Below are 56378 nucleotides of genomic sequence, written 5' to 3'. Positions count from 1 at the left end.
CAATGGTGCCAGGGCTTCCTCCACGGTTTCGGCGTGAACGCCGGCGGCCTGGAACTGAGCACCGACGCCAAGGAAGTGCTGCAGGACCTGGCGGCCATCTCCCAGGTGCAAGATGCCCTGGAAGAGTCCGAAGACGGCGAAGGCGACTACATGGAAGTCATGGAATACCTGCGCGTCGCGCCATTGCTGCTGTTCACCGAGATCAGGAAGTCCGCTGAGCCTGCTGCACCCAAGCCTTCGCTGCACTAAGAAAAGGAAGCCCATCTGCCCATGATCCATATCCCCAAAGCGGAATACACCCGGCGTCGCAAGGCGCTCATGGCGCAGATGGAACCCAACAGCATCGCGATCCTGCCGGCTGCCGCCGTGGCGATCCGCAATCGCGATGTGGAGCACGTCTATCGCCAGGACAGCGACTTCCAGTACCTGAGCGGCTTCCCCGAGCCGGAAGCGGTGATCGTGCTGATGCCCGGTCGCCAGCATGGCGAGTACGTGCTGTTCTGCCGCGAACGCAATGCCGAGCGCGAATTGTGGGACGGCCTGCGTGCCGGTACCGAAGGCGCCATCCGTGACTTTGGCGCCGACGATGCCTTCCCCATCACCGATATCGACGACATCCTGCCCGGCCTGATCGAAGGCCGCGACCGGGTGTATTCGGCCATGGGCAGCAACGCCGAATTCGATCGGCACCTGATGGAGTGGATCAACGTCATCCGCTCCAAAGCGCACCTTGGCGCCCAGCCACCGAACGAGTTTGTTGCCCTGGATCATCTGCTCCACGACATGCGCCTGTATAAATCGGCGGCAGAAGTGAAGGTGATGCGCGAGGCCGCGCGAATTTCCTGCGCGGCCCATGTGAAGGCCATGCAGGCCAGCCGCGCCGGCTTGCATGAGTTCAGCCTGGAAGCCGAACTGGATTACGAATTCCGCAAGGGCGGCGCGAAGATGCCGGCCTATGGCTCCATCGTCGCCACCGGGCGCAACAGCTGCATCCTGCATTACCAGCAGAATGACGCCGTGCTCAAGGACGGTGACCTGGTGCTGATCGATGCCGGTTGCGAAATCGATTGCTACGCCAGCGACATCACGCGCACCTGGCCGGTCAATGGCAAATTTTCGCCGGAACAGAAGGCGATCTATGAAATCGTGCTGGCTTCCCAGGAAGCCGCCTTTGCCGAGATCGCGCCGAACAAACATTGGAACCAGGCCCACGAGGCGACGGTGCAGGTCATCACTGCCGGACTGGTGAAGCTGGGGTTGCTGAAGGGCGACGTCGACGAGCTGATCGCCAGTGAAGCCTACAAACCCTTCTATATGCACCGCGCCGGCCATTGGCTGGGGATGGATGTGCATGATGTGGGCGAGTACAAGGTGGGCGGCGAATGGCGTGTGCTGGAAGTTGGCATGGCGCTGACGGTGGAACCGGGCATTTATATCTCGCCGGATAACCAGACCGTCGCGAAAAAATGGCGTGGCATTGGTGTACGTATCGAGGACGACGTGGTGGTGACCAAGCAAGGCTGTGAAATCCTGACCGGCGGCGCCCCCAAGAGCGTCGTTGAAATCGAAGCCCTAATGGCGGCCGCCCGATGAGCCGGGTCAACCTGGCGATTATCGGTGGCGGCCTGGTGGGTGCGAGCCTGGCGCTGGCGTTGCAGGCCGGTGCCAAGGCGCGTGGCTGGAAGATCGTGCTGATCGAACCCTTCGCGCCCGGCGACAGCTACCAGCCGAGCTACGACGCGCGGTCTTCGGCGCTGTCCTACGGCGCCCGGCAGATTTATCAGCGCCTGGGCCTGTGGCAGCAGATCTCGCGCCGCGCCGAGCCGATCAAGCAGATCCATGTGTCGGACCGCGGACGCTTCTCCACCGCGCGACTGTCCGCCATGGAGGAGGGCGTGCCGGCCCTCGGTTACGTGGTGGAAAACGCCTGGCTCGGCCAATGCCTGTGGCAAGGCCTGGACAAGGACGTGGTGAGTTGGCGCTGCCCGGCGGAAGTCACACGCCTGGAGCCGCTGCCCGATGGCTACCGCCTGACCCTCAACGATGAAACCGTGCTGGAATGCGACCTCGCGGTGCTCGCCGACGGCGGCCGCTCCGGCCTGCGCGAGCAATTGGGCATTGGCGTGAGAACCCGCCCGTACAACCAGAGCGCACTGATCGCCAACATCACCCCGAGCGAAGCCCACAACGGCGAAGCGTTCGAGCGTTTCACCGATGAAGGCCCGATGGCCCTGCTGCCGCTGCCGGACAACCGTTGCGCACTGGTATGGACCCGTATCGGCATGGACGCACAGCGCCTGGCAAATCTCGATGAACGCAGCTTCCTGAGCGAGTTGCAGGGCGTGTTCGGCTACCGCCTGGGCACCCTCAAGCAAGTCGGCGCCCGTCATCTGTATCCGTTGACCCTGGTGGAAGCCGAAGAGCAAGTGCGCTCGCACCTGGCGATCCTCGGCAATGCCGCCCACAGCCTGCACCCGATTGCCGGGCAGGGGTTCAACCTGTCCCTGCGTGATGCGCACGCCTTGGCCGAGGCCCTGTTGGCCGGGCCGGCGGTGCCGGGCGACCTGGCGACGTTGCAGGCTTATCGCGAGCGTCAGCGCATGGATCAGAAGTTGACCGTGGGTTTCTCCGACCAGGTCACGCGGCTGTTTGGCAGCGCGCAACCGCTGGTCGCCCTGGGCCGCAATATGGGCCTGCTGGGCCTGGACCTGCTGCCACCGGCCAAGCGTTGGTTCGCCCGTCAGGCCATGGGCCTGGGGACGCGTCCCGATGCGTGAGACTCATCAATCCTTTTACGTGCGGTGCAAGCCGCCAGCGAGACAGGCTTAAAGCATGGACATGCGCGCAGATGTGCTGATTGTCGGGGCCGGAATGGTCGGAAGCGCCCTGGCGATGGCATTGCAAGGCAGCGGCCTGCAAGTGCTGCTGCTCGACGGCAGCCCGCTGAGCGTCAAGCCGTTCGACCGCGCGGCGGCCTTCGAACCCCGTGTGAGTGCCTTGTCGGCGGCCAGCCAGCGCATCCTCGAGCGCCTCGGTGTGTGGGATGGCATCGTTGAACGACGCGCCAGCCCGTACGGCGAGATGCAGGTGTGGGACGGCAGCGGCACCGGGCAGATCCACTTTTCGGCGGCCAGTGTGCATGCCGAAGTGCTTGGGCATATCGTCGAGAACCGCGTGGTCCAGGATGCCTTGCTCGAACGTCTGCACGACTGCGACCTGGGCCTGCTGGCGAATGCGCGCCTGGAGCAGATGCGCCGTTCCGGCGATGACTGGTTGCTGACCCTGGCCGATGGCCGGAAATTGCGCGCGCCGTTGGTGGTGGCCGCCGATGGCGCCAACTCCGCCGTGCGCCGCCTGACCGGCACCGCGACCCGTGAATGGGACTACCTGCATAACGCCATCGTTACCAGCGTGCGCAGCAGCCAGCCGCACCAGCGCACGGCCTGGCAACGCTTTACCGACACCGGCCCGCTGGCGTTTTTGCCGCTGGAACGGGACGGGCAGGAAGATTGGTGCTCGATCGTCTGGTCGACTACGCCGGCCGAATCCGAACGCCTGATGGCGCTGGATGATGAAAGCTTCTGCCGTGAACTGGAGCGCGCCTTTGAAGGGTGCCTCGGTAGCGTGGTCAGCGCCGATCCGCGTGTGTGCGTACCCTTGCGTCAGCGCCACGCCAAACGCTATGTGGCCGAGGGCCTGGCATTGATCGGCGACGCCGCCCATGTCATCCACCCATTGGCCGGGCAGGGCGTCAACCTGGGTTTCCTCGATGCGGCGGTGCTGGCCGAAGTGTTGTTGTCGGCCACCGAACGCGGTGAACGTTTGGCCGATGTGAAGGTGCTCAGCCGTTACGAGCGCCGACGAATGCCCCATAACCTGGCCCTGATGGCGGCGATGGAAGGCTTTGAGCGCCTGTTCCAGGCCGATCAACTGCCGCTGCGCTGGTTGCGTAATGCCGGGTTGAAGATGGTCGACCAGATGCCCGAGGCCAAGGCCGTGTTTGTGCGCCAGGCCCTCGGGTTGAGCGGGGATCTGCCGGACCTGGCCAAGCCCTGACAGGTTTGTGCAACATTTGGTAACGGCTCCGCCGAGCGGTACCAAATGTGAGTCCCTATCATTTGCGCTTATTTTGCAAATGAGAGACCGCACCCATGTTGGCACCCAAGCGCCTCCTGACTGCCCTGGCATTCACCCTGATCGGCAGCACCTCCGTGCAGGCAGCCGACGAAGTGGTGGTCTACTCCTCGCGTATCGACGAGCTGATCAAACCGGTGTTCGACGCCTACACCCAAAAGACCGGTGTCCAGGTGAAGTTCATCACCGACAAGGAAGCGCCGCTGATGCAGCGCATCAAGGCCGAGGGCGAAAACGCCACCGCCGACCTGCTGCTCACCGTGGATGCCGGCAACCTCTGGCAGGCCGAGCAAATGGGCATTCTGCAACCGTTCACCTCCCCGGTAATCGACAAGAACATTCCCCTGCAATACCGCTCTTCGGCGCATGCCTGGACCGGTTTGAGCCTGCGCGCGCGGACCATCGCGTACTCCACCGACCGGGTCAAACCGGGTGACCTGACCACCTACGAAGCCCTGGCCGACAAACAGTGGGAAGGCCGCCTGTGCCTGCGCACGGCGAAAAAGGTCTACAACCAGTCGCTGACGGCCACCCTGATCGAAACCCACGGCGCGGCCAAGACCGAAGAAATCGTCAAGGGCTGGGTGAATAACCTGTCTACCGACGTATTCTCGGATGACATTGCGGTGCTGGAGGCGATCAACGCCGGGCAATGCGACGTGGGTATCGTCAATACCTACTACTACGGCCGTCTGCACAAGCAGAAGCCGGACCTGGCGGTGAAGCTGTTCTGGCCGAACCAGGGCGACCGTGGCGTGCATGTGAACCTGTCGGGCATCGGCTTGACCAAACACGCGCCACACCCGGAAGCCGCCAAGGCATTGGTGGAGTGGATGACCACGCCTGAGGCGCAGAAGATCTTTGCCGACGTGAACCAGGAATTCCCGGCCAACCCGGCGGTACCGCCGTCGGCTGAAGTGGCGACCTGGGGCAAGTTCGTGGCGGATACATTGCCGGTGGAAGTGGCGGGCAAGCGCCAGGCTGAAGCCATTCGCCTGATGGATCGGGCGGGCTGGAACTAAGTACAATTTGTAGGACGCCGCAGATCCAAATGTGGAGGGGGGCTTGCCCTCGATGTCGGAGTGTCAGTCTACTCATCGTTGACTGATCCACCGCCATCGGGGGCAAGCCCCTCCCACATTGGATTGTGGTGATTTGAAGATTTCATTATTGAGAACCCACCCTTGGCCCACCCCGCCCAACGCCGCTGGTACCTGCCGGTCTTCAGCGTCGCCGCCCTGGTGCTGCTGCCGCTGAGCGTGCTGTTGCTGTCCTGGCAAAGCATCGACGCGCAAATCTGGTCCCACCTGTGGGAAACCCAGATGCCCCGCCTGCTGGGTAACACCCTGACCCTGGTGCTGGGCGTCGGCGTCGGTGTAACCCTGTTGGGCGTCAGCCTCGCCTGGATCACCAGCCTCTGCGAATTCCCCGGCCGGCGTTGGCTCGACTGGGCGTTGATGCTGCCCTTTGCCATTCCCGCCTATGTGCTGGCCTTCGTGTTTGTGGGCCTGCTGGATTTTTCAGGCCCCGTGCAGACCCTGCTGCGCGAGTGGTTCGGCACCGGCTTGCGCCTGCCGCGGGTGCGCTCCACCAGCGGTGTGATCATCGTGCTGGTGCTGGTGTTCTATCCCTACGTGTACCTGTTGGCGCGCAGCGCATTCCTCGCCCAGGGCAAGGGCCTGATGGAGGCGGCGCGGGTGCTGGGACAGTCGCCCTTGCGGGCATTCTGGCATGTGGCCCTGCCCATGGCGCGGCCGGCGATAGGAGCCGGGGTGGCGTTGGCACTGATGGAGACACTGGCGGATTTCGGTGCGGTGTCTGTGTTCAACTTCGATACGTTCACGACCGCGATCTACAAGACCTGGTACGGCTTTTTCAGCCTGTCCAGCGCGGCCCAACTGGCCAGCCTGTTGCTGTTGGTGGTGATGCTGGTGCTGTATGGCGAACGGCGTGCCCGGGGCGCCAGTCGATCCAGCAATGAACGGCCACGGGGCAAGGCGCTGTACCACTTGCGCGGGTTCAAGGCGGCGGCTGCCAGTGCCTGGTGTGGATTGGTGTTTGCCTGTGCCTTTGTCATCCCGATGCTGCAATTGGTCGCCTGGTTCTGGCAGCGCGGCCGGTTCGACCTGGATGAGCGCTATTCGGGCCTGATCGTCCATACCCTCTACCTGGGTGGTATCGCGGCGCTGATCACGGTCAGCGTGGCGCTGGTACTGGCCTTCGCCAACCGCCTGGCGCCGACCCGGGCGATTCGCTCCGGTATCAGCCTGGCCAATGTCGGCTATGCCTTGCCGGGCTCGGTGCTGGCGGTGTCGATCATGCTGGCGTTCAGTTACCTGGACCGTGAGCTGGTGGTGCCGCTGTCCGGCTGGCTCGGCGGGGCGGGCAAGCCATTGTTGCTGGGCAGTCTGTCGGCGCTGGTGCTGGCGTATCTGGTGCGCTTTCTGGCCGTGGCCTACGGGCCGCTGGAAAACAGCCTGGCGCGCATCCGGCCTTCGTTGCCGGAAGCTGCCCGCAGTTTGGGCGTGAGTGGGCCGCGACTGTTTTGCAAAGTGTATCTGCCGCTGTTGCTGCCCGGCACCCTGAGTGCAGCACTGCTGGTGTTCGTCGACGTGCTCAAGGAAATGCCCGCAACCCTGCTGATGCGCCCGTTCGGCTGGGACACCCTGGCGGTGCGGATCTTTGAAATGACCAGCGAAGGCGAGTGGGCGCGGGCTTCTCTGCCGGCCTTGACGCTGGTGCTGGTGGGGCTGCTGCCGGTCATCGGGCTGATCCGACGCTCCGCCCGACCAATCGGTTAGGTGCCAGTCCTACGGCTTGCGGCTACAATGCGCGGCATTCGGTGCGGTCCGTCCTTCGGATCGAGTCGCTGTACGTGGCTGCAGGCCTTGTCATTCAAGGTGTCCGGCACGGGCAACGGCGCTGCGCACCTTCGCCAAGCCCGGAAGGAGAAACCCATGGGACAGCGTACGCCTCTGTATGACCTGCATCTCGCCCTCGGCGCGAAAATGGTCGATTTTGGCGGTTGGGATATGCCTTTGCACTACGGCTCGCAAGTTGAGGAGCACCATCAGGTGCGGCGCGACTGCGGGGTGTTCGATGTATCTCATATGACCGTGATCGATATCACCGGCCCCCAGGCCAAGGAATGGCTCCAGCACCTGCTGGCCAATGATGTCGAGCGTTTGCATGGCTGTGGCCGTGCGTTGTACAGCGCCATGCTCAATGAGCAGGGTGGCGTGGTGGACGACATGATTGTCTATCGCACCGAGACCGGATACCGGCTGGTGGTCAACGCCGCCACCCGAGACCAGGACATGGCCTGGATCCAGGCGCAACTTGGCAGCTATCAGGTGCACCTGCATGAGCGGCCCGAGTTGGCCATGCTCGCCATTCAAGGTCCCCATGCCCGGCAGAAGATTGCCGAGCTGGTCACCCAGTCTCGCGGTACCCTGATCCACCAGCTCAAGCCCTTTGAAGGGCATGCCGACGGCGATTGGTTTATCGCCCGCACGGGTTACACCGGCGAAGACGGCCTGGAAATTGTCCTGCCTGCCGATCAGGCGCCGGGGTTTTTCAACGATCTGGTCGGTGCGGGGATTTCCCCCATAGGCCTCGGCGCGCGGGACACCCTGCGGCTGGAAGCCGGCATGAACCTGTACGGCCAGGACATCCATCAGAACGTTTCGCCCCTGGCGGCCAACATGGCCTGGAGCATCGCCTGGGAACCTGCCGAGCGCAACTTCATCGGGCGTGCGGCGCTGGAAGCCGAGTTGGCGGCCGGTGTGCAGTTCAAACTGGTCGGGCTGGTACTGGAAGAACGTGGGGTTTTACGCGCTCACCAGGTGGTTCGCATCGCCAATGTTGGCGAAGGGGAGATCACCAGTGGTAGTTTCTCTCCTACGCTGAGCAAATCCATTGCCCTGGCGCGTGTACCGACGGCGACTGCCGATCGGGCCGAAGTGGAAATCCGCGGCAAGTGGTACCCGGTTCGAGTGGTCAAACCGACCTTCGTGCGCCATGGCAAAACCTTGATCTAACTATTTCCGGCAGGCCAATGGCTGCTGACATTTCTTCTTGAGGACACAGACTATGAGCGATATCCCTGCCGACCTGCGTTTTGCCGAAAGTCACGAATGGGCCCGTCTGGAAGCTGACGGTACGGTGACCGTCGGGATCTCCGATCATGCTCAGGAAGCTTTGGGTGATGTGGTGTTTGTTGAGTTGGCCGAAGTCGGCGCTACGTTTGAAGCCGAAGGCCAGGCAGGTGTGGTTGAGTCGGTGAAGGCTGCTTCGGATATCTACGCCCCGGTTGCCGGTGAAGTGATTGCCGTCAACGAAGAGCTGGGTGGCAGCCCTGAGCTGCTGAACTCCGACCCTTACGGCGCGTGGATCTTCAAGCTCAAGCCAAGCAACCCGGCTGATCTGGAAAAGCTGCTGGATGCGGCTGGCTACAAGGCGGTCATCGGCGAGTAAACGCTAGACCCCTGTGGGAGGGGCCTTGCTCCCTCCCACATTCAACCGTGCAGGGCCACGAGTGTTCAGTCCGCCTTCAGGACCGCCTTTACCGCCGCCACCGACCGCTCCACATCTGCCTCTGTCATCGCCGTGAACATCGGCAACGACACGATCAAACGTCCAACCTTTTCCGCTACCGGGAACATACCTTCCTTGAACCCCTGTGCCCGATACAGGCTCAGCAGGTGAATCGGCGGGTAGTGATAGCCAATGCCAACACCCTGTGCCTGCATTTTCTCCATGAAGGTGGCGCGGGCGGGCAGCCCGTCTTGGCGCTCCGGCAGCACCAACTGGAACAGGTGCCAGTTGCTGTTTTCGAAGTCGGCCGGCGGCAGTTGCGCGCCGTACTTTTCTTCGAAATCACTGCCGAAACATTTGAAGTAGTGCCGGGCCAGATGCTGGCGATGGGCGGTGATCTTCTCGATGTGGGCAAACTGCCCCAGGCCGATGGCTGCAGCGATGTCGGTCATGTTGAACTTGCCGCCCAGTACATCCACGTCCAGGCCGTCGAAGCCGGTGCGGGTGACGCCCTGCAGGCGGTATTTTTCCGCCAGGCGGGCTTCTTCGGCATTGTTCAACACCAGGCAACCGCCCTCGGAAGAGGTGATGTTCTTGTTGGCCTGGAAGCTGAACGATACAAAGTCCCCGGTGGAACCGATGCGTTCGCCATCCCAACTGGAGCCCAGGGCCTGGGCGGCGTCTTCGACGATGCGCAGGTTGTACTTGTTGGCCAGTGCGTACAGCATCGGCATGTCCAGGGGCAGGCCGGCCAGGTACACCGGGATGATCGCCTTGGTGCGCGGGGTGATTGCGGCTTCCACCTGGGCCAGGTCGATATTGCGGGTGACCGGGTCGATGTCGGCGAACACCGGCGTGGCGCCTACTTCCAGGATCACGTTGGCTGTTGCGACCCAGGAGATCGGTGTGGTGATGACTTCATCGCCGGGCCCGATACCGGCGATACGCAAGGCGATCTCCATGGTGCAAGTGCCCGAGTTGAAGGTGCGCACCGGCCGGCCGCCAAAGTATTCCGATAGCTGCGCCTCGAAAGCCTGCACTTTCGGTCCGCTGGTGACCCAGCCCGAGCGCAGTACATCGCCGACCGCCGAGATGGTGGCTTCATCGATGGTAGGTTTGGAGAACGGCAGAAAGGGCTGTTGGCTCATGACGACGAAGGCATCCGTTTCAGATTGGCGATGAGTAAGCGAGGGTTCAGTCCCGGCATGGTGGCACGGTTAGACTGAATATAGCCTGTCGCCTGTGAATGAATCGTCATGCCACGGACACGGAAGTGCCGCTTGAACGGCGGCATGTCCTGTTGCCGGTCAGAAGTACACACGGGTTTCAAAGAACACACTCTGCTCCTTGAGCTTGCCCTTGAGCTGTTCATCACGAGCGTTTATCCGGTTGGTGAAGGTGTTGTAGCCGGTCTCGATACGGCCCATGTCCACGTAGCGCCAACCTGTGCCAAAGGCAATGCGGTCGTTGACCTTGGCATCCAGGCCCAAGCCTACGCTGTAGGCAAAATTATATTGGCGGTGGCTGGCAAAGCGACGGGTGTCATTGCTCTGAAAACCCTCGGCATCAATTTGCGCGACGCCCATCCCCGCCATGCCGTAGAACGAGAGCCAATGGGTGAGCGGTATGTTTTTATAGCCGTTGACCATCAAGCGCTGGCTGTCCGCTTCAAGACGGTTGACGTTGGCATTGAAGGGCGACCAGAAGGAGTCGAAGGTCGAGCTGCCGGAGAGGGTGTATTCCCCTTCCGCGCGCCAGCCATTGGCGAAGGCATAACCTACCGCGTAGGATCCGGTGAATGTTTTAGTGCTATCAGGCGCTTCCACTCGTTCGTTGACGCGCGGGCTGGTCAACAGTGCGCTGGATAGGTTCTGGCGTGCACTGTTGAATTTTGCCGAGCCGTACCAGGCCTCTGCCTGTGCATAAGGCGTTGCAATAGCAGTGAGGAACAGAAAGGAAGATAGTTTTCGCATGGTTATCGATTCACTGAGGGGAAGGGTGGAATCGATAGCTTGTCGTCGGGCGAGTGCAGTGATCGAGAGGACTTCTCCTGTTCAATCGTCAACTCATCAGTCTTTGCTGTAGGAAGAAAAGCGGCACAAAAAAGCCGCTCCCAGGGAGCGGCTGTTTTAACCGGCGGTTTTACTCGGCGGCGATAGCGTTTTTCGCCAGGATGGCGTTGGCCAGTTCCATATCCGTGGCCTGCAGGCCAGGGTTATCGGCGCGGACTTTCTGCATGGCGGCTTCCAGGTACGGGCCGCGGATACCGCCGTCGCTGGCAACGAAGCTGCCTGCGTCGTCTTGTGCGGCAACCACCAGCTTGTGGTCCTTGAAGGTCAGGTAGGTCGAGCCGGTCGTGGCGCCCGACGAGATGACATTGCGCCAGAAACTGTCGGCCATGGCTGAACCGACAGGAAGGGAAAGCACAGCGAGGGTAGCGACAGCATATTTAAGACGCATGATGGGTGACTCCGGGTGGGTGATCTGTACCGTTTGATTGCAGTTAGCCCAGCCGAGTTCCATCACTGACTAAACAGTTTCTACCTTCAAGATCACGCCATCCAGGCCCACCACACGCACTTGAGCGCCTACAGGGCTGTCAGGGCCGGTTACCATCCAGACACCGTCACCGACTTTTACCTTGCCCCGACCCTCCACAATCGCCTGATGCACCACGAACACACGGCCGATCAGCTCCGAGCCACGCTCGTTGAGCCCCGGCTGGTCACTGGCTTTGGCACTGCTGCGCTGGCGTTTCCACCAGTACACCGCTGTCAATATCGACAGCACAGCGAACAGCAACAGTTGCCACTCCAGCCCGAGCGGCGGCACCAGAAACTTGATCACGCCCACGGCTGCCGCAGCTATGCCCATCCACAGCAGGTAGCCACCGGCGCCGAATACTTCAAGAATCAATAGCACTGTACCCAGTGCGAGCCAATCCCAGAACGAAAGATGCTGCAGGAAATCCCACATGGCGATCGCCTCAGGCTTTCTTGTTGTCGAAGGTTGCCTTGACGATTTCGCCGATGCCGCCGACAGCGCCGATCACCTGGCTGGCTTCCAGCGGCATCAGGATCACTTTGCTGTTATTGGCCGACGCCAATTTGCCAAGGGCATCGATGTATTTCTGCGCGACGAAGTAGTTGATGGCCTGTACGTTGCCGGTGGCAATCGCTTCGGAAACCACCTGGGTCGCGCGGGCCTCTGCCTCTGCCTGACGCTCACGGGCTTCAGACTCCAGGAATGCGGCCTGGCGTCCACCTTCGGCTTCAAGAATCTGTGCCTGCTTCTTGCCTTCGGCCGTCAGGATCGCCGATGCCCGCAGGCCTTCGGCTTCCAGGATCTGTGCACGCTTGATCCGCTCGGCTTTCATCTGGCCGGACATGGCGGCCATCAGGTCGGCGGGCGGGCTGATGTCCTTGATTTCGATCCGGGTGATCTTGATGCCCCACGGCGCCGTGGCTTCATCGACGGTGCGCAGCAGTTTTTCGTTGATGCCGTCACGCTGGCTGAGCATGGCATCCAGCTCCATGGAGCCGAGCACCGTGCGGATATTGGTTTGCAGCAGGTTGCGGATAGCGTGTTCGAGGTTGTTGACCTCGTAGGCGGCCTGGGCGGTATTGACCACCTGGAAGAAGCACACGGCGTCGATCTGCACGGTGGCGTTGTCGGCGGTGATGACTTCCTGGGGCGGGATATCCAGCACGCTTTCCATCACGTTGATCTTGCGGCCGATGCGGTCCATGACCGGGATGATGATGTTCAGGCCCGGCTTGAGGGTGTTGGTGTACCGGCCGAAGCGCTCGACGGTCCACTGATAGCCCTGGGGTACCACCTTGAAGCCCATGAACAGGATGGCGATGGCCAGGCCCACGAAAAGAAGCAGTACGGTTCCGATCTGCATAGCGATTCCCTATCTGATGGTGTCAGTTAAACGACGTTCGGCGGATTGTAACGGTCTTGTCACCGATAAGAACGGTTTCAGCACGGCGTAATCAACGCATTTGTTACCGAATCCCCAGGCGTCACTCGCAATACCTCGGCCATTGTGGTCAGCCCCGCCTTGACTTTACCCACGCCGGCCATGCGCAGGCCGCACATGCCTTGCGCCACCGCCTCCCTGCGCAGGGACTGCGCGTCGGCGCCTGGCGTGATCAGCGCCTTGAGCGAGTCATTCAGCAACATGATCTCGTAGACCCCGGCGCGCCCGCGAAAGCCGCTGTTTCGACATTCTGCACACCCTACCGCTTCGTGAGCATCGCCCGCCACCCGCTTGCAATGAGGGCACAGCAAGCGCACCAAGCGCTGCGCCATTACGCCCAATAAGGTGGCCTTGATCAAATAATGAGCAATGCCCAGTTCCTGCAAGCGGCTGATGGCGCTGGGCGCATCGTTGGTGTGCAGCGTCGAGAGCACCAAATGCCCGGTCAATGCGGCCTGGATCGCCATCTCGGCGGTTTCCCGATCGCGGATCTCGCCGATCATGATGATGTCCGGGTCCTGGCGAAGCAGGGCTCGGATGCCGCTGGCGAAGGTCAGGTCGATATTGGGCTGTACCTGCATTTGGTTAAACGCCGGCTCGACCATCTCGATCGGGTCTTCCACGGTGCAAAGATTGACCTCCCGGGTCGCCAAGTGTTTGAGCGTGGTGTAGAGGGTGCTGGTCTTGCCTGAACCGGTAGGCCCCGTGACCAGGATGATGCCGTTGGTGTGGCGCGTCATGTCGTGCCATCGCTGCTGGTCCTCGGCCGACAAGCCCAGCTCGTCAAAGTCCTTGAGCAGCACCTGCGGGTCGAAAATCCGCATCACCAGTTTTTCGCCAAAGGCGGTGGGCAGGGTCGACAGCCGCAACTCGACTTCTGTGCCGGCAGGGCTTTTGGTCTTGACCCGACCGTCCTGGGGTTTGCGTTTTTCCGCCACGTTCATCCGCCCGAGGCTTTTCAGGCGGCTGACCACTGCCATCGTCACCTGGTGGGGAAATTGATAGACGTCGTGCAGCAGCCCATCAATGCGAAAGCGCACGCGGCCTTGTTCACGGCACGGCTCGATATGAATATCACTGGCCCGCTGGGCGAACGCGTATTGCAACAGCCAGTCGACTATATTGACGATATGCGCGTCGTTGGCGTCCGGCTCCTGGTCGCTGGCGCCGAGGTTGAGCAACTCGACGTTGCCAGGCCCCGCGACCTTTTGATCCGCACCGCTGACGGACTTCGCCAGCCGGTAGAATTCGCTGATACAACGCTGAATGTCCTGGGGGTTGGCAACCACGCGCCTGATCGAGCGCTGGAGCACTTGTGCCAGTCCCGATTCCCAACTGGTGACATGGGGCTGGGCGCTGGCAACGGTGACGGTCTGCGCGTCCACGGCTACCGCAAGGATAGCGTGGCGTTGGGCAAACGCGTGGGACATCAGCGGCACGACCGTTGCGACATCGATCTTCAGCGGGTCGATACGCCAATAAGGTTGCCCCACATGTTGGGCAAGCCACTGGGTCAGGGTTTCCAGGGAAGGCCCAAGGGCGGCGATGCACTCCAACGGGTGCTGGGCGTTGCCGATGGGCAGCGCTGATAAGCGCTGCGCGATGTCGGGAGCAATCACCCCTCCCTCGACCAGTGCCGGGAGCAACTGATGCAGTTCCAATCGGTGATCAGCAGGCATGAAGGTGTTCCTGGGTAGCCTCGGAAGAAATTTCAGGCTAGCCAGCCGCCGAATATCTTCCTCCCAACGTATGTTGCAGGCCTTTACCTAGCTGCTGCCGCCACGGCCGCAGGCCCCACGGAATCAGCGCGCCACACGTGCAGCGTGCACACGCTGATCAGGTTTCGAATCTTTTCGGCGATCACTTGGGCGCGATGCCAGCTCAGGCTATCCATCACGATATCGATGTTCAGCAGGTCTTCCTGGCGGCTCACGTTGACCTGGCTCGGTGTCAGGAACTGCAACGCAAAATAGTTGAGTACCCGACACAACACATCGGGCTCCGCCTCGGCGACGATCCGGTAATGCGCCTGGCAATGGGTGCTGCTGGCAGCCCACGCATCGACGCGGGTCAGAGGGTGGGTGGTTTCGACGGCATGCATGCTGACTCTCCAGATTCGACTGGAGAAATTTTTACATTCGCTTCGGGAGATTTCTTATCTAAGATGGGCATGATTTGCGATTAATCGAATCGTTCAATTCAGAAAAGACAGCCTTCAAGGTATTTTTATGCATAGCGAATTGGACGCCTACGACCGCCGCATCCTGGCCCTGCTGCAAGAGGACGCCTCGCTGTCCAGCGCGCAGATCGCCGAACAGGTCGGCCTGTCCCAGTCGCCGTGCTGGCGACGCATCCAGCGGCTCAAGGAGGAAGGAGTGATTCGCGGCCAGGTCACTCTGCTGGATCGCAAGAAGATCGGCCTGAATACGCAGATCTTTGCCGAGGTCAAACTCAACGCCCACGGCCGATCCAACTTCACCGAGTTCACCGACGCGATTCGTGGGTTTCCGGAAGTGCTGGAGTGCTATGTGCTGATGGGGGCGGTGGATTTTCTGCTGCGCATCGTGACGTCGGACATTGAGGCGTACGAGCGGTTTTTCTTCGAGAAGTTATCGATGGTGCCGGGGATTCAGGAGGTCAACTCGATCGTGGCGCTGTCCGAGATCAAGTCGACCACCAGCCTGCCAGTATTGCGCTGACAGGATCGGCCTCATCGGGGGCTAGGCCCCCGATGGCGATATTACAGGCGCAGCAGGGTCTTCCAGGCACGGTTCTGATACACCGCAATCGCCTGATGCATGCGCGCATCCAGCGACTCGTCGGTGATCGGCTGGTTGGCCAGTTGCGCCAGCTTGTTCAGCTCGCCGTACAAACGATCCAGTTCCGCAATGTCCACCACGTTACGCGCATGGTGCAGCCAGGCCTGGATGCGTTCGATGCGCGGCAGTTGCTCGGCCAGGTCTTCCGGTTGCTGCTGGTAGCGCGGCAGTTGCAGGGCGACGGCATCGTCGGCCAGCAGGCGCGGCAGCCAGTTGGTGATTTGCGCGGCGCCCTGGCGGTTGCCGCGCACGTTGCGGTCGGCAGTCCAGGTGCGGGCCATCAGCCAGCGTGACATGTTCAGCGAGAACAAGCCCCAGCGCACGTCGTCCAATTCTTCGGCAAACTGCTCGGGTGCGGCTTTGCGGATGTCTTCGTCGTCGTCACCGGCCTGGACCAGCGGGCGCCAGTCTTCCAGCAGTGCATCGAGTGCGCTGCGCAGTTCGCTGGTGGATTGACGCGGCGCGGCCTGGCCGAGGCTGCCGATCAGGGCGCGCAGTTCGCCGAGGTTGTCGACCCAGTCCTGCAGCAGACGCCAGTGGCCATTGAAGCGGTATTGCTCGGCGAGGCGCTGGCTGCTGCCGAGCAGGTGCCACATGATTGCGGCGAAGGCGTCGTCCAGCGGCATTTCGGCGTGGATCTGCGGCGCCGGCAGGCTCAGGGAGTAGCTGCTGGCGTCGTACAGGCGGTAGCCGCGCTCGGCCTTGCTGATGTCACACGGCATCAGCGCGAGGGTGGCGGCCAGCTCGGCGGCCAACTCCAGCAGCGCAGCCGGCTCGCCTTCGCGCAGTTCCAGTTCCAGCTCGCAGATTTCTTCTTTCTGCTTACCCACGACCACATGGCCCAGGTCCAGGGCGGCTTCGATCACCACCTTGGCCTTGCCACGGCCCCAGGCGATTTCGGCGCGCTCGCGCACGAAGTCGGTGGTGAAGATCGGCTTGAGGGTCTTTTTGTCCAGCTCGGCCAGTTGCTCGGGCCAGCAATCGCCGTCGAGTTTCTTTACGTCGAGCTTGGCCTTGGGCAGGTCCCAGTTGTACTCATTGCGTTCCGACAGGCCGGCGACGCTTTGGCCACGGGTCTTGAGGGTCTGGATAATCTCGTCACCGTCCTTGCGCAGGCGCAGGGCGACTTTGGCCTGGGCCAGGTCACGCTCGGGGGTGTCGAAGTACTGGTTCATCAACTCACGGCGTTCCCAGCCACTTTTGTTGCGTTTTTTCAGTAGCGGGTGCTCACGCAGCGCGGCGAGTGTTTCGCGGCTGACGCGGAGCTTGATTTCGGTTTCTTTCTGCATGGCCGGAAAATCCAGGATCGGGAGCGCAGCCGGGGAAAAGAGTGGCTGCCAAGGTCGTGCAGTGTACAGGACTGAGCCCGGCAACGCGCCGCAACGGTTTATTGTCTCGTGCAGATGCCTCTATAGTGGGGCTCATCCGGGAAGTAGGGAGACCGCGTATGCCGTTACCGTCCATGAAAGAGCAGTTCGCCGCGCTGATTGCCGCGCCTTCGGTGAGTTGCACCCAGGCGTCTCTCGACCAGACCAACCGACCGGTGATCGATTTGCTCGCCGGTTGGTTGGGCGACCTGGGGTTCTCCATTGACATCCAACCGGTCAGCCCCGGCAAATTCAACCTGCTGGCCAGCTTTGGCACAGGCCCCGGCGGCCTGGTATTGGCCGGCCATAGCGACACCGTTCCTTATGACGCTGCGTTGTGGAAGACCGATCCGCTCAAGCTGACGGAAGTCGACGGCCGCTGGGTAGGATTGGGCAGTTGCGACATGAAGGGTTTTTTCGCGCTGGCGATTGAAGCGGTGTTGCCGCTGCTGGACCAACCGTTCAAGCAACCGTTGCTGATCCTCGCCACCTGCGATGAAGAAAGCTCCATGTCCGGTGCCCGAGCATTGGCCGAAGCCGGGCGCCCGCTGGGCCGGGCGGCGGTAATCGGTGAACCGACCGGCCTCAAGCCGATCCGCCTGCACAAAGGCGTGATGATGGAGCGCATCGACATTCTCGGCCAAAGCGGCCATTCGTCGGACCCAAGCCTGGGCCACAGCGCCCTGGAAGCCATGCATGACGCCATCGGCGAGCTGCGCGGCCTGCGCCTGGCCTGGCAGCGCGAGTACCGCAACCCGCAATTCAGCGTGCCGCAACCGACCATGAACTTCGGCTGTATCCATGGTGGCGACAACCCCAACCGCATCTGTGGCCAATGCTCCCTGGAATTCGACCTGCGGCCCTTGCCGGGCATGGACCCCGCAGTGCTGCGTGCGGCGATCCGGCAAAAGCTCGAACCCCTGGCCGAGCGCCATAAGGTCAAGATCGACTACGCGCCGTTATTCCCCGCAGTGCCGCCGTTCGAGCAGGTCGAAGACGCCGAGTTGGTGCGGGTCGCGGAACGATTGACCGGGCATCGTGCCGAAGCAGTAGCGTTCGGCACCGAAGCGCCTTATCTTCAGCGCCTTGGTTGTGAAACCCTGGTGCTCGGCCCTGGCGACATCGCCTGTGCCCACCAACCGGGCGAATACCTCGAAATGTCACGCTTGACGCCTACAGTGCGTCTATTGCGGGAACTGATCGAACATTACTGCCTGAAACCTGCGTAAATTAACCCCTGTCCATTCGTACATAAGGAGAGCGAGCGTGTCGCCAAGCCTGTTCCGACGATAACCATCAGCCCGCTGTGCGTTTTCACGACTCATCCTTTTTCGGCTGCTTTTTATTACAGGCCCAGGTTCCATGCCCGACTACGTTAATTGGCTTCGTCACGCTTCGCCCTACATCAACGCCCACCGCGACTGCACCTTTGTGGTCATGTTGCCCGGCGACGGTGTGGATCATCCGAACTTCGGCAATATCGTCCACGACCTGGTGCTGCTCCACAGCCTGGGCGTGCGTCTGGTGCTGGTGCACGGTTCGCGCCCACAGATCGAAGCGCGCCTTGAAGCGCGTGGCCTGGTCCCGACTTACCATGAAGGCATGCGCATCACCGATGCCGCGACGCTGGAGTGTGTGATCGACGCGGTCGGCCACCTGCGTATCGCCATCGAAGCGCGCCTGTCGATGGACATGGCCTCGTCGCCGATGCAGGGCTCGCGCCTGCGGGTGGCCAGCGGCAACCTGGTGACGGCGCGGCCTATCGGCGTGCTTGAAGGCGTGGATTACCACCACACCGGCGAAGTGCGCCGGGTCGACCGCAAGGGCATCAATCGCCTGCTGGATGAGCGCTCCATTGTGCTGCTGTCGCCCCTGGGCTATTCGCCGACGGGGGAGATCTTCAACCTGGCCTGCGAAGACGTCGCCACCCGCGCCGCCATCGACCTGGGGGCGGACAAACTGCTGCTGTTCGGCGCTGATCTCGGCCTGATCGATGAAAATGGCCGCCTGGTCCGCGAATTGCGCCCGCAACAAGTACCGGCACACCTGCAGCGCCTGGGCAGCAGCAACTACCAGTCCGAATTGCTTGATGCAGCGGCCGAGGCTTGCCGGGGCGGGGTAGGGCGCAGCCACATTGTCAGCTACGCCGAAGACGGTGCCTTGCTCACCGAACTGTTCACCCGCGATGGCGGCGGCACGCTGGTGGCCCAGGAGCAATTCGAACGGGTGCGCGAGGCGGCGATTGAAGACGTCGGCGGCTTGCTCGACCTGATCAGCCCGCTGGAAGAACAGGGCATCCTGGTGCGCCGTTCGCGGGAAGTGCTCGAGCGTGAGATCGAGCAGTTCAGCGTGGTGGAGCGCGAAGGCATGATCATCGCCTGTGCGGCGTTGTATCAGATCGCCGATTCGGACGCGGGTGAACTGGCTTGCCTGGCGGTGAACCCGGAGTACCGCCATGGCGGGCGGGGTGATGAGCTGCTGGAGCGTATCGAAACCCGTGCCCGGGCGCAGGGGTTGAAGACGCTGTTCGTACTTACCACGCGGACTGCCCACTGGTTCCGTGAGCGCGGCTTTGTGCCGAGCAGCGTGGATCGCCTGCCCTCGGCACGGGCCTCGCTGTACAACTACCAGCGTAACTCGAAGATTTTCGAGAAGGCCTTGTAGAACCCTACCCCCAAGTCACCGGGCAGGCTCGTGTGGGAGCCTGCCGTCACGCACGACTAAAGTTTAAGCATTCTTGATCTGACGCCGATAACAGGTGGGCGGCTATGGATAGAGTGTGGACGCTTGCTAATACCTGAATCGTCGAATGGGCGGCTTGGACAGCAAAAGAAACGATTAGTGACACAAAAACTGTAACAAATTGACGGGAGGATGTGCCTTTGGCCATGATGGCGTCGCCTTTTTGATCGTGGGTGACGTATGCAACAGCGCGGCCACACTAATCGATCTAAAAAAGCTCTAACAAATACCCTTTAGGAATTAGCTTGTGTGGCGCGTGGTCTATGCTGGCCTGTCCACGTCACGGAAAGTCTTATTCCTGAATCGTATGAAAAAGAATGAAATAATTCTTTTTGGGTGTATGAAAAACTCATTACCCTGCAGGGACCAAATCAACGGTGGTTAGACGAAGGTAGTAGACACACAAGGTTACGATTGACTTGTCAGTCACTATCCGGTGCTAATCGCGCATCTGTGGATCGAGGGCGTCAGACCCGAGACCAAAGAAATACAAAAATTAGAAACGAGAGGAGCGGTACATGAAGAAGTCCACCTTGGCACTGTCTGTAGCTTTGGGCGTAATCGCTCAGCAAGCAGGCGCTGCCGGTTTCATCGAAGACAGCCACGCCACACTGAGTGCGCGTAACTTTTACATCAACACCGATAACCGTGATGGCCACCCATCGTCGACCTCGAACACCCGCAGCAAGAACGCTGAATGGGGCCAAGGCTTCGACCTGCGTTTCATCTCGGGTTACACCCAAGGTACCGTTCAGTTCGGCGTTGATGCGATCGGCCTGTACGGCGTGCGCCTGGATTCGAGTCGTGCTGAACACGGTAACTACAACGGCACCGCATCTGGCGGTACTGTGTTCCCGAGCGATGGCAACACGGCTGTTAACGATTTCGCCAGCCTGGGCGTGACCGGCAAGGTCAAGATCTCCCAAACCGAACTGAAGTTGGGCACCCTGCAGCCTAAGTTGCCGGTTATCGTGACCAACGATGGTCGTCTGCTGCCGCAGACCTTCCAAGGTGGCCAGATCACTACCAACGACATCAAGGATTTGACCTTGGTTGCTGGTCAGGTGGAAAAGGCCAAGGGTCGTAACTCCAGCAACAACGAAAACCTGTCGATTGGTGGTGCCAACGGTAGCTCCAACTACAACACAGGCACTTTCGTTAACAAGTTCTACTATGCGGGTGGTGACTACAAACTCACCAAAGACCTGACCGCCCAGTACTACTACGGCAACCTGGAAGACTTCTACAAGCAGCACTTCCTGGGCCTGACTCACAACTGGGCAATCGGCCCGGGCGTTTTGAAGTCTGACCTGCGTTATTTCAACAGCTCCGACGATGGTAAAAACGGCAACACCCCTGCTTACTACAGCAGCGGTAACTACAACGGTTTCAGCGGCGGCAAAGGTAAGGTTGATAACAACCTGTACAGCGGCCTGTTCCTGTACACCGTTGCCGGCCACACTTTCGGTGGTGGTTACCAGGTCAGCAACGGCAGCAGCGACTTCCCTTGGTTGAACCAGGGCGACGGTTCGTCGGCTTACCTGACGACTGACATGCAGATCCAGAAGTTTGCCCGCGCCGGCGAGCGTACCTGGCAAGCTCGCTACGCTTACGACTTCGCTAAAGTCGGCGTACCTGGCCTGACTGCTGGTGTCGTTTACCTCAAGGGTAGCGACATCGACACCGTAGGCACCAACGCTGGTCGTACTGAAATCACCGGTCAATCCGAGTGGGAACGTGACATCACCGTTGCTTACGTGATTCCAGAAGGCCCGCTGAAAAACCTTGGCGTTGCCTGGAAAAACGCTATGTGGCGCACCGACCTGGCGAACACCCGTTCCCAGGACGAAAACCGCCTGATCGTCAGCTACTCGCTGCCACTGTTCTAGTCGCGTGAAGCTGTTGTAAGACCGTAAAACCTTGCCCGGCGCACGCCGGGCAAGGTGTCTTGCTTTTCAAGTCGGGCTAAACCCCCGCAAGCCCTTCCTGAACCCCTCTTTGTACAGCGTCTCAAGGCCTTCTCGAACCTTGGAAACGATGTTGCGCCTCGCCCTTTCCCGCGTCCAATGAACAGATTTTTAATATTCCTTTATCGTCTAGATAAATCGATATTTATTCTTTTTAAATAATCCGCAATCCATGCACAGTGGGCTCCATAAGCACTCAACAGGAGCCACACCATGAGCCTAAGACTGGGCGATATCGCCCCCGACTTCGAACAGGATTCCAGCGCCGGCAAGATTCGTTTCCACGAATGGCTGGGCGACAGCTGGGGTGTGTTGTTTTCCCACCCGGCGGACTTCACCCCGGTGTGCACCACGGAGCTGGGCTTCACCGCCAAGCTCAAGGACGAGTTCGCCAAGCGCGGCGTCAAGGCCATCGCCCTGTCGGTGGACCCGGTGGATTCGCACCACAAGTGGATCGAAGACATCAACGAAACCCAGGCCACCGTCGTCAACTTCCCGATCCTGGCTGACGCCGACCGCAAGGTTTCGGACCTCTACGACCTGATCCACCCGAATGCCAGTGACACCCTCACCGTGCGTTCCTTGTTCGTGATCGACCCGAACAAGAAGATCCGCCTGACCATCACCTACCCGGCCAGCACCGGCCGTAACTTCCACGAAATCCTGCGGGTCATCGACTCGCTGCAACTGACCGACAACTACAAAGTCGCCACCCCCGCCAACTGGCAGGACGGTGATGAGGTGGTGATCGTGCCGTCACTCAAGGATGAGGAAGAGATCAAGAAGCGCTTTCCGAAGGGCTATCGGGCGGTGAAGCCGTATTTGCGGCTTACTCCACAGCCCAATCGTTGAAACTGAATCACAGCAGGGGTTTTCAGGCCGTTTCTACGGCCTTTTTTTTCGCCTGGCGACCTACAAACCTCATATGCATTTAAAGAATAAACAAATGAAAAAATAAGATTTATAGATATATGAATCTGCTGATAAGGTCTGTTCCATCTTGGCGCCATCGCCACACAGCGAACCGCCGGCACTTGCTCAAGGAATTCCTGCATGTTGGTCGTAACACTTGGAGGCAGTCCCAGCCAGCGTTCCCGCTCCGGGGTCTTGCTGGAAAAAACCCGTCAGTGGTTGCAAGACAAAGGCGTTGAAGTGGTGAGTTACCAGATACGGGACTTCCCGGCTGAAGACTTGCTGCATGCACGCTTCGACAGCCCCAAGGTCATTGACCTGCTGCAACAGGTGGCTAACGCAGATGGCCTGGTGATCGCCACGCCGGTGTACAAGGCTTCGTTCTCCGGTGCGTTGAAAACCGTGCTCGACCTGCTGCCGGAGCGCGCCCTGGCCCACAAGGTTGTGTTGCCGATGGCGACCGGCGGCAGCATCGCTCACATGCTGGCGGTGGATTACGCCTTGAAGCCGGTATTGTCGGCCCTCAAAGCCCAGGAGCTGCTCCACGGCATCTTTGCCGAAGACAGCCAGATCGCCTACGGCGAAGGCAGTGCCCAGGCACAACTGGTACCGGTCCTCGAACACCGTTTGCACGAGGCCCTGGAGACGCTTTACGGCGCCATGGCCCGTCGTCCGAAACCGTTGGACCCGCATGTGTTGAATGAACGTTTGTTGAGTGCTCGCTGGAGCATTTAAGTCAGCCTCACCGCTATATAGATGTACTCACCTTACTCAGCCGCCAACGGCCAAGCAGGTGCAGCCAACCCCCTCATCGCACTATTTGGAGAGAGCGCCATGCGCACTGTCATCTTGCGTCGTGGTCTGGTCGCACTGTTTGCTGCGGCTGTGTCCTTCGGCGCCATTGTTCAGGCTCAAGCCGCCGAGACCCTGCGGATCGGTTACCAGAAATACGGCACCCTGGTGCTGCTCAAGGCCAAGGGCACCCTGGAAAAACGCCTGGCCGCCCAAGGTGTGCAGGTGCAATGGACCGAGTTTCCCGGCGGTCCGCAACTGCTCGAAGGCCTGAACGTGGGTTCCATCGACTTCGGTGTCACCGGCGAAACCCCGCCGGTCTTCGCCCAGGCCGCCGGTGCCGACCTGCTCTACGTGGCCTACGAGCCGCCAGCGCCCACCAGTGAAGCGATCCTGGTGCCGAAAGACTCGACGATCAAATCGGTGGCCGAGCTCAAGGGCAAGAAAGTCGTGCTCAACAAAGGCTCCAACGTGCACTACCTGCTGGTGCGTGCCCTGGAAGACGCCGGCCTGAAATACACCGACGTGCAGACCGTGTTCCTGCCGCCCGCCGATGCCCGTGCCGCCTTCGAGCGTGGCAGCGTGGATGCGTGGGTGATCTGGGACCCGTACCAGGCCGCCGCCGAGAAACAACTGCAAGCGCGCACCCTGCGTGACGGCACCGGCATCGCCGACAACCACCAGTTCTACCTGGCCACCAAGCCGTACGCCGAAAAGCATCCGGAAGTGGTCAAGGCGCTGATCGAAGAAGTGCGCGCGGTGGGCGAGTGGTCCAAGGCCAACCCCCAGGAAGTGACCGAGCAAGTCGCGCCGCTGCTGGGCCTGCCGGCCGACATCACCCTGACCTCAGTGAAACGCCAGGGCTACGGCGCGCTGTTCCTGACCCCGGAAGTGGTGGCGGCCCAGCAGAAAATCGCCGACAGCTTCTACCAACTCAAATTGATCCCCAAGCCCTTGAGCATCAAGGACGTGATCTGGACGCCACCGGCTGCCGTGGCTAAAGCGCCGTAATCCGATTTCTTCAGGAGACAACTCCATGAGCCTCACTATTTTCTGGTTCCTGCCTACCCACGGCGACGGCCATTACCTTGGCACCGCCGAAGGCGCTCGCGCCGTTGATCACGGTTATCTGCAGCAAGTGGCCCAGGCCGCTGACCGCCTGGGATTCGGCGGGGTGCTGATCCCCACCGGTCGTTCCTGCGAAGACTCGTGGTTGGTGGCCGCCTCGCTGATCCCGGTGACCCAGCGTTTGAAATTCCTTGTCGCGCTGCGTCCCGGGATCATTTCCCCGACGGTGGCGGCGCGTCAGGCCGCGACCCTGGACCGCCTGTCCGGCGGCCGCGCGCTGTTCAACCTGGTGACTGGTGGTGACCCGGAAGAGCTGGCCGGCGATGGCTTGTTCCTCAGTCACGAAGAGCGCTACCAGGCTTCGGTGGAGTTCACCCGCATCTGGCGCCGCGTGCTGGAAGGCGAAACCGTGGATTACGACGGCGAGCACATCAGCGTCAAAGGCGCCAAGTTGCTCTACCCGCCGATCCAGCAACCGCGCCCGCCGCTGTACTTCGGCGGTTCCTCCGAAGCGGCCCAGGACCTCGCCGCCGAACAAGTGGAGATGGTGCTGACCTGGGGCGAGCCACCGGCCGCCGTCGCCGAGAAGATCGAGCAGGTGCGGGCCAAGGCGGCGAAACTCGGGCGCACCGTGCGCTTCGGCATTCGTCTGCATGTGATCGTGCGTGAAACCAACGAAGAAGCCTGGAAAGCCGCCGACAAACTGATCTCCCATCTGGACGACGACACCATCGCCCGTGCCCAGGCTTCCCTGGCGCGCTTCGATTCTGTCGGCCAGCAGCGCATGGCGGCCTTGCATGGCGGCAACCGCGACAACCTGGAAGTCAGCCCCAACCTGTGGGCCGGCGTCGGCCTGGTGCGTGGCGGTGCGGGCACCGCGCTGGTGGGCGATGGCCCGACGGTTGCCGAGCGGGTCAAGGAGTACGCAGCGCTGGGCATCGACACCTTTATCTTCTCCGGTTATCCACACCTGGAAGAATCGTATCGGGTCGCCGAGCTGCTGTTCCCGCACCTGGATATCGAACGTCCCGAGCTGCCGAAAAGCGCCGGTTACGTAAGCCCGTTCGGCGAAATGGTCGCCAACGACATCCTTCCCAAAGCTGCGTCACAGAGCTGAGGCGGCGCCATGAACCTGGAAAAATTGAGCCATCGCGTGGCGCCCTGGGTGCTGCCGATTCTATTGCTGGCGGTGTGGCAGTTGTCGGTGTCGGCGGGTTGGTTGTCGACACGCATCCTGCCGGCGCCCAGCGCGGTGATTGAGGCTGGGGTCAACCTGGTGCGCAGCGGCGAAATCTGGACGCACCTGGCTATCAGTGGCTGGCGTGCCGGCCTGGGCTTTGTGATCGGTGGCAGCATCGGCCTGGCGCTGGGGTTTATCACCGGCCTGTCGACGTGGGGCGAACGCCTGCTGGACAGCTCGGTGCAGATGATCCGCAACGTGCCGCACCTGGCGCTGATTCCGCTGGTGATCCTGTGGTTCGGCATCGACGAGACCGCGAAGATTTTCCTGGTGGCCCTCGGCACGCTGTTTCCGATCTACCTGAACACCTACCACGGCATCCGCAACGTCGACCCGGCGCTGGTGGAAATGTCGCGCAGCTACGGCTTGTCCGGTTTCAGCCTGTTCTGGCAAGTGATTTTGCCGGGTGCGCTGCCGTCGATCCTGGTGGGCGTGCGCTTTGCCCTGGGCTTTATGTGGCTGACGCTGATCGTGGCGGAAACCATCTCTGCCAGCTCCGGCATTGGTTACCTGGCGATGAACGCCCGCGAATTCCTGCAAACCGACGTGGTGGTATTGGCCATCGTGATGTACGCCATCCTCGGCAAGCTGGCCGATTTGGCCGCGCGCGGTCTGGAGCGTGTATGGCTGCGCTGGCACCCGGCTTACCAAGTGAATAAAGGAGGTGCGGCATGACCGCTCAACAACCTCCGCGCCTGCTGAAGGGGATTCCCCTGGCGGTGCGCAAATTGCGCAAGGCCTTCGGCGCGCGGGAAGTACTCAAGGAAATCGATCTGCACATTCCGGCGGGCCAGTTCGTAGCCGTGGTCGGTCGCAGTGGCTGCGGTAAAAGTACCTTGCTGCGCCTGTTGGCCGGCCTGGACAAAGCCAGCGGCGGCGAGCTGCTGGCCGGTTCGGCGCCGCTGAGCGAGGCGATTGAAGACACGCGCTTGATGTTCCAGGAAGCGCGCCTGCTGCCGTGGAAAAAGATCATCGACAACGTCGGCCTGGGCCTCAAAGGCAACTGGCGCCCTAAAGCCTTGGAAGCCCTGGAAGCGGTAGGCCTGGCCGAGCGTGCCAATGAGTGGCCGGCGGCCTTGTCCGGTGGCCAGAAGCAGCGTGTGGCCCTGGCTCGTGCCTTGATCCACCAGCCGCGCCTGCTGCTGCTCGACGAACCGCTGGGCGCCCTGGACGCCCTGACCCGTATCGAGATGCAGCAACTGATCGAAAACCTCTGGCAAAAACACGGCTTCACCGTGTTGCTGGTAACCCATGACGTCAGCGAAGCCGTGGCCATTGCCGACCGGGTGATCCTGATCGAAGACGGCGAAATCGGCCTCGACCTGATCGTCGATCTGCCGCGCCCACGGGCCCGAGGCTCACATCGCCTGGCCGCACTGGAAGCGCAAGTACTTAACCGTGTGCTGTCGTTGCCCGGCACACCGCCGGAACCCGAACCTGTTTCACCGCTGCCTACGCAATTGCGTTGGGCTCAATAACTCACTTGTCCTACGAAGGAAGTCCACCATGACTATTAAAGCCATCAACGTGCGTAACCAGTTCAAAGGCACCATCAAGGAAATCGTCGTCGGCGACGTGCTGTCGGAAATCGACGTGCAGACTGCATCCGGTATCGTCACGTCCGTGATCACCACCCGCTCGGTCAAAGAGCTGGAGCTGGTGATTGGCAGCGAAGTGATTGCCTTTGTGAAGTCGACTGAGGTGTCGATCGCCAAGTTGTGATTTGCGTCGCTCTTGAGGCCGTCATCGGGGGCAAGTCGAATCGTCGCACCGCCCCTCCCACATTCTGAATGTGTTCACAGATCAAACTGTGGGAGGGGGCTTGCCCCCGATGAGGCCAGTCCGGCCAGCACAAAACTCAGCGCTTGGGCAGGTAAGCCGGCAAATACAGCCCCACATACGCATCAAAAACCCGCATCCCTTCCTCCGCCATACGCGGCGTAATCAGCCCATGCTGATGCACCGAACGCGCATACACGCGATCACTCAATTCCAACGCCAGCGCAAACACATCCACATCGGTTGGCAAGCTCGGCACTTCAAAGTGGCGGTCGAACACTTCCAGCATCAAATCCCCCAGCTCCAGATCATGCTGGCGGTCCGCCTGGGTCACTTCGGTCAGCCCGTGCTGGGCCAGGATCAACTGGCGCGCGGCGGCGTCGTTGCTGTAGATGGTCAGCATGCGCTGTTCGACGATGTAGGACAGGTCGCGCCAATGCTTGAGTGAATCATGCTCGATGGGGGCCTGGATGGCGCAGCGGAAGGCTGCATGTATATCGGCGGTCAGTGCCTCCAGCAGCGCCGGCACACTGGCGAAAAAGTGATACACCGACGACGGCGGAATCTGCGCGCGCTCGGCCACGCTGTAGATCGACAAACTCGCCACGCCTTCGGCGGCCAGCAAGGTGCGGGCGGCATCGAGAATCGCGTCGATCCGTGCCTGGCTGCGGGCGCGGGGTTTGCGAGGGGCGGCGGGGCGGGTGGGCATGGAAGTCTCCTACAAGGCAGCGGGCATTGTACGCAGAGCCTGGGGATGATCCATACCGCTTGTTGGGGTGAGCGGGCTTGCCCCGCGCTGGGCTGCGAAGCGGCCCCCATAAAAAACGCCGAGTTCCTTCAGAAAGAACTCGGCGTCTGTGTTTGGGGCTGCTACGCAGCCCAGCGCGGGGCAAGCCCGCACCACAGTCAATGCAGCCGTCGTTTAGACGGTATGCAGGTACCAGTTGTACTCAAGGTCGGAGATGGAGTGTTCGAACTCTTCCAGCTCACTTTCCTTACAGGCGACGAAGATATCGATGTATTTAGGATCGATGTACTTGGCCATCACCTCGCTGTCGTCCAACTCGCGCAGGGCATCGCGCAGGTTGTTCGGCAGGCTCTGTTCGTTCTGCTCGTAGCTGTTGCCTTCCACGGGTGCGCCCGGCTCGATCTTGTTGGTCAGGCCGTGGTGCACGCCTGCAAGGACCGAAGCCATCAGCAGGTAAGGGTTGGCGTCGGCACCGGCCACACGGTGTTCGATACGTACGGCGTCGGACGAGCCGGTCGGTACGCGAATCGCCACGGTGCGGTTGTCCAGGCCCCAGCACGGCGAGTTCGGCACGTAGAACTGTGCGCCGAAACGACGGTAGGAGTTGACGTTAGGGCACAGGAACGCCATTTGGGCGGGTAGGGTCTCGAGCACACCGCCGATCGCGTGACGCAATGCGGCGTTCTGCTCGGGATCCTCGCTGGCAAAGATGTTCTTGCCGTCCTTGTCCAGGATCGAGATGTGTACGTGCAAACCGTTGCCTGCCTGGCCTGGGTAAGGCTTGGCCATGAAGGTGGTATCCATCTCATGGTCGTAGGCGATGTTCTTGATCAGGCGCTTGAGCAGCACTGCGTAGTCGCAGGCCTTGATCGGGTCGGCCACGTGGTGCAGGTTCACTTCGAACTGCGCCGGGGCACTTTCCTTGACGATGGCGTCGGCCGGGATGCCTTGCTCTTTGGCACCTTCCAGGATGTCCTGGAGGCAGTCGACGTATTCGTCGAGGTCGTCGATCAGGTAGACCTGTGTCGAGTGCGGGCGTTTGCCGGAGATCGGCGAGCGGGGCGGTTGTGGGCGGCCGTTCACGTTCTCCTGGTCGATCAGGTAGAACTCAAGCTCGAAGGCGGCGCAGATGGTCAGACCGAGGTCGTCAAACTTGCTTACAACTTGGCGGAGCACTTCGCGCGGATCGGCGAAGAAAGGTTCACCTTCAAGTTCGTGCATGGTCATCAGCAGTTGCGCGGTAGGGCGCTTTTGCCAGGGTTCATTGCACAGGGTGTCAGGGATCGGATAACAGATTCGGTCAGCATCACCGATGTCCAGGCCCAGGCCGGTGCTTTCCACCGTCGAGCCATTGATATCCAGGGCAAATAAAGAGGCAGGCAGGTTAATGCCCTTCTCGTAAACCTTGTGGAGGCTGGTGCGTTCGATGCGCTTACCGCGCACCACACCATTCATATCCGCAATTAGAAGGTCTACGTACAGAACCTCAGGATGATCCTTAAGGAACGCGTTCGCTTCGTTAAGCTGAACGGCACGCGGGGGTACCGACATGATGCAACACCTTTGTTGTTAAAAATATCAATCATTGATCTTTTCTGGTTTCAGTCAACCCGAACGGCATGCCGAAGTCAAGCGAGGCCTTTTTTGCCCTAAAAAAGCGCCGTGACCGCACTTTTGGGGCTTTTTGGGGCGGTTTTTTCGGTTTGACCGGCTTGGGACTCGCAGGCTTGAGCGGGCCGTGTTGTATTTTTTACGGGGGTGTTGTGTAAAAAAATGAACAAGGCTAAGCTCGATTCAAACCCATAACAGCAATAATACCGGGGTGCTTCATGTCTCGCCTGCCGCCAATCGGCGTCTCAGCCTGCTTCAGCCAGGCTTTGTCCGCAGTCCGTTCGTCCCGCGTGAATGCCCACGCACCGGCCAATATTCTTGACGGCCCATCCGCTCTCTTTTTTGCCTCCTCGACTGCCACTGACCGGCTGCCATCCGCGCGGCCGCTCATGATTCTGCACGACTTTGGCTTGAGGAATGCAACGCTGCAGCAAATGGCAGGTAAGCTCCTACCCTGAACGAAAAAACGACGCGGATGCTGCGTCAACCAACGCCTGGCCTTTAATGGATGCCAGGAAACCCAGCCCAGAGGCATTTATGAGTAACAACCTCGACCAGCTCACCGATTGGTTGAAAGACCACAAGATCACAGAAGTCGAATGCATGATTGGCGACCTGACCGGTATCACCCGGGGCAAGATCTCGCCGACCAACAAGTTCATCGCCGAAAAAGGCATGCGCCTGCCCGAGAGCGTTCTGTTGCAGACCGTGACCGGCGACTATGTCGAAGACGACATCTATTACGAATTGCTCGACCCGGCAGACATCGACATGATCTGCCGCCCCGACCAGAACGCGGTGTTCCTGGTGCCCTGGGCCATCGAGCCGACCGCCCAGGTGATCCACGACACCTACGACAAGCAAGGCAACCCGATCGAGCTGTCGCCGCGCAACGTGCTCAAGAAAGTCCTCAAGCTCTACGCCGACAAAGGCTGGCAGCCCATCGTGGCGCCGGAGATGGAGTTCTACCTGACCAAACGCTGCGAAGACCCGGACTTCCCGCTGCAACCGCCGATCGGTCGGTCCGGGCGCCCGGAGACCGGCCGCCAGTCCTTCTCTATAGAAGCCGCCAACGAATTCGACCCGCTGTTCGAAGACGTCTACGACTGGTGCGAGTTGCAGGAGCTGGACCTCGACACCCTGATCCATGAAGACGGCACGGCCCAGATGGAAATCAACTTCCGTCACGGCGATGCCCTGTCCCTGGCGGACCAGATCCTGGTGTTCAAGCGCACCATGCGTGAAGCCGCGCTCAAGCACGACGTGGCGGCCACCTTCATGGCCAAGCCGATGACCGGCGAGCCCGGCAGCGCCATGCACCTGCACCAGAGCATCATCGACATCGCCACCGGCAAGAACGTCTTCTCCAATGAAGACGGGACCATGAGCCAACTGTTCCTCAACCACATTGGCGGCCTGCAGAAGTTCATCCCTGAATTGCTGCCGCTGTTTGCCCCCAACGTGAACTCGTTCCGCCGCTTCCTGCCCGACACCTCGGCGCCGGTGAACGTGGAATGGGGCGAAGAAAACCGCACCGTCGGCCTGCGCGTACCGGATGCCGGCCCGCAGAACCGTCGCGTGGAAAACCGCCTGCCGGGCGCCGACGCCAACCCGTACCTGGCGATTGCCGCCAGCCTGCTGTGTGGCTACATCGGCATGGTCGAAGGCCATAACCCGAGCGCCCCGGTAGTGGGTCGTGGTTACGAGCGCCGCAACCTGCGCCTGCCGTTGACCATCGAAGACGCCCTGGAACGCATGGAAAACAGCAAGACCATCGAGAAATACCTGGGTCAGAAATTCATCACAGGCTACGTCGCGGTCAAGCGGGCCGAGCATGAAAACTTCAAGCGCGTGATCAGTTCGTGGGAGCGGGAATTCCTGCTCTTCGCCGTCTGATGCGCCGGGCGCACGGGGCAACCCGCGCGCGCCTCACTGAAAAGTCTAGGAGATTGGTATGTCCAGCAACAACCCGCAAACCCGCGAATGGCAAGCCTTGAGCAATGATCACCACCTGGCGCCGTTCAGCGACTTCAAGCAATTGAAAGAGAAAGGCCCACGGATCATCACCAAAGCCCACGGCGTTTACCTGTGGGACAGCGAAGGCAACAAGATCCTCGACGGCATGGCCGGCCTGTGGTGCGTGGCGATCGGTTACGGTCGCGATGAACTGGCCGACGCCGCCGCCAGGCAAATGAAAGAACTGCCGTACTACAACCTGTTCTTCCAGACCGCTCACCCACCTGTACTGGAGTTGGCCAAGGCGATTTCCGACATCGCGCCTGCCGGCATGAACCATGTGTTCTTCACCGGTTCCGGCTCCGAAGGCAACGACACCATGTTGCGCATGGTCCGCCACTATTGGGCGATCAAGGGCCAGCCGAACAAGAAAACCATCATCAGCCGCAAGAATGGCTACCACGGCTCCACCGTGGCTGGCGCCAGCCTGGGCGGCATGACCTATATGCATGAACAGGGCGACTTGCCGATCCCGGGCATCGTCCATATCGCCCAGCCGTACTGGTTCGGCGAAGGCGGCGACATGAGTCCTGAAGAGTTCGGGATCTGGGCCGCCAACCAACTGGAAGAGAAGATCCTCGAGCTGGGCGTGGACAATGTCGGTGCTTTTATTGCCGAGCCGATCCAGGGCGCCGGTGGCGTGATCGTGCCGCCGGACAGCTACTGGCCGCGCATCAAGGAAATCCTTGCCAAGTACGACATCCTGTTTGTGGCCGACGAAGTGATTTGCGGTTTCGGCCGTACCGGTGAGTGGTTCGGTAGCGATTTCTACGACCTCAAGCCCCATATGATGACCATCGCCAAGGGCCTGACCTCGGGCTACATCCCCATGGGCGGCCTGATCGTGCGCGACGACGTGGTGGCCGTGCTCAACGAAGGCGGTGATTTCAACCACGGTTTCACCTACTCCGGTCACCCGGTGGCTGCGGCCGTGGCCCTGGAAAACATCCGCATCATGCGCGATGAAAAAATCGTTAACCGCGTCCACGACGAAACGGCACCGTATTTGCAGAAACGTCTGCGGGAGCTGGCGGATCACCCGTTGGTGGGTGAAGTGCGCGGTGTCGGCATGCTCGGTGCAATTGAGCTGGTTCAGGACAAGGCGACGCGCAAGCGTTACGAGGGCCGGGGCGTAGGCATGATCTGCCGAACCTTCTGCTTCGAGAATGGCCTGATCATGCGCGCCGTGGGCGACACCATGATCATTTCGCCGCCTCTGGTGATCAGCAAGGCTGAAATCGACGAACTGGTGACCAAGGCTCGTCAGTGCCTGGACCTGACTTTGGCGGCATTGCAGGGCTAAGTGCTAGGCTCAGTGCGCAGCGCACCGGGCAGTTATAAATGCAGGGGCTTTGGTTGAAAGCCGGCCCCTGAACTTGCCAGACTGTCGCCCTGTTTTGCTGCCCTCTGGAAGGGTCGCTGAACATAAAAGAACGTGGCCCAAAAAAGAAAAATTGGAGCATCACCAAATGAAGGCATTAGGTTTGAAGAACGCTGGCAAGACCCTCCTCGCCTTGTCCCTGATGGGCGCAATGGCGGGCGCGGTCCAGGCCGACGATAAAGTGCTGCACGTCTACAACTGGTCCGACTACATTGCACCGGACACCATCGCCAACTTTGAAAAAGAGTCGGGCATTAAAGTGGTGTACGACGTTTTTGACAGCAACGAGACACTCGAAGCCAAGTTGCTGGCAGGCAAGTCCGGCTACGACATCGTCGTACCGTCGAACAACTTCCTCGCCAAGCAGATCAAGGCCGGTGTCTACCAGGAGCTGGACAAGTCCAAGCTGTCCAACTATGGCAACCTGAACACCTCCCTGCTTAAAGCCGTGTCGGTCAGCGACCCGGACAACAAGCACGCTTTCCCGTACATGTGGGGTTCGATCGGCATCGGCTACAACCCGGACAAGGTCAAGGCCGCGCTGGGCGTGGACAAGATCGATTCGTGGGACGTGCTGCTCAAGCCTGAAAACATCGCCAAGCTCAAAAGCTGCGGCGTGAGCTTCCTCGACTCGCCGACCGAAATGCTGCCGATCGCGCTGCATTACCTGGGCCTGCCAACCGACAGCCAGAAGAAGGCCGACCTCAAGCAAGCCGAAGACCTGTTCCTGAAAATCCGTCCTTCGATCGGCTACTTCCACTCGTCCAAGTACATCTCCGACCTGGCCAACGGCAACATCTGCGTAGCCGTGGGTTACTCGGGTGACATCCAGCAGGCCAAGTCCCGCGCGGCTGAAGCCGGTGGCAAGGTCAAGGTGGCCTACGACATTCCGAAAGAAGGTGCCGGTAGCTTCTTCGACATGGTCGCCATCCCTAAAGATGCCGAAAACGTCGATGCCGCTTATAAGTTCATGAACTACCTGCTCAAGCCGGAAGTCATGGCTTCGATCACCAACAGCGTGCGTTTCCCGAACGGTAACGAGAAGGCCACCGCACTGGTCGACAAAGACATCACCAATGACCCGGGCATCTACCCGCCAGCGGATGTGCAAGCCAAGCTCTACGCCATTGCGGACTTGCCGGCTGCGACCCAGCGTGAAATGACACGCAGCTGGACCAAGATCAAATCCGGTAAATAAACCGGCCTTCGTTAACCACCGCGCAGCCCGCGGTGGTTAATGAAACAAATAAATGACAGAAAGTTTTGCCGGATCGGTTTATCGAGGGTAAGTTGCGCGCCGGTTTTGTTGCCGGGCAACAACTTTGGGCCCAACTATTTAAGAGGACCTCCACTTGCCAATTTCTTTGTTTCGCCAAGCCTTGCTGGTAGGTGCAGGTCTCACGCTGGCTGTCAGCGTGCAGGCCGCACCGACCGTGCATATTTATAACTGGTCGGATTACATCGGTCCCGACACCCTGGCCAACTTCGAAAAGGCCACCGGCATCAAACCCGTGTATGACGTGTTTGATTCCAACGAAACCCTGGAAGGCAAGTTACTGGCCGGGCGTACCGGCTATGACGTGGTCGTGCCGTCCAACCACTTCCTTGGCAAGCAGATCAAGGCCGGGGCGTTCCAGAAACTCGATAAGTCGCTGCTGACTCATTACGCCAACCTGGACCCTGTGCTGCTCAAGCGCCTGGAGAAGAACGACCCGGGCAACCAGTACGCCGTGCCGTACCTGTGGGGTACCAACGGCATCGGTTACAACGTCGACAAAGTGAAGGAAGTGCTGGGTGTCGACAAGATCGACTCCTGGGCCGTGCTGTTCGAACCGGAAAACATGAAGAAACTGGCCACCTGCGGTGTGTCGTTCATGGACTCGGCGGATGAAATGCTGCCGGCGGTGCTCAACTACATGGGTCTGGACCCTAACAGCACCAACCCTGAAGACTACAAGAAGGCCGAGGAAAAGCTGCTCAAAGTGCGGCCCTACGTGACCTACTTCCATTCTTCCAAATACATCTCCGACCTGGCCAACGGCAACATCTGCGTGGCCGCCGGGTTCTCCGGCGATGTATTCCAGGCCAAGGCTCGTGCAAGCGAAGCGGGCAAAGGCGTGAACATCGCCTACGCAATTCCGAAGGAAGGCGGCAACCTGTGGTTTGACGTGCTGGCGATCCCCAAGGACGCCACCAACATCAAGGAAGCCCACGCCTTCATCAACTATTTACTGCAATCTGAGGTGATCGCCCAGGTCAGTGACACCGTCGGTTACGCCAACCCTAACCCAGGGGCGGACAAACTGATGGAGCAATCGATACGCACCGACGAAGCGGTTTACCCACCGCAGGCGGTTCTCGACCGGACATTCGTCAACTTCGAGCTACCCCCGAAAGTGCAACGTCTAATGACCCGTAGCTGGACCAAGGTCAAGACGGGCAAGTAAGGCTCAAACTATCCAAGGTTCGCCCGCTTCGGGCGAACTGCACTCTTTTTTTTGGGAGTTTCGTAAATGGCAGTTGCCTCCGGCGCCTATAAGAAAGCCCTCGAGGGCGACCAGACACCGAAAAAGGTGCTGGTCAAAATCGACCGGGTCACGAAGAAGTTCGACGAGACGATTGCCGTGGACGATGTGTCCCTGGAAATCAAGAAAGGCGAGATCTTCGCCTTGCTCGGCGGTTCGGGTTCGGGCAAGTCCACCCTGCTGCGCATGCTCGCAGGCTTCGAGCGCCCGACAGAAGGTCGGATTTACCTCGACGGCGTGGACATCACCGACATGCCGCCCTACGAGCGGCCGATCAACATGATGTTCCAGTCCTACGCCTTGTTCCCCCACATGACCGTGGCGCAGAACATTGCGTTCGGCCTGCAACAGGACAAGATCCCCAAGGCCGAGGTCGATGCCCGCGTGGCCGAAATGCTCAAGCTGGTCCAGATGAGCCAGTACGCCAAGCGCAAGCCGCACCAGTTGTCCGGTGGCCAGCGTCAGCGGGTGGCGCTGGCCCGCTCCCTGGCCAAGCGCCCGAAACTGCTGCTGCTCGATGAGCCCATGGGCGCCCTCGACAAGAAGCTGCGCTCGCAGATGCAACTGGAACTGGTGGAGATCATCGAGCGCGTCGGCGTGACCTGCGTGATGGTGACGCACGATCAGGAAGAGGCCATGACCATGGCCGAGCGCATCGCGATCATGCACCTGGGCTGGATCGCCCAGATCGGCAGCCCGATCGACATCTACGAGACGCCGACCAGCCGCCTGGTGTGCGAATTCATCGGTAACGTCAACATCTTCGACACCCAGGTGGTGGATGACGCCGAAGGTCACGCGGTGCTCAAGTGCCCGGACCTGGACCGCGACATCTACGTGGGCTACGGCATCGCGACCTCGGTGGAAGACAAGTCGGTGACCTATGCCATCCGCCCGGAAAAACTGTTGGTCACCACCGAAATGCCGACCTGCGAGCACAACTGGTCCAGCGGCAAGGTGCACGACATCGCCTACCTGGGCGGCCACTCGGTGTTCTACGTCGAGCTGCCAAGCGGCAAGCTGGTGCAGTCCTTCGTCGCCAACGCCGAACGCCGTGGCCAGCGCCCAACCTGGGGTGACCAGGTCTACGTGTGGTGGGAAGACGATAGCGGCGTGGTACTGCGCACATGAACATGAAGAAGCTCAAGCGGCGCTTGCACCGCATCGTCCCCAGCGGCAAGCAGGTGGTCATCGGGATTCCGTTCCTGTGGCTGTTCCTGTTTTTCGCCTTGCCGTTTTTCATCGTCCTGAAAATCAGCTTCGCCGAAGCCGACGTGGCGATCCCGCCGTACACCGAGATCTACACCTACGTCGAGCAGAAGCTGCAGGTGGTGCTGAACCTGGCCAACTACAGTTTGCTGGCAGGTGATGAGCTGTACATCGCGGCGTACCTGGGCTCGCTGAAGATGGCGTTCTTCAGCACGCTGCTGTGCCTGCTGATCGGCTACCCGATGGCCTATGCCATTGCCACCGCGCGCAAAGAGATGCAGACCGTGCTGGTGCTGCTGATCATGATGCCGACCTGGACCGCGATCCTGATCCGCGTGTATGCGTGGATGGGCATCCTCAGCAACAACGGCCTGCTCAATGGCTTCCTGATGTCCATGGGGTTGATCAACGAACCGCTGCAGATCCTCAACACCAACATCGCGGTGTATATCGGCGTGGTGTATTCGTACCTGCCGTTCATGATCCTGCCGCTGTACGCCAACCTGGTGAAGCATGACCAGAGCCTGCTGGAAGCCGCATCGGACCTGGGTTCGAGCACCTTCAACAGCTTCTGGAAAATCACCGTGCCGCTGTCCAAGAACGGCATCATCGCCGGCTGCATGCTGGTGTTTATCCCGGTGGTGGGCGAGTTCGTGATCCCGGAACTGCTCGGCGGCCCGGAAACCCTGATGATCGGTAAAGTGTTGTGGCAAGAATTCTTCAACAACCGTGACTGGCCGGTGGCGTCTGCCCTGGCGGTAGTGATGCTGGCGATCCTGATCGTGCCCATCATTCTGTTTAACCGCAGCCAAGCCAAAGAGATGGAGGGCAAGATATGAAGCGCGTCAGTTTCTCAAGCTTCATGCTGGTGGCGGGGTTGTTGTTCATCTACCTGCCGATGCTGATCCTGGTGATCTACTCGTTCAACGAATCCAAGCTGGTGACGGTGTGGGGCGGTTGGTCGATCAAGTGGTACGTGGGCCTGTTGGACAATACCCAGTTGATGGGCTCGGTGGCACGTTCCCTGGAAATCGCCTGCTACACGGCGGTGGCCGCCGTGGCCCTGGGTACGTTGGCGGCGTTTGTGCTGACGCGCATCAGCCAGTTCAAGGGCCGCACGCTGTTCGGCGGCCTGGTGACCGCGCCGTTGGTGATGCCGGAAGTGATCACCGGTCTGTCGCTGCTGCTGCTGTTCGTGGCCATGGCGCAGATGATCGGCTGGCCCCAGGAGCGTGGCATCGTCACCATCTGGATCGCCCACACCACGTTCTGTGCCGCTTATGTGGCGGTGGTGGTATCGGCGCGCCTGCGTGAGCTGGACCTGTCGATCGAAGAGGCGGCGATGGACCTGGGTGCACGGCCGTGGAAGGTGTTCTTCCTGATCACCATCCCGATGATCGCGCCGTCGCTGGCGGCGGGCGGCATGATGTCGTTCGCACTGTCCCTGGATGACCTGGTACTGGCCAGCTTCGTGTCGGGGCCGGGTTCGACGACATTGCCGATGGAAGTGTTCTCGGCGGTACGCCTGGGGGTTAAACCCGAGATCAACGCCGTGGCCAGCCTGATTCTGCTGGCAGTGTCGCTGGTGACCTTCCTGGTGTGGTTCTTCAGCCGGCGTGCCGAAGAAATGCGCAAGAAAGCGATCCAGCAGGCGATTGAAGAAGCTGCTGCCGATGGCTGGCAGCAGCCGGACAAGCGTCGGGCTCCAGCGCCGGTCTAAAGGTCTGTGCGGTCCAAATGTGGGAGGGGGCTTGCTCCCGATGGCGGTGGGTCAGTCAATAGATGCAGTGACTGACACTCAGCAATCGGGGGCAAGCCCCCTCCCACAGTTTTGACCGCATTCCAGATTGGCTATGCAGCCCACGGCGACGTGCGAATCACCTCGACAAAATTCATCGGCTTGAACCCCGGTTCCTGATCCACCAGCACATCGGTCTTCACGTTGCCGAACGTGGTCTGCGGGCGATGGCGCAAGCCGTCGGCAAACGCGCAGATGATGCACTCCTTGAACCCTTCACCGCGTGGATGCGCATGCACCACGGCTTCGCGCTGCACGCTGCTGAACGCGGCGTAGTCCATGCCCAGCACGTCCATTTCCACACCGGCGGTCACCAATGCCACGGTCGGGCGCAGGTGCTGCGGCACGCCCGGCGTGGTGTGCAGGGCGATAGACAGCCACACCTGTTCGATATCGTCGTCGCTCAGCCCGTAAGGCTTGAGGAAGGCCGCGGCGGCGTTGGCGCCGTCCACTTCGAAACGCTGGTCATCACTGCGATGGCCTGCCACCAGGCCCAGGTCATGGAACATGGCGCCGACGTAGAGCAGTTCCGGGTTGTAGGCCAGTTGCTTGCGTTTACCGCTCAATGCGCCGAACAGGAACACCCGGCGGGAATGGTGGTAGAGCAGGTCGGACTCAATGTCGCGGATGTATTCGGTGGTGGCCCTGGCCAGGGCGCTGTCCGGGATCTTGATACCGGCGATGGTGGTGGTCATGGTGGTTCTCCTCTGGAAAGCAGTCAGTTTGGTCGCTGGTCGGTGCAGCGACCATCGCGGTGAGAGCGCGATCCCGGCCAATGTGCCGACACATCGTGCCAAGCAGAAATCGACTAGGGTGTAGCGGGCGATATCACTCTGGAAGCCTGCGAAAATCCCAGTGTGGGAGGGGGCTTGCTCCCGATTGCTGAGTACCAGGCACTGCATCTGCTGACTGATACAGCGCCATCGGGAGCAAGCCCCCTCCCACAGGGTTTGCATTTTATTCCGCTAGAAAAAGGTGTCTGTGAGCATGCACAAGACCGTCGCGATCCTGATCTTCCCCGGCGTCCAGTCACTGGATGTGACCGGTCCCATGGACGTGTTCTACGAGGCCAACCGCTTTCTGGTGCCTGAAGATCATTACCAGTTGGAAGTGATAGGTTTAGGCCACGGCACGATGGCGGCTTCCAATGGCCTGTCACTCCAGGCCCATAATCATTACAGCGAAGCCCTGCAGGCCTATGACCTGCTGCTGGTCGCGGGCGGCCCGCAGTTACCCTTCGAGGACTTCGGCGCTCCGTTCGATGATTGGCTGCGTGGCGCCACCGCCCGGGCGCGACGGTTTGGCTCAATCTGCAACGGGGCCTTCATGCTGGCGCGCGCCGGATTGCTGGACGGAAAAACCGTCACCACTCATTGGAACGACGCCGCCGACCTGGCGCGTCTGTGCCCCTCGGCCCAGATCGAAGCCGACCGCCTCTACGTACAGGACGGCAACCTCTACACCTCGGCGGGCGTCACCGCAGGCATCGACCTGTCGCTGTACCTGCTGGCCCAGGACCACGGCCCTGAAGTGGCGTTGAGCGTGGCCAAGCGCCTGGTGGTGTTCACCCAGCGTTCCGGCGGGCAGTCGCAGTTCAGCCCGTTCCTCACGCCCCACGCCGAAACCACCTCGGCGGTGGCGCTGGTGCAGTTATACGTATTGGCGAACCTGACCGGCGACCTGACCATCGCCGACCTGGCCAAGGCCGCCAACATGAGCGCGCGCAACTTCTCCCGGGTGTTTGCCCGTGAGGCGCGGATTACGCCAGCGGAGTTTGTCGAACGGGCGCGGGTGGATGCTGCGCGGGTGATGCTCGAAAGTACGCATGCGCCGCTGAAAACCGTGGCCTATCAATGCGGGTTTCGCGATGCCCAGCACATGCGCAGCGTGTTCAACCGCCGGCTGGGCGTGACGCCGCAACAGTTCCGGCTCAATTTTGCGGCACCGGTCTAAGCCCCTTCCACAGGTTGACCGATTTCCAAGGGGCTATCGCGCCGGCAGCAGTTTCAGCGTGCCGCGGGTATTGGCCGTGACTTCCTCATCACTGAAATGCGCCTGCTCGTAACCCCCTTCGATATAGGTCTCGGCCTGGTCGCCATAGTGCTTGTCGAACGGCACGCCGCTTTGCCCCACCGGATTGATGGTGAGGGCGTGGGCCACGTCGGCAAAGTCGATCAGGCGCCGGGTGGACGGGCCGTAGGTCACCGGCCAGGGCGCGGGGCCGATGACGGCCGACTGGTTGTTCGGCACTTCGTGGGTGCCGGGGGCCGGGAACGGACCGACGTTGACGATCAGGTCCAAGGGTTTCTGCGAGCCCAGCGGATGGCCGTGGGTCAGGGTATGGGCCTTGCCCCAATGCCATTGTGTCGGGTCATCGCCGAAGGTGGCCTTGAGGTGCGCGAGGCTATTGTCCCAGGCCCGTTTGACGGTGTCGGCGCGCTTGCCGTCCCACCAGGGCGAGGCCGGGTCGGCAGCCAGGCGGGGCAGGGCGGCGTCGATCACGCGGGTGGTGAGCAGGGTCTTGAACATCCCGTCACCCAGCTTCGGGTGGAAGGCCGCGTCGGCGAGGTTGAACAGGAACTGGTTGAATAGCGTGGCGCTGGTGGAATCCAGCGGGTAGTCACCCTTCCAGCCGGCCAGCTGTTCCACCAGCTTCAACTGCGCCGGGTCCGTGACCACCTCGCGCAGCACCGGCAACAGCGGCGCCAGCAGGCGCGGGCCGAAGGCGGTGGTGGTGCCCAGTTGCAGGGCCTGGCTGTTGGTCACATCCCACTTCACGCTCTTGTCGCTCAACTGCGCGTTCAACTGCTGGCCCCGGTCGGCGAGGTTGTAATAGCCGGGGATTTCCATGCCGGTGGGCGACACCGGCTGGGCATTGGCCGACACCACATAGCCCCGCGCCGGGTTTTCTTCCTGGGGGTTGGCGCTGAAGGGGTAGAAGCCCAGCTTGTCGGCCTCGGCGGTGCTGCCGTCGAGGATAAACCCTGGGTGGGTACCTGCCGGGCGAATCGGCAACTGTGCCGCCGCCCACCAGCCGATATCGCCCCTGGCATTGGCCCACACGATATTCAGCCCCGGTGCGGACACCTTTGCCGCCGCCGTACGGGCCTTGGCCAACGTGTCGGCGCGGTTGAGCTGGTAGAAACCTTCGAGGATCGGGTTCTGGGTGTCGAGGAACGCCCACCACATGGCAATCGGCGTCTTGCCGCCGTTCTCGCCAAGCACGTCATTGACGATCGGGCCGTGGGGTGACTGGCGCAGGGTGAGGCTGACCGGTGCCTGGCCTTTGACGGCGATCTGTTGCTCGCTGCGGGTCATGTCGACCCACTGGCCGTGGTACCAGACCTGGTTGGGGTTGTCCGGGTTGACCTTTTCGGCGATCAGGTCGAGGTCGTCGTTCTGGAACATGGTCAGGCTCCAGCCGAAATCCAGGTTGTGCCCCAGGAACGCTACGGGTACCAGCGCGTTGTGATAGCCATACAGCTCGAAGCCCGGCGCCGACAGCTGCGCCTCGTACCACACCGACGGCACCGAGAAGCGAATATGCGGGTCACCCGCCAGCAGCGGTTTGCCGCTCTTGGTGCGACTGCCACTGATGGCCCAGGCGTTGCTGCCCTCGAACTGCGGCAAACCGTTGTCGGCCAGGGCCTGCTCACTCAGCGCGGCGAGGGCGCCGAGGGTTTTCCAGTCACTGTCGGCGAGGTTGAGGGCGCCCTTGGGTTGCCAGTCGAGGTCGAAGACGTTCAGGTAGTCGCTGCCCAGTTGGTCGCGGACGTAAGTCAGCAAGGGCTCGGTACGAAATGCAGCGGCAAAACTGTAGGCCATGTACCCGGCGACGCTGATGGTGTCCTCGGCGGTAAACGCGCGCCTGGGGATGCCCAGCACGTCGAACTCCATCGGGCGGGCGTGGCTGCCCTGATACTGGTTGATCCCGTCCAGATAGGCCTGCAGGGCCTTCCAGTGCGCCGACTCATGGTCCTGCTGGGCCACGTAGGTGGCGGCGCGGTCGCGAATGCGCAGGCTGCGGAACAGCTTGTCGGTCTCCAGCAGCTTCGGCCCGAGCACCTCGGCCAGTTCGCCACGGGCCAGGCGGCGCATGATCTCCATCTGGAACAGGCGGTCCTGGGCATGCACGTAGCCCAGGGCGCGATACAGGTCGGTCTCGTTCTCGGCGCGAATATGCGGCACGCCACGGTCGTCGTAGCGCACGGTGACCGAGCCTTGCAGGTTGGCCAGTTCAACCGTGCCCTGGCGGGTGGGTTGCTTGCTGTAGACGTACCAGCCCGCACCGAGGCCGATCAGTACCAGCAGAACCGCAAGAACCTGCAGGACGCGCTTCATGAACATTCCTTACCAAGAGTGGGGTGGCGGGCTACTCATCTTTCGACCACGAACAATAGCAGCCCACCGCCAGGGTGTGCGTGGCGTTCACATCTCGGCCGGCTTCAAGGGCTTTCAGGATCGGCTCGATAAAACTGTTACTGGCGTTGCACGTCAGCCCTTCGCTGTAGGGCCCGAAATACGCGAGCTTGCCGGTGCGGTCCCAGATGCCCACGGCCGGGCTGGCCGGCACCTGGTCGGCGCCGGGCAGGGCGGTGAGGGTTTTCATCTTGCGCAGGTTATCGGGCAACTGGCCGTGGCTGCCGGCTTTTTGCAGGGCATAGAACTCGACGCCCTGGGGCGCGTATTGCTCGATCAACTCGCCCAGGTGCTGCTGGTTGCCGACGTTGCACGGGCACGCCGGATCCCAGAAATGCACCAGGCGGATCGGCCCGGGGCCGCTGAGTTCGGCGGGCAGGCGCAGAGGGTCGCCGGAGAATACCGCGGTGTGTTCGCTGAAGGCACGCAGGTAGCGGCCCTGGAACCAGTCATACGCCGCCCACAGCACACCGGCGCAGATGATCAGGATCAGGCTGGCGAACAGGGCGTTACGGTAAGGCTGTCGCATTCGGATCTATCCTCGCAGGTCGCGTAGCTTGCCATGCTTGTCCTGACAGATGAATATCGCAGCTCGATATTCATCTTCGCCGCAAGTCTGGAACCCTTTATGCCTGTGACCTTTGACCCTGATCACCTTCGCGAAAGCCTGCGGCCCCTGGTGGATGCGCAACCGCTTTCAGCCGAAGCGCGGGTCTACCAGCGTTTCTATGGGCTGGACCTGAGTGCACGCAAAGTGCCGGCGGTGAGTCGGCTGGGGCGTTTCGAGGTGGCTGGGTTCGAGGTGGTCGCCCAGGTGTGGTGGCCGCCCGTGCCGGTGGCGACGATGTTTATGTTCCACGGCTTCTACGACCATATGGGCCTGTATCGCCACGTGGTGGACTGGGCCTTGGACCAGGGCTTTGTGGTAATCGCCTGCGATTTGCCGGGCCATGGCTTGTCCAGCGGCGTGCGCGCCAGCATCGATGATTTTGCCGTGTACCAGGATGTGGTGCAGGCACTGTTCGCCCAGGCCCAAGCGCTGCAATTGCCGCAGCCCTGGCACTTGTTCGGGCAAAGCACCGGCGGCGCGGTGGTGGTGGACCACTTGCTCAACCATGGCGCTACCAGTCCGGCGCAAGGCAAGACCTTCCTGCTCTCACCGCTGGTGCGGCCGCGTGCGTGGGGATGGTCGCAGGTCAGCTATTACCTGCTGCGCCCGTTCGTCAAAGGCATCGCCCGGCGCTTCAGCGAGAACACTCACGACCCGGCGTTCAAGCCGTTCCTGGAAGCCGACCCGCTGCAACCCCGGCAACTGCCCACCGCCTGGGTAGGCGCCCTGGCGCGCTGGATCAAACGCATCGAAGCCGCGCCACGCAGCCCTCGGCGGCCGGTGATTGTGCAGGGTGAGGAAGACATGACGGTGGATTGGCAGCACAACTTGCAGGTGCTGCGGGGCAAGTTCGACCAGCCCGAGGTGTTGATGCTGTCGCGCGGCCGGCATCACTTGGCGAATGAGATTCCTGAGATTCGTGAAGAGTACTTCCGGTATTTGACAGACCATTTGAAATAACACAATCCAAATGTGGGAGGGGGCTTGCCCCCGATAGCGGTGCATCAGTCAGCTTATCTGTAGCTGACCCACTGCCATCGGGGGCAAGCCCCCTCCCACATTTTATTACTGTGTCAGGCTTGAAGTGCTCTGGCCGACTGCCAGACCTGCGCGAATCGCCGCCAGCGCCGCCTGGTAATACGCCTTACCTTCCGGTGACTCCGCAAACGTCGCGAACTCCTCCAGCTCCGGGTCGGACAAATCCCGATAGACGTACAGCAGAGTGTTGTTCAGGTCATTGCCAATCTGTTGCATCAGTCGCTCGCGCTGGCCATTCAGCATGCCTTGGGCCTGGCCGCCACCCAGCAGGCCGGGGATCATCTGGCTCAAGCTGTCGGCGGCCACGCCGGCGATCGCCAGGCTCACCTCCGCCCCGGCTTCGCGGGCGGGCAGGGCCTGGGCCAGGTGGCCGATGATCAGGCTGCGGGTGGCGTCAGCCTCGATGTGCGGCAGGCCTTGGGCGTTTTTTGCCAACTGGTCACGGCGCGTGGCCAGTAACTCGGCCGCAACGACCTTGCGGCCCAGGGGCGATTGGAAAAACGCCAGGGCCGGCGCAGGGTCTGCCAGGTGCTTGCGTAGCTGGGCTTCGGCGCGCTGGTCCATGGCCTGGGCGGCAAAGCGCTTGTTGCTGTTGTCCACCAGCGCCTGGTACACCGCCGGCGGCAGGCTGTTACGGTAGCGTTGCTGGGCAGCACTGAGGGCGTCATTGAAATGCGCACGTTGTTCGGCCCAGCCGGCGACCTTGTACAACTGGTCATGGCCGTCTGCCCAGGCGGGCAAAACGCAGAACATCAGCAAGGAAAAAAACAAACGACGCATATGGACTCCTGTCAGTCGGCCACTATTGTCCGTGTCGGGCGTAGGATTTGTCGAGAAGTCCTATCAGTCAGCTGACTAAAGTGTATTCAGACGCTCGGCGGCTCTGTCGGATTCACAGGCGTATGGATACTATGCGCGCCATGCAAATACCCCTCGATCACCCCCTGCTGCAACGCATCGTCGATGACCTGGCCGAAAAAGGCTGGTCGCAGCAGAACGGCTTCCTGCCCCAGGCTCTGACCCTGGAACTGGCGGCTGAGTGCCGTAAACGTGCGGCCGAGGGTGAACTGGCCCCGGCGGCCGTGGGACGTGGGCCGGCCCAGGAGATTCGCGAGGGCATTCGTGGTGACCATATCCAGTGGCTGGAGGAGGGCGACGCGGCGGTCTGCGACAGCTATATGGCGTTGATGGACACGCTGCGCCTGGCGATGAACCGTGGTTTGTTCCTCGGCCTTGAGGATTTCGAAAGCCACTTCGCCATGTATCCCCCCGGCGCGTTTTACCTCAGGCACCTGGACCGGTTCCGCGACGATGATCGGCGCATGGTTTCGGCGGTGATCTACTTGAACGACGCCTGGTTGCCCGAGCACGGTGGCCAGCTGCGCATGTACCTCAAGGACGGCGTCGAATACGACGTGGTGCCCAGCGGTGGATGCCTGGTGGTGTTCCTGTCGGGCGAGGTGCCCCACGAAGTCTTGCCGGCTACGCGCGAGCGCCTGTCCCTCACCGGGTGGTTCCGTCGGCGCGGTAACGAGCCGTTCTAACCATGCAAAAGATTCTGATCAGCCGCTGCCTGCTTGGCCACAAGGTGCGCTACGACGGTGGGGCCAGCGGGCCGTTCGATCAACTGGCGGCGTGGCAGGCTGAAGGGCGCGTGGTTGCGATCTGCCCGGAAGTGTCGGGCGGTCTGCCGACGCCCAGGCCCTCCGCCGAGATTCCAGGTGGGCAGGGCATCGATGTCTGGGAAGGCCGCGCCCAGGTGCTGACGGCCGAGGGCGAAGACTTCAGCGCCGCCTTCCTCGACGGCGCCCGGCAAGCCTTGGCGTTGGTGCAGCGCCATCACATCCGCATCGCCATTCTCAAGGCCAATAGTCCGTCCTGCGGCAACCTGCTGACCTATGACGGCACTTTCACCGGTGTCAAGGTCAGTGGCGAAGGCGTAACGGCGGCGCTGCTCAAGCGCCATGGCGTGCAGGTGTTCAGTGAGCTGGAGTTGCCTGCGGCGGCACTGGCGTTGGCGCGCCTGTAGGGGCCTGGTCCTCGAACCACTTCTGGGACAGCGCCTTTAAACGGCCATCGTCCTTCACCCGCTTCAGCGCACCGTCCAGGCTGGTCTTGAAGGCCGGGTTGCCCTTCTGGAACGGGATCGCCAGCTCAGGCTTGTCGTGATAAGCCTCGCTGAAATCGAACTGATCCTTAAGCTCGGCAGTCATAGCGACATGGTTGATGGCCACATCGTATTTGCCGGTTGAGACCCCCGGCAGCATGTCGGCGTCATCGGTGGTGATAAACGAGGGGCGCACGTCCATTTCCTTTGCCAGCAATTCACCCAGCTCGACTTCAAAGCCGGTGAGTTTGTCGCCTTCCTTGAAATTGTACGGTGGTGTGTTGGCTTCAAGGGCGATGCGGAGTTCGCCGCGATCGTTTACATCGTCGATCAGTTCGGCATGAGCCAGAGGGCTCAGAAGGGGCAGCAACAGTAACAGGCCAGGCGAAAAGCGCATGGTCACTCCTAAAGAATTCGAATGTGCGAGGCGCCGTTCAGCATCGCTTTGCTATGGTGGTGAGTGCCTTGGACAGCAATTTGTCGCGAAGTTGTCAGAACCCTACAGATTTCATGGAAAAACTGGAGAAGCGAATGAAAGCCCTATTGTCCCGTGCAACCATTGCCAGCCTGTTGCTGGGTGCCTCGATGTTGGCGAATGCCGCCGATGTTCCGCGTACCCCCGCGCCCAAGGGAGCTGAGGTGTTTATCGTCTCGCCCAAGGATGGCGCGACCGTCGACAAAACCTTCACCGTCAAATTCGGCGTCAAGGGCCTGGACCTTGAGCCGATCGACAAGCAAGTACCAAACGCCGGCCACCATCATCTGCTGGTAGACCAGGATGTACAGTCGCTGAAGGCTGATGAGGCCATCCCAGCCACCGCCACGTCGATTCACTTCGGTAAGGCGCAGACTGAAACCGAACTGACCCTGGCTCCAGGCAAGCACACCCTGCAACTGGTCGCAGGCGACAACGTGCATCGCCAATTCGAGCCCACTGTAGCCTCGAAAGTGATCACGGTTAACGTCAAGTAAGATTTGTTCAGACAAAAAAATGGGAGGCCCCTGCGGGTCTCCCATTTTTTATGCAGCGTTTGCAGCGTTAGAACAACACGCGGCTACGGATAGTGCCGTTGATGTGTTGCAGCTTCTCTTGCGCCAGGTCCGAGTACTCGGCGTCGACGTCGATCACCACGTAGCCGACCTTCTCGTTGGTCTGCAGGAACTGACCGGAGATGTTGATGCCGTTTTCCGCGAAGACCTTGTTGATCTCCATCATCACCCCAGGGATGTTCTGGTGGATGTGCAGCAGGCGGTGCTTGCCAGGGTGAGCCGGCAGGGCCACTTCCGGGAAGTTGACGGACGAGACCGAGGTACCGTTGTCGCTGTACTTGACCAGCTTCTCCGACACTTCCAGGCCAATGTTGGCTTGGGCTTCGGCAGTGGAACCACCGATGTGCGGGGTCAGGATCACGTTGTCCAGGCCACGCAGCGGGCTTTCGAAGATGTCGTCGTTGGAGCGGGGCTCCACCGGGAACACGTCGATTGCGGCGCCGATCAGGTGCTTGTCCTTGATCGCGTCGGCCAGGGCGTCCAGCTCGACCACGGTGCCCCGTGCAGCGTTGATCAGGATGCCGCCTTTCTTGATGGCGCGGATTTCCTTCTCGCCGATCATCCACTGGGTCTCTGCGGTTTCCGGAACGTGCAGGGTGACGATGTCGGACATGCCCAGCAGCTCGGTCAGGCTCGACACCTGGGTGGCGTTGCCCAATGGCAGCTTGGTCAGGGTGTCGTAGAAGAACACCTGCATGCCGAGGCCTTCGGCCAGTACCGACAGTTGCGTGCCGATCGAGCCGTAACCGACGATACCCAGCTTCTTGCCCCGGATTTCGAAGGAGTTGGCCGCGCTCTTGATCCAGCCGCCACGGTGGCAGGAAGCGTTCTTCTCAGGGATACCGCGCAGCAGCAGGATGGCCTCGGCCAGCACCAGCTCCGCCACGGAACGGGTGTTGGAGTACGGGGCGTTGAACACTGCAATGCCGCGCTCGCGCGCTGCGTCGAGGTCGACCTGGTTGGTGCCGATGCAGAAACAGCCGACCGCCACGAGTTTCTTGGCGTGATCGAAGATCTCTTCGGTCAGCTGAGTACGGGAGCGAATGCCGATAAAGTGCGCGTCGGCGATCTTTTCCTTGAGCTGGGCTTCCGGCAGAGAACTGGTGATGTACTCAATGCTGGAGTACCCGGCGGCCTTCAGTACGTCGACGGCCGATGGGTGGACGCCTTCCAGAAGAAGGAACTTGATCTTGCTCTTATCGAGAGAAGTCTTGCTCATCTGCGTAAACCTGTATCCCGGAGAAAAATGGCAGGGAATCGGATCGCTTAAGCTGACCCGGACGGCAGGAAAGCCGTCACCGCAGAAACGCCCTTGGGCTCTGTCCTGCGGGGGCGGTATGCTAGCATACGCGCCCCGCTAAACACCTATTCCTGCGACGTGAAGCGTTCTCAGGATGACCATGAATTGTTCGAGAGTTCTGTCGATGACCCATCCTGCCCTGATTGATGAGCTAAAGACCCTGGTTGAGCCCGGCAAAGTGCTGACCGACGCCGACTCCCTGGAGGCTTACGGCAAGGATTGGACCAAGCACTTCGCGCCCGCGCCGACCGCCATCGTGTTCCCCAAGACCACCGAGCAGGTGCAGGCCATTGTCCGTTGGGCCAATGCGCACAAGGTGGCGCTGGTGCCATCCGGTGGTCGTACCGGCCTGTCGGCTGCTGCCGTGGCGGCCAATGGCGAAGTGGTCGTCTCGTTCGACTATATGAACCAGATCCTCGACGTGAACCTCACCGACCGCACCGCCGTGTGCCAGCCGGGCGTGGTCACCAAGCAATTGCAGAACGTCGCCGAAGAAAATGGCCTGTACTACCCGGTGGACTTCGCGTCGTCCGGTTCCAGCCAGATTGGCGGCAATATCGGCACCAATGCCGGCGGGATCAAGGTCATTCGCTACGGTATGACTCGCAACTGGGTGGCCGGCATGAAAGTCGTCACCGGCAAGGGCGATGTGCTGGAGCTGAACCGCGACCTGATCAAGAACGCCACCGGCTATGACATGCGCCAACTGTTTATCGGCGCCGAAGGCACCCTGGGCTTTGTGGTCGAAGCCACCATGCGCCTGGACCGTGCGCCGAAAAACCTCACCGCGATGGTGCTCGGCACCACCGATTTCGACTCGATCATGCCGGTGCTGCACGCCTTCCAGGGCAAGCTGGACCTGACCGCCTTCGAATTCTTTTCCGACAAGGCCTTGGCCAAAGTCCTCGGCCGTGGCGATGTGCCGGCGCCGTTCGAGACCGAGTGCCCGTTCTACGCGCTGCTGGAATTCGAAGCCACCACCGAAGAAGTCGCCAACCACGCCCTGGAAACCTTCGAGCACTGCGTCGAGCAGGGCTGGGTGCTGGACGGCGTGATGAGCCAGAGCGAAACCCAGTTGCACAACCTGTGGAAACTGCGCGAGTACATCTCCGAGACCATTTCCCACTGGACGCCTTACAAGAACGATATTTCGGTCACCGTCTCCAAAGTACCAGGGTTCTTGAAGGAAATTGATGCGATCGTCGGCGAACACTACCCGGACTTCGAAATCGTCTGGTTCGGCCATATCGGCGACGGCAACCTGCACCTGAACATCCTCAAGCCGGAAAACCTGAGCAAGGATGAGTTCTTCGCCAAGTGCGCCACCGTGAACAAGTGGGTGTTCGAAACCGTTCAGAAGTACAACGGTTCGATTTCCGCCGAACACGGCGTGGGCATGACCAAGCGTGATTACCTGACCTACAGCCGCTCGCCGGTTGAGATCGAATACATGAAAGCAGTGAAGGCAGTGTTCGACCCGAACGGGATCATGAACCCTGGCAAGATCTTCGCTGTTTAACCGCCCCCCGAAGGAGTCGTTTCATGAGCTACCAGCACAAGTATGTCGACGGCACCAATATCCACTTTCCTGTCGGTAAAGTGGTGTGTATTGGGCGTAACTACGCCGAACATGCCAAGGAACTGGATAACCCGGTGCCGACCGAGCCGTTGCTGTTCATCAAGCCGGGCAGTTGCGTCGTCCCGCTGGAAGGCGGTTTCAGCATTCCGACCGAGCGCGGTTCGGTGCACTACGAGGCGGAAATCGCGGTGCTGATCGGCAAGCCGCTGTCGAACAAGCCCAGCCGTGAAGAAGTGCTGGACGCCATCTCCGGCTTCGCCCCGGCCCTGGATCTGACCCTGCGCGACAAACAATCCGAGCTGAAAGCCAAGGGCCTGCCGTGGGAAATCGCCAAGTCCTTCGACGGCGCGGCGGTGATTGCACCGTTCGTGGTCGGCAGCACCTTCGCGGACGTGACCGATATTGGCATTCGCCTGACCATCAATGGCGAAGTGCGCCAGGACGGCAACAGCGCGAGCATGCTCAACCCGATCGTGCCGATGATCCAGTACATGGCCGGCTGCTTCTCGCTGCAGGCCGGCGACGTGATCCTCACCGGCACCCCGGCCGGCGTGGGCCCGTTGAATGTGGGTGATGACCTGGTGTTGGAATTGACCGGCGTAAACCGCTTCGAAAGCAGCGTTCGATAAGCACCTGATGTGGGAGGGGGCTTGCCCCTTCCACATTGGGTCCGAATCCATCTCGTGCATCGGCTTTTGCATTTTTTTCACACCCCATCCGGATAATCCTCAGCCTCCTGCGCGCGGGTCCATTGATCCTGTGCTATCACCTACCGCTGACTTTCCGGAAAAGCACCCCATGGCCGTGTCCCTGCCTTCCGCCACACCCAAGCCGCGCTCTCGCTTTGCCTTGCGCTGGTATTCCTGGCTATTTCTGGCGGGTGCCATCGTGTACGGCATTTCCTGGGCCATGCATTGGGACGATCGCGGCGTGCTGTGGCTGTTGGAGGGCTTTGAAACGCCCGCCGAGCGCAGCGAAAGTGTGTGGTTGCCTGACTATCACGTTGTCATCGACGCCAAGGTTTTGCCGGGCATGGAGAAAGACGAAGCCTCGGACGTCTCCTATAACCCGCAGACCAAAACCCTGTTTTCCGTCATGGGTAAAAACCCGTTCCTGGTCGAGCTGAGCCTGCAAGGCGACGTATTGCGCAAGATGCCGCTCAATGGCTGGGACAACCCGGAAGGCTTGACCGTGATGGAAAATGGCCTGATGGCCGTGGTCGACGAACGCCAGCACAACCTGACCATCGTCAAGATCGACGCTGCCACCCAGCAATTGAACAAGGCCGACTTCCCGAGCTATGACCTGGGCCCGTCCAAGGATCAGAACAAAGCGTTCGAGGGGCTTACCTGGGACAAGCGCAATCAGCAATTTGTGCTGGGTGAAGAGCGGCCGCCGGCGTTGTTCACCTGGAAAAGCGACGGCAGCCAGACCCTGGTCGGCGATAAACAGAAACTGGCCAGCAAAGAGCTGGACATGCGCAACCTTTCGGCCCTGGCCATCGACCCGCGCACCGGCCATCTGCTGGTGTTATCGGCCGACTCCCACTTGTTGCTGGAGTTGGACGAGAAGGGTGAACAAGTCAGCTTCATGACCCTGCTCGGTGGCTTCAACGGCCTCAAGAACACCATCCCCCGTGCGGAGGGGGTCACCATGGATGAGGACGGCACGCTCTATATGGTCAGTGAGCCAAACCTGTTCTATCGTTTCGAAAAGCAGAAATAACAGACGAATCACGTCGGATATTTCTCTATTAGCGGCATTCGCCAGACACCAGGGTGCGTTTAAGTTTAAATTCAGACAGGCGTGATATTCATTCGCCACTTTTGACTTTGAGCACCGCCCGATGCGTCGATTTGCCCGCCCCAAACCCATTCTTTTTATGCTGGTGTTGATCGCCCTGGTCAGCGCCGGGGCGGTTGCGCAGCATTTTCGCCTGTTCGAGCGCGCCTGGTTCAACTGGCAGGCCTGGCGTCAGCCGGCGGACGAGCGCTCCATCGGCCTGGCGGATTACCGAGTGACCCTTGAGGCCCAGGTTATCGAAGGGCTCGACGACGATGTCTCGGCCCTCACCTACGACCCGGTACGCAAGAGCCTGTTTACCGTCACCAATAAAAATGCCGAGCTGATCGAGCTGTCCCTTGAGGGCAAGATCCTGCGACGCATCCCGTTGGTGGGGTTTGGTGATGCCGAGGCGGTGGAATTTATCAGCGACAACATCTATGTCATCACCGACGAGCGCCAGCAGCGGCTGATCAAGGTGCATGTGGACGACGATACCCAATTCCTCGACGCCGCCGATGCGGAACAGATGACCCTGGGCCTGCATGTCGGGGGCAACAAGGGGTTTGAGGGGTTGGCCTATGACTCGGTGGGCAAGCGCCTGTTCGTGGCCAAGGAACGCGACCCGATGCTGATCTACGAGGTCCATGGCTTTCCCCATTTCAAACCGGAAAAAACCTACTCGGTGCACGTGATCAACAACCCCAAGCGCGATGCCGGGCTGTTTGTGCGCGACCTGTCGAGCCTGCAATACGACGAGCGCAGCGGTCATTTGCTGGCGCTGTCGGATGAGTCGTTCCTGGTGCTGGAGCTGGATATCGACGGTCGCCCATTGAGCAGCCTGTCTCTGCTCAATGGGCGCCATGGCCTGAAAAAACGGGTGCCCCAGGCCGAAGGGATCGCCATGGATGACGAGGGCACGTTGTATCTGGTCAGCGAGCCGAACCTGTTCTACGTGTTCAAGAAACCCAATCCTTGAGACACATTGGGTTTTGCATCAGGCTTTAAGGGTTTTCACGCCTTCGGAAGTGCCCAGCAGCAGCACATCCGCCGGACGCGCCGCGAACAGGCCGTTGGTGACCACGCCGACGATGGCGTTGATCTGGGTCTCAAGCTCCACCGGGTTGGTGATCTGCATATTGAACACGTCGAGGATGATGTTGCCGTTGTCGGTCAACACGCCTTCGCGGTACACCGGATCGCCACCCAGCTTCACCAGCTCGCGAGCCACGTGGCTGCGGGCCATCGGGATGACTTCCACCGGCAGCGGGAACGCGCCGAGCACCGGTACCAGCTTGCTGGCGTCGGCGATGCAGATAAAGGTCTTGGCCACCGCCGCGACGATTTTCTCGCGGGTCAGGGCTGCACCGCCGCCCTTGATCAGGTTCAGGTGTTCGTCGCTTTCATCGGCGCCGTCGACGTAGAACTCCAGGTCGCTCACGGTGTTGAGCTCGTACACCGGAATGCCATGGCCCTTGAGGCGCGCGGCGGTGGCTTCGGAACTGGCAACGGCGCCGTCGAACGCGCCTTTGTGCCGGGCCAGCGCATCGATAAAGCAGTTGGCGGTGGAGCCGGTGCCGACACCGACGATGCTCTTGTCGTCGAGTTTGGGAAGGATTAAATCGACGGCGGCCTGGGCCACTGCCTGTTTGAGTTGATCCTGGGTCATGCGGGCTCCGGAACGGGCGGGGAGTAAAGAGGGGCGCGAGTATAACCCAACAAAACCTCCGGATTCGTGTGGTCGCCCGGCCAAACGCTGGGTTAGACTCCTTGGCCCTGCCCAACCCGCCCAGTGATTTCCGCCGATGCTTGAACAGTACGTCAAAAAGATCCTCACCTCGCGCGTCTATGACGTTGCCGTAGAAACCCCGCTGCAGACCGCCCGCCAGCTCTCCGAGCGGCTGGGCAACAAGGTCTGGCTCAAGCGTGAAGACTTGCAGCCGGTGTTCTCGTTCAAGATTCGCGGCGCGTACAACAAGCTGACTCAATTGACGGCTGAAGAGCGCGCGCGCGGCGTGGTCACGGCCTCGGCGGGCAACCATGCCCAGGGCCTGGCCCTGGCGGCCAAGGTGCTGGGGGTCAAGGCCACGATCGTGATGCCCAAGACGACTCCGGAGATCAAGGTCGAAGGCGTGCGCTCCCGTGGCGGCAAAGTGGTGCTGCACGGCGATTCCTTCCCGGAAGCCCTGGCCTACTCGCTGAAGCTGGTCGACGAAAAAGGCTACGTCTACATTCACCCCTACGATGATCCGCACACCATTGCCGGGCAGGGCACCGTGGCGATGGAGATCCTGCGCCAGCACCCGGGGCCCCTGGACGCGATTTTCGTACCGGTGGGCGGCGGCGGGCTGATCGCGGGCATTGCGGCGTACGTGAAATACCTGCGCCCGGAGATCAGGATCATCGGCGTCGAGCCGGACGACTCCAACTGCCTGCAAGCTGCCATGGCTGCCGGCGAGCGTGTGGTGCTGCCCACCGTGGGCATTTTTGCCGATGGCGTGGCGGTGGCGCAGATCGGCCAGCACACCTTCGACATCTGCAAACACTATGTGGATGAAGTGATCACCGTCAGCACCGATGAAATCTGTGCCGCGATCAAGGACATCTACGACGACACCCGTTCCATCACCGAGCCGGCCGGCGCGCTCGGCGTAGCAGGCATCAAGAAATACGTGGAGACCCGTGGCGTCACCGGCCAGGTCCTGGTGGCCATCGACTCCGGCGCCAACGTCAACTTCGACCGCCTGCGCCATGTGGCCGAGCGCGCCGAGCTGGGTGAAGGTCGCGAAGCCATTATTGCCGTGACCATCCCTGAGAAACCGGGCAGCTTCAAGGCGTTCTGCGAGGCGGTGGGCAAGCGCCAGATCACCGAGTTCAACTACCGCTACCACTCCGGCAGCGAAGCGCACATCTTTGTCGGCGTGCAGACCCACCCGGAAAACGACCCGCGCAGTGCGCTGATCGCCAGCCTCACCAGCCAGGGTTTCCCGGTGCTGGACCTGACCGAGAACGAACTGGCCAAGTTGCACATCCGCCATATGGTGGGTGGGCATGCGGCCCAGGTCAGTGATGAAGTGGTGTTTCGCTTCGAATTCCCGGAGCGTCCGGGGGCCTTGTTCAACTTTCTTAATAAATTGGGCGGGCGCTGGAACATCTCGATGTTCCACTATCGCAACCACGGTGCCGCTGACGGCCGTGTGGTCGCCGGCCTGCAAGTGCCGGCGAACGAGCGCCATCTGGTCCCGGCGGCCCTGGAAGCCATTGGCTACCCGTATTGGGATGAAAGCGATAACCCGGCCTACAAACTGTTTCTCGGTTGAGCGACTACGCTGATTGGGGCGGCCTTTAAGGAAAACGACAGATGGAAACCCTTACCACCCTCAAAGTTATCCACGTAGCCGCCACGGTGTTGCTGCTGCTCAGCGGCCTCGGCCTGGCGCTGCTGGCCTGGCGCAAGCGCAGCGCCGGCCCGGCCGTGACCGTGCAGCGCCCGTGGGCGTTCGTGTGGTTACTGATGGGCGTTTGCATGGTCAGCATGCCGTTTACCGGCTGGTGGCTGGTGCACCTGGTCGGCTGGCCGCTGGGGCAGGCCTGGATCCTGGGTTCCAGCATCCTCTACACCGTGGCCGCGCTGGCCTGGTTCTGGCTGGTGGCACGGCTTAATCGGCTGCGCAAAGGCGAGGGCGGCAGCCTGAATTTCACCCTGGTGCTGGCGGTGGTAAGCCTGGTGGGGTTTGTGGCGATTGCCGGGCTCATGGGCGCCAAGCCGGTTTAATGCGGTGAGGGCTTCTGTGGTGAGCGGGCTTGCCCCGCGCTGGGCTGCGAAGCAGCCCCGACAAAGGCCCGCATTTTTCCTGATGAGAC

General features: G+C 61.0%; 54 protein-coding genes (1 of these 54 running past the window's edge). 37 read left to right on the top strand and 17 right to left on the bottom strand.

Features of this window, described 5'->3' with window-relative positions; translation table 11 throughout:
- The 8 genes from J1N02_RS12010 to gcvH all read left to right on the top strand — a co-directional run.
- Positions 1-249, top strand: partial view of a YecA family protein gene (locus J1N02_RS12010; protein WP_421147376.1) — the 3' end only. It extends 309 nt beyond the left edge of the window; 249 of the gene's 558 nt are visible here — the last part of the coding sequence; its start codon lies beyond the left edge, outside the window; its stop codon occupies positions 247-249.
- Positions 250-270: 21 nt separating this feature from the next.
- The gene (gene pepP, locus J1N02_RS12005; RefSeq protein WP_065938044.1) at positions 271-1593 is read left to right on the top strand and encodes a Xaa-Pro aminopeptidase; all 1323 of its coding nucleotides are present in this window, start codon (positions 271-273) and stop codon (positions 1591-1593) included.
- The gene (gene ubiH, locus J1N02_RS12000) at positions 1590-2777 is read left to right on the top strand and encodes a 2-octaprenyl-6-methoxyphenyl hydroxylase (RefSeq protein ID WP_027608378.1); all 1188 of its coding nucleotides are present in this window, start codon (positions 1590-1592) and stop codon (positions 2775-2777) included. The genes pepP and ubiH overlap by 4 nt, the downstream gene beginning before the upstream one ends.
- A 61-nt stretch (positions 2778-2838) precedes the next feature.
- Positions 2839-4056 carry a 2-octaprenyl-3-methyl-6-methoxy-1,4-benzoquinol hydroxylase gene (locus tag J1N02_RS11995; protein ID WP_421147379.1) on the top strand — a complete coding sequence of 406 codons (1218 nt, stop codon included), beginning with the start codon at positions 2839-2841 and terminating at the stop codon, positions 4054-4056.
- 95 nt (positions 4057-4151) lie between these two features.
- The gene (locus J1N02_RS11990) at positions 4152-5156 is read left to right on the top strand and encodes an extracellular solute-binding protein (RefSeq protein WP_027608380.1); all 1005 of its coding nucleotides are present in this window, start codon (positions 4152-4154) and stop codon (positions 5154-5156) included.
- A gap of 162 nt (positions 5157-5318) precedes the next feature.
- Positions 5319-6935 carry an ABC transporter permease gene (locus J1N02_RS11985; RefSeq protein ID WP_421147375.1) on the top strand — a complete coding sequence of 539 codons (1617 nt, stop codon included), beginning with the start codon at positions 5319-5321 and terminating at the stop codon, positions 6933-6935.
- Positions 6936-7091: 156 nt separating this feature from the next.
- A complete protein-coding gene (gene gcvT, locus J1N02_RS11980) occupies positions 7092-8174 on the top strand; it encodes a glycine cleavage system aminomethyltransferase GcvT (protein WP_146476995.1) in 1083 nt (360 codons plus the stop codon).
- 52 nt (positions 8175-8226) lie between these two features.
- Positions 8227-8610, top strand: a complete 384-nt coding sequence (gene gcvH / locus J1N02_RS11975; RefSeq protein ID WP_108573418.1) for a glycine cleavage system protein GcvH — start codon at positions 8227-8229, stop codon at positions 8608-8610.
- 65 nt (positions 8611-8675) lie between these two features.
- Here the strand turns inward: gcvH and J1N02_RS11970 are convergent, their stop codons facing one another.
- The 7 genes from J1N02_RS11970 to J1N02_RS11940 all read right to left on the bottom strand — a co-directional run bounded on the left by J1N02_RS11970 (position 8676) and on the right by J1N02_RS11940 (position 14756).
- On the bottom strand, positions 8676-9818 hold the full coding sequence (locus J1N02_RS11970) for a DegT/DnrJ/EryC1/StrS family aminotransferase (protein ID WP_421147374.1): 1143 nt from the start codon (positions 9816-9818) through the stop codon (positions 8676-8678).
- A 159-nt stretch (positions 9819-9977) separates the two neighbouring features.
- A complete protein-coding gene (locus J1N02_RS11965; protein WP_027608385.1) occupies positions 9978-10649 on the bottom strand; it encodes an outer membrane protein in 672 nt (223 codons plus the stop codon).
- A gap of 163 nt (positions 10650-10812) precedes the next feature.
- Positions 10813-11130: a DUF2388 domain-containing protein gene (locus J1N02_RS11960; RefSeq protein WP_027608386.1), complete on the bottom strand. Its 318-nt coding sequence runs from the start codon at positions 11128-11130 to the stop codon at positions 10813-10815.
- Positions 11131-11199: 69 nt separating this feature from the next.
- Entirely contained in the window at positions 11200-11646 is a 447-nt protein-coding gene (locus tag J1N02_RS11955; protein ID WP_027608387.1) for an NfeD family protein, read from the bottom strand.
- Between the two features lie 10 nt (positions 11647-11656).
- Positions 11657-12577, bottom strand: a complete 921-nt coding sequence (locus J1N02_RS11950) for an SPFH domain-containing protein (protein WP_027608388.1) — start codon at positions 12575-12577, stop codon at positions 11657-11659.
- 77 nt (positions 12578-12654) lie between these two features.
- Entirely contained in the window at positions 12655-14334 is a 1680-nt protein-coding gene (locus J1N02_RS11945) for a GspE/PulE family protein (RefSeq protein WP_421147373.1), read from the bottom strand.
- 83 nt (positions 14335-14417) lie between these two features.
- Positions 14418-14756: a hypothetical protein gene (locus J1N02_RS11940; RefSeq protein ID WP_027608390.1), complete on the bottom strand. Its 339-nt coding sequence runs from the start codon at positions 14754-14756 to the stop codon at positions 14418-14420.
- 127 nt (positions 14757-14883) lie between these two features.
- Here J1N02_RS11940 and J1N02_RS11935 point away from each other — a divergent pair, with 127 nt between their 5' ends.
- Positions 14884-15354 carry an Lrp/AsnC family transcriptional regulator gene (locus J1N02_RS11935; RefSeq protein ID WP_010207358.1) on the top strand — a complete coding sequence of 157 codons (471 nt, stop codon included), beginning with the start codon at positions 14884-14886 and terminating at the stop codon, positions 15352-15354.
- Between the two features lie 41 nt (positions 15355-15395).
- Here the strand turns inward: J1N02_RS11935 and J1N02_RS11930 are convergent, their stop codons facing one another.
- A complete protein-coding gene (locus J1N02_RS11930) occupies positions 15396-16763 on the bottom strand; it encodes an inorganic triphosphatase (RefSeq protein WP_027608391.1) in 1368 nt (455 codons plus the stop codon).
- Positions 16764-16921: 158 nt separating this feature from the next.
- On the opposite strand from J1N02_RS11930, the gene argE reads away from it, so the two are divergent.
- From argE to J1N02_RS11880, 10 genes are all read left to right on the top strand, one after another.
- Complete coding sequence (gene argE / locus J1N02_RS11925) at positions 16922-18070, top strand: acetylornithine deacetylase (protein WP_092355762.1); 1149 nt, start codon at positions 16922-16924, stop codon at positions 18068-18070.
- Between the two features lie 133 nt (positions 18071-18203).
- Complete coding sequence (gene argA / locus J1N02_RS11920) at positions 18204-19505, top strand: amino-acid N-acetyltransferase (RefSeq protein ID WP_027608393.1); 1302 nt, start codon at positions 18204-18206, stop codon at positions 19503-19505.
- Between the two features lie 596 nt (positions 19506-20101).
- Positions 20102-21472: an OprD family porin gene (locus J1N02_RS11915; RefSeq protein WP_092355760.1), complete on the top strand. Its 1371-nt coding sequence runs from the start codon at positions 20102-20104 to the stop codon at positions 21470-21472.
- Between the two features lie 291 nt (positions 21473-21763).
- Complete coding sequence (locus tag J1N02_RS11910) at positions 21764-22402, top strand: peroxiredoxin (RefSeq protein ID WP_027608395.1); 639 nt, start codon at positions 21764-21766, stop codon at positions 22400-22402.
- A gap of 201 nt (positions 22403-22603) precedes the next feature.
- Entirely contained in the window at positions 22604-23197 is a 594-nt protein-coding gene (gene ssuE / locus J1N02_RS11905; RefSeq protein WP_027608396.1) for an NADPH-dependent FMN reductase, read from the top strand.
- A 99-nt stretch (positions 23198-23296) separates the two neighbouring features.
- Positions 23297-24265 carry a sulfonate ABC transporter substrate-binding protein gene (locus J1N02_RS11900; RefSeq protein ID WP_027608397.1) on the top strand — a complete coding sequence of 323 codons (969 nt, stop codon included), beginning with the start codon at positions 23297-23299 and terminating at the stop codon, positions 24263-24265.
- Positions 24266-24290: 25 nt separating this feature from the next.
- Positions 24291-25439, top strand: coding sequence for an FMNH2-dependent alkanesulfonate monooxygenase (ssuD, locus tag J1N02_RS11895; protein ID WP_027608398.1), 1149 nt, complete (start codon positions 24291-24293; stop codon positions 25437-25439).
- Positions 25440-25448: 9 nt separating this feature from the next.
- Entirely contained in the window at positions 25449-26237 is a 789-nt protein-coding gene (gene ssuC, locus J1N02_RS11890; protein WP_027608399.1) for an aliphatic sulfonate ABC transporter permease SsuC, read from the top strand.
- Entirely contained in the window at positions 26234-27040 is an 807-nt protein-coding gene (gene ssuB, locus J1N02_RS11885) for an aliphatic sulfonates ABC transporter ATP-binding protein (protein ID WP_027608400.1), read from the top strand. Before ssuC ends, ssuB begins: the two co-directional genes overlap by 4 nt.
- 28 nt (positions 27041-27068) lie before the next feature.
- Positions 27069-27284 (top strand): TOBE domain-containing protein, encoded by a 216-nt coding sequence (locus tag J1N02_RS11880; RefSeq protein ID WP_003176783.1) that lies wholly within the window; start codon positions 27069-27071, stop codon positions 27282-27284.
- A 136-nt stretch (positions 27285-27420) separates the two neighbouring features.
- Here the strand turns inward: J1N02_RS11880 and J1N02_RS11875 are convergent, their stop codons facing one another.
- The gene (locus J1N02_RS11875; RefSeq protein WP_065924363.1) at positions 27421-28050 is read right to left on the bottom strand and encodes a TetR/AcrR family transcriptional regulator; all 630 of its coding nucleotides are present in this window, start codon (positions 28048-28050) and stop codon (positions 27421-27423) included.
- A gap of 213 nt (positions 28051-28263) precedes the next feature.
- Positions 28264-29640, bottom strand: coding sequence for a glutamine synthetase family protein (locus J1N02_RS11870; RefSeq protein WP_003213894.1), 1377 nt, complete (start codon positions 29638-29640; stop codon positions 28264-28266).
- A gap of 597 nt (positions 29641-30237) precedes the next feature.
- On the opposite strand from J1N02_RS11870, the gene J1N02_RS11865 reads away from it, so the two are divergent.
- From J1N02_RS11865 to J1N02_RS11835, 7 genes are all read left to right on the top strand, one after another.
- Positions 30238-31596, top strand: coding sequence for a glutamine synthetase family protein (locus J1N02_RS11865; protein WP_003176780.1), 1359 nt, complete (start codon positions 30238-30240; stop codon positions 31594-31596).
- Positions 31597-31654: 58 nt separating this feature from the next.
- Positions 31655-33019 carry an aspartate aminotransferase family protein gene (locus J1N02_RS11860; RefSeq protein ID WP_098480763.1) on the top strand — a complete coding sequence of 455 codons (1365 nt, stop codon included), beginning with the start codon at positions 31655-31657 and terminating at the stop codon, positions 33017-33019.
- 181 nt (positions 33020-33200) lie between these two features.
- Positions 33201-34295 (top strand): polyamine ABC transporter substrate-binding protein, encoded by a 1095-nt coding sequence (locus tag J1N02_RS11855; RefSeq protein ID WP_065924369.1) that lies wholly within the window; start codon positions 33201-33203, stop codon positions 34293-34295.
- Positions 34296-34449: 154 nt separating this feature from the next.
- Positions 34450-35544 (top strand): polyamine ABC transporter substrate-binding protein, encoded by a 1095-nt coding sequence (locus tag J1N02_RS11850; RefSeq protein WP_027608404.1) that lies wholly within the window; start codon positions 34450-34452, stop codon positions 35542-35544.
- A gap of 66 nt (positions 35545-35610) precedes the next feature.
- Positions 35611-36753 carry an ABC transporter ATP-binding protein gene (locus J1N02_RS11845; RefSeq protein WP_027608405.1) on the top strand — a complete coding sequence of 381 codons (1143 nt, stop codon included), beginning with the start codon at positions 35611-35613 and terminating at the stop codon, positions 36751-36753.
- Positions 36750-37670: an ABC transporter permease subunit gene (locus J1N02_RS11840; RefSeq protein ID WP_027608406.1), complete on the top strand. Its 921-nt coding sequence runs from the start codon at positions 36750-36752 to the stop codon at positions 37668-37670. The genes J1N02_RS11845 and J1N02_RS11840 overlap by 4 nt, the downstream gene beginning before the upstream one ends.
- Positions 37667-38551: an ABC transporter permease subunit gene (locus J1N02_RS11835; RefSeq protein ID WP_015886412.1), complete on the top strand. Its 885-nt coding sequence runs from the start codon at positions 37667-37669 to the stop codon at positions 38549-38551. Before J1N02_RS11840 ends, J1N02_RS11835 begins: the two co-directional genes overlap by 4 nt.
- 131 nt (positions 38552-38682) lie before the next feature.
- Here J1N02_RS11835 and J1N02_RS11830 read toward each other — a convergent pair whose 3' ends face one another.
- Complete coding sequence (locus J1N02_RS11830) at positions 38683-39324, bottom strand: HD domain-containing protein (RefSeq protein WP_421147372.1); 642 nt, start codon at positions 39322-39324, stop codon at positions 38683-38685.
- A 292-nt stretch (positions 39325-39616) separates the two neighbouring features.
- On the opposite strand from J1N02_RS11830, the gene J1N02_RS11825 reads away from it, so the two are divergent.
- Complete coding sequence (locus J1N02_RS11825) at positions 39617-40582, top strand: GlxA family transcriptional regulator (RefSeq protein WP_065948772.1); 966 nt, start codon at positions 39617-39619, stop codon at positions 40580-40582.
- Positions 40583-40615: 33 nt separating this feature from the next.
- Here the strand turns inward: J1N02_RS11825 and J1N02_RS11820 are convergent, their stop codons facing one another.
- Together J1N02_RS11820 and J1N02_RS11815 are read right to left on the bottom strand one after the other, a co-directional pair.
- Positions 40616-42970: a penicillin acylase family protein gene (locus J1N02_RS11820; protein ID WP_421147371.1), complete on the bottom strand. Its 2355-nt coding sequence runs from the start codon at positions 42968-42970 to the stop codon at positions 40616-40618.
- A gap of 31 nt (positions 42971-43001) precedes the next feature.
- Complete coding sequence (locus tag J1N02_RS11815; protein ID WP_092355751.1) at positions 43002-43577, bottom strand: DUF6436 domain-containing protein; 576 nt, start codon at positions 43575-43577, stop codon at positions 43002-43004.
- A gap of 99 nt (positions 43578-43676) precedes the next feature.
- Here J1N02_RS11815 and J1N02_RS11810 point away from each other — a divergent pair, with 99 nt between their 5' ends.
- Complete coding sequence (locus J1N02_RS11810) at positions 43677-44618, top strand: alpha/beta hydrolase (RefSeq protein ID WP_421147370.1); 942 nt, start codon at positions 43677-43679, stop codon at positions 44616-44618.
- Positions 44619-44723: 105 nt separating this feature from the next.
- On the opposite strand, the gene J1N02_RS11805 is transcribed toward J1N02_RS11810, so the two are convergent.
- On the bottom strand, positions 44724-45476 hold the full coding sequence (locus J1N02_RS11805) for a DUF2059 domain-containing protein (RefSeq protein ID WP_027608412.1): 753 nt from the start codon (positions 45474-45476) through the stop codon (positions 44724-44726).
- 131 nt (positions 45477-45607) lie between these two features.
- Here J1N02_RS11805 and J1N02_RS11800 point away from each other — a divergent pair, with 131 nt between their 5' ends.
- Positions 45608-46240, top strand: coding sequence for a 2OG-Fe(II) oxygenase (locus tag J1N02_RS11800; protein ID WP_027608413.1), 633 nt, complete (start codon positions 45608-45610; stop codon positions 46238-46240).
- 2 nt (positions 46241-46242) lie between these two features.
- A complete protein-coding gene (locus J1N02_RS11795) occupies positions 46243-46725 on the top strand; it encodes a DUF523 domain-containing protein (protein ID WP_027608414.1) in 483 nt (160 codons plus the stop codon).
- On the opposite strand, the gene J1N02_RS11790 is transcribed toward J1N02_RS11795, so the two are convergent.
- Positions 46676-47200 (bottom strand): transporter substrate-binding domain-containing protein, encoded by a 525-nt coding sequence (locus J1N02_RS11790; protein ID WP_051429424.1) that lies wholly within the window; start codon positions 47198-47200, stop codon positions 46676-46678. The genes J1N02_RS11795 and J1N02_RS11790 overlap by 50 nt on opposite strands.
- A 134-nt stretch (positions 47201-47334) precedes the next feature.
- On the opposite strand from J1N02_RS11790, the gene J1N02_RS11785 reads away from it, so the two are divergent.
- Positions 47335-47775: a DUF4399 domain-containing protein gene (locus tag J1N02_RS11785; protein WP_027608415.1), complete on the top strand. Its 441-nt coding sequence runs from the start codon at positions 47335-47337 to the stop codon at positions 47773-47775.
- A 67-nt stretch (positions 47776-47842) separates the two neighbouring features.
- Here the strand turns inward: J1N02_RS11785 and serA are convergent, their stop codons facing one another.
- On the bottom strand, positions 47843-49072 hold the full coding sequence (gene serA, locus J1N02_RS11780) for a phosphoglycerate dehydrogenase (RefSeq protein ID WP_027608416.1): 1230 nt from the start codon (positions 49070-49072) through the stop codon (positions 47843-47845).
- A gap of 205 nt (positions 49073-49277) precedes the next feature.
- Between serA and J1N02_RS11775 the strand changes: the two genes are divergently transcribed.
- The 4 genes from J1N02_RS11775 (at position 49278) to J1N02_RS11760 (ending at position 53493) form a co-directional block, all read left to right on the top strand.
- Positions 49278-50672, top strand: a complete 1395-nt coding sequence (locus J1N02_RS11775; protein ID WP_092355745.1) for an FAD-binding oxidoreductase — start codon at positions 49278-49280, stop codon at positions 50670-50672.
- Between the two features lie 23 nt (positions 50673-50695).
- Complete coding sequence (locus tag J1N02_RS11770; protein WP_027608418.1) at positions 50696-51361, top strand: fumarylacetoacetate hydrolase family protein; 666 nt, start codon at positions 50696-50698, stop codon at positions 51359-51361.
- A gap of 169 nt (positions 51362-51530) precedes the next feature.
- Positions 51531-52457 carry an SdiA-regulated domain-containing protein gene (locus J1N02_RS11765; RefSeq protein WP_027608419.1) on the top strand — a complete coding sequence of 309 codons (927 nt, stop codon included), beginning with the start codon at positions 51531-51533 and terminating at the stop codon, positions 52455-52457.
- 121 nt (positions 52458-52578) lie between these two features.
- Positions 52579-53493: an SdiA-regulated domain-containing protein gene (locus J1N02_RS11760; protein WP_027608420.1), complete on the top strand. Its 915-nt coding sequence runs from the start codon at positions 52579-52581 to the stop codon at positions 53491-53493.
- A gap of 18 nt (positions 53494-53511) precedes the next feature.
- On the opposite strand, the gene rpiA is transcribed toward J1N02_RS11760, so the two are convergent.
- Positions 53512-54183: a ribose-5-phosphate isomerase RpiA gene (gene rpiA, locus J1N02_RS11755; RefSeq protein WP_027608421.1), complete on the bottom strand. Its 672-nt coding sequence runs from the start codon at positions 54181-54183 to the stop codon at positions 53512-53514.
- A 136-nt stretch (positions 54184-54319) separates the two neighbouring features.
- Between rpiA and ilvA the strand changes: the two genes are divergently transcribed.
- Together ilvA and J1N02_RS11745 are read left to right on the top strand one after the other, a co-directional pair.
- Positions 54320-55834 (top strand): threonine ammonia-lyase, biosynthetic, encoded by a 1515-nt coding sequence (gene ilvA / locus J1N02_RS11750; protein ID WP_421147369.1) that lies wholly within the window; start codon positions 54320-54322, stop codon positions 55832-55834.
- Between the two features lie 41 nt (positions 55835-55875).
- Positions 55876-56289, top strand: coding sequence for a DUF2269 family protein (locus J1N02_RS11745; RefSeq protein ID WP_108573408.1), 414 nt, complete (start codon positions 55876-55878; stop codon positions 56287-56289).
- Positions 56290-56378 lie beyond the last annotated feature (89 nt).

It is taken from the genome of Pseudomonas sp. NFX5 (assembly GCF_049132125.1).
In the GTDB taxonomy this organism is placed as follows: domain Bacteria; phylum Pseudomonadota; class Gammaproteobacteria; order Pseudomonadales; family Pseudomonadaceae; genus Aquipseudomonas; species Aquipseudomonas marginalis.
The sequence above is the reverse complement of the archived record's forward strand: the minus strand, read 5'-3'. Positions and strand labels throughout refer to the sequence as shown.

Excerpts from the sequence above, each read along its gene's own strand:
- pepP (WP_065938044.1), top strand. The coding sequence starts at position 271 with ATGATCCATATCCCCAAAGCGGAATACACCCGGCGTCGCAAGGCGCTC.
- ubiH (WP_027608378.1), top strand. The coding sequence starts at position 1,590 with ATGAGCCGGGTCAACCTGGCGATTATCGGTGGCGGCCTGGTGGGTGCG.
- J1N02_RS11995 (WP_421147379.1), top strand. The coding sequence starts at position 2,839 with ATGCGCGCAGATGTGCTGATTGTCGGGGCCGGAATGGTCGGAAGCGCC.
- J1N02_RS11990 (WP_027608380.1), top strand. The coding sequence starts at position 4,152 with ATGTTGGCACCCAAGCGCCTCCTGACTGCCCTGGCATTCACCCTGATC.
- gcvT (WP_146476995.1), top strand. The coding sequence starts at position 7,092 with ATGGGACAGCGTACGCCTCTGTATGACCTGCATCTCGCCCTCGGCGCG.
- gcvH (WP_108573418.1), top strand. The coding sequence starts at position 8,227 with ATGAGCGATATCCCTGCCGACCTGCGTTTTGCCGAAAGTCACGAATGG.
- J1N02_RS11970 (WP_421147374.1), bottom strand. The coding sequence starts at position 9,818 with ATGAGCCAACAGCCCTTTCTGCCGTTCTCCAAACCTACCATCGATGAA.
- J1N02_RS11960 (WP_027608386.1), bottom strand. The coding sequence starts at position 11,130 with ATGCGTCTTAAATATGCTGTCGCTACCCTCGCTGTGCTTTCCCTTCCT.
- J1N02_RS11955 (WP_027608387.1), bottom strand. The coding sequence starts at position 11,646 with ATGTGGGATTTCCTGCAGCATCTTTCGTTCTGGGATTGGCTCGCACTG.
- J1N02_RS11950 (WP_027608388.1), bottom strand. The coding sequence starts at position 12,577 with ATGCAGATCGGAACCGTACTGCTTCTTTTCGTGGGCCTGGCCATCGCC.
- J1N02_RS11945 (WP_421147373.1), bottom strand. The coding sequence starts at position 14,334 with ATGCCTGCTGATCACCGATTGGAACTGCATCAGTTGCTCCCGGCACTG.
- J1N02_RS11940 (WP_027608390.1), bottom strand. The coding sequence starts at position 14,756 with ATGCATGCCGTCGAAACCACCCACCCTCTGACCCGCGTCGATGCGTGG.
- J1N02_RS11935 (WP_010207358.1), top strand. The coding sequence starts at position 14,884 with ATGCATAGCGAATTGGACGCCTACGACCGCCGCATCCTGGCCCTGCTG.
- J1N02_RS11930 (WP_027608391.1), bottom strand. The coding sequence starts at position 16,763 with ATGCAGAAAGAAACCGAAATCAAGCTCCGCGTCAGCCGCGAAACACTC.
- argE (WP_092355762.1), top strand. The coding sequence starts at position 16,922 with ATGCCGTTACCGTCCATGAAAGAGCAGTTCGCCGCGCTGATTGCCGCG.
- argA (WP_027608393.1), top strand. The coding sequence starts at position 18,204 with ATGCCCGACTACGTTAATTGGCTTCGTCACGCTTCGCCCTACATCAAC.
- J1N02_RS11915 (WP_092355760.1), top strand. The coding sequence starts at position 20,102 with ATGAAGAAGTCCACCTTGGCACTGTCTGTAGCTTTGGGCGTAATCGCT.
- J1N02_RS11910 (WP_027608395.1), top strand. The coding sequence starts at position 21,764 with ATGAGCCTAAGACTGGGCGATATCGCCCCCGACTTCGAACAGGATTCC.
- ssuE (WP_027608396.1), top strand. The coding sequence starts at position 22,604 with ATGTTGGTCGTAACACTTGGAGGCAGTCCCAGCCAGCGTTCCCGCTCC.
- J1N02_RS11900 (WP_027608397.1), top strand. The coding sequence starts at position 23,297 with ATGCGCACTGTCATCTTGCGTCGTGGTCTGGTCGCACTGTTTGCTGCG.
- ssuD (WP_027608398.1), top strand. The coding sequence starts at position 24,291 with ATGAGCCTCACTATTTTCTGGTTCCTGCCTACCCACGGCGACGGCCAT.
- ssuC (WP_027608399.1), top strand. The coding sequence starts at position 25,449 with ATGAACCTGGAAAAATTGAGCCATCGCGTGGCGCCCTGGGTGCTGCCG.
- ssuB (WP_027608400.1), top strand. The coding sequence starts at position 26,234 with ATGACCGCTCAACAACCTCCGCGCCTGCTGAAGGGGATTCCCCTGGCG.
- J1N02_RS11880 (WP_003176783.1), top strand. The coding sequence starts at position 27,069 with ATGACTATTAAAGCCATCAACGTGCGTAACCAGTTCAAAGGCACCATC.
- J1N02_RS11875 (WP_065924363.1), bottom strand. The coding sequence starts at position 28,050 with ATGCCCACCCGCCCCGCCGCCCCTCGCAAACCCCGCGCCCGCAGCCAG.
- J1N02_RS11870 (WP_003213894.1), bottom strand. The coding sequence starts at position 29,640 with ATGTCGGTACCCCCGCGTGCCGTTCAGCTTAACGAAGCGAACGCGTTC.
- J1N02_RS11865 (WP_003176780.1), top strand. The coding sequence starts at position 30,238 with ATGAGTAACAACCTCGACCAGCTCACCGATTGGTTGAAAGACCACAAG.
- J1N02_RS11860 (WP_098480763.1), top strand. The coding sequence starts at position 31,655 with ATGTCCAGCAACAACCCGCAAACCCGCGAATGGCAAGCCTTGAGCAAT.
- J1N02_RS11845 (WP_027608405.1), top strand. The coding sequence starts at position 35,611 with ATGGCAGTTGCCTCCGGCGCCTATAAGAAAGCCCTCGAGGGCGACCAG.
- J1N02_RS11840 (WP_027608406.1), top strand. The coding sequence starts at position 36,750 with ATGAACATGAAGAAGCTCAAGCGGCGCTTGCACCGCATCGTCCCCAGC.
- J1N02_RS11835 (WP_015886412.1), top strand. The coding sequence starts at position 37,667 with ATGAAGCGCGTCAGTTTCTCAAGCTTCATGCTGGTGGCGGGGTTGTTG.
- J1N02_RS11830 (WP_421147372.1), bottom strand. The coding sequence starts at position 39,324 with ATGACCACCACCATCGCCGGTATCAAGATCCCGGACAGCGCCCTGGCC.
- J1N02_RS11825 (WP_065948772.1), top strand. The coding sequence starts at position 39,617 with ATGCACAAGACCGTCGCGATCCTGATCTTCCCCGGCGTCCAGTCACTG.
- J1N02_RS11820 (WP_421147371.1), bottom strand. The coding sequence starts at position 42,970 with ATGAAGCGCGTCCTGCAGGTTCTTGCGGTTCTGCTGGTACTGATCGGC.
- J1N02_RS11815 (WP_092355751.1), bottom strand. The coding sequence starts at position 43,577 with ATGCGACAGCCTTACCGTAACGCCCTGTTCGCCAGCCTGATCCTGATC.
- J1N02_RS11810 (WP_421147370.1), top strand. The coding sequence starts at position 43,677 with ATGCCTGTGACCTTTGACCCTGATCACCTTCGCGAAAGCCTGCGGCCC.
- J1N02_RS11805 (WP_027608412.1), bottom strand. The coding sequence starts at position 45,476 with ATGCGTCGTTTGTTTTTTTCCTTGCTGATGTTCTGCGTTTTGCCCGCC.
- J1N02_RS11800 (WP_027608413.1), top strand. The coding sequence starts at position 45,608 with ATGCGCGCCATGCAAATACCCCTCGATCACCCCCTGCTGCAACGCATC.
- J1N02_RS11795 (WP_027608414.1), top strand. The coding sequence starts at position 46,243 with ATGCAAAAGATTCTGATCAGCCGCTGCCTGCTTGGCCACAAGGTGCGC.
- J1N02_RS11790 (WP_051429424.1), bottom strand. The coding sequence starts at position 47,200 with ATGCGCTTTTCGCCTGGCCTGTTACTGTTGCTGCCCCTTCTGAGCCCT.
- J1N02_RS11785 (WP_027608415.1), top strand. The coding sequence starts at position 47,335 with ATGAAAGCCCTATTGTCCCGTGCAACCATTGCCAGCCTGTTGCTGGGT.
- serA (WP_027608416.1), bottom strand. The coding sequence starts at position 49,072 with ATGAGCAAGACTTCTCTCGATAAGAGCAAGATCAAGTTCCTTCTTCTG.
- J1N02_RS11775 (WP_092355745.1), top strand. The coding sequence starts at position 49,278 with ATGACCCATCCTGCCCTGATTGATGAGCTAAAGACCCTGGTTGAGCCC.
- J1N02_RS11770 (WP_027608418.1), top strand. The coding sequence starts at position 50,696 with ATGAGCTACCAGCACAAGTATGTCGACGGCACCAATATCCACTTTCCT.
- J1N02_RS11765 (WP_027608419.1), top strand. The coding sequence starts at position 51,531 with ATGGCCGTGTCCCTGCCTTCCGCCACACCCAAGCCGCGCTCTCGCTTT.
- J1N02_RS11760 (WP_027608420.1), top strand. The coding sequence starts at position 52,579 with ATGCGTCGATTTGCCCGCCCCAAACCCATTCTTTTTATGCTGGTGTTG.
- rpiA (WP_027608421.1), bottom strand. The coding sequence starts at position 54,183 with ATGACCCAGGATCAACTCAAACAGGCAGTGGCCCAGGCCGCCGTCGAT.
- ilvA (WP_421147369.1), top strand. The coding sequence starts at position 54,320 with ATGCTTGAACAGTACGTCAAAAAGATCCTCACCTCGCGCGTCTATGAC.
- J1N02_RS11745 (WP_108573408.1), top strand. The coding sequence starts at position 55,876 with ATGGAAACCCTTACCACCCTCAAAGTTATCCACGTAGCCGCCACGGTG.